General features: G+C 51.1%; 52 protein-coding genes and 1 tRNA gene (2 of these 53 cut by a window edge). 23 read left to right on the top strand and 30 right to left on the bottom strand.

Annotated features, from left to right (window positions below):
- Positions 1-339, bottom strand: the 5' portion of a protein-coding gene (locus O6D90_RS00550) for a hypothetical protein (RefSeq protein ID WP_016157767.1). Its footprint begins 333 nt before the window's first position; only the first 339 of its 672 coding nucleotides appear in the window; the start codon lies at positions 337-339; its stop codon lies beyond the left edge, outside the window.
- Between the two features lie 551 nt (positions 340-890).
- Between O6D90_RS00550 and O6D90_RS00545 the strand changes: the two genes are divergently transcribed.
- Complete coding sequence (locus O6D90_RS00545) at positions 891-1,508, top strand: trimeric intracellular cation channel family protein (RefSeq protein ID WP_003024049.1); 618 nt, start codon at positions 891-893, stop codon at positions 1,506-1,508.
- On the opposite strand, the gene ligB is transcribed toward O6D90_RS00545, so the two are convergent.
- Positions 1,505-3,184 (bottom strand): NAD-dependent DNA ligase LigB, encoded by a 1,680-nt coding sequence (gene ligB, locus O6D90_RS00540; protein ID WP_016157768.1) that lies wholly within the window; start codon positions 3,182-3,184, stop codon positions 1,505-1,507. The genes O6D90_RS00545 and ligB overlap by 4 nt on opposite strands.
- 261 nt (positions 3,185-3,445) lie before the next feature.
- On the opposite strand from ligB, the gene gmk reads away from it, so the two are divergent.
- Genes gmk through recG form a run of 5 tightly spaced genes read left to right on the top strand, consistent with a single transcriptional unit; the run spans position 3,446 to position 9,319 of the window.
- Positions 3,446-4,069 carry a guanylate kinase gene (gmk, locus tag O6D90_RS00535; protein WP_016155006.1) on the top strand — a complete coding sequence of 208 codons (624 nt, stop codon included), beginning with the start codon at positions 3,446-3,448 and terminating at the stop codon, positions 4,067-4,069.
- A 54-nt stretch (positions 4,070-4,123) separates the two neighbouring features.
- Positions 4,124-4,399: a DNA-directed RNA polymerase subunit omega gene (gene rpoZ / locus O6D90_RS00530; protein WP_000135058.1), complete on the top strand. Its 276-nt coding sequence runs from the start codon at positions 4,124-4,126 to the stop codon at positions 4,397-4,399.
- An 18-nt stretch (positions 4,400-4,417) separates the two neighbouring features.
- Positions 4,418-6,532, top strand: a complete 2,115-nt coding sequence (gene spoT, locus O6D90_RS00525) for a bifunctional GTP diphosphokinase/guanosine-3',5'-bis pyrophosphate 3'-pyrophosphohydrolase (RefSeq protein ID WP_003024038.1) — start codon at positions 4,418-4,420, stop codon at positions 6,530-6,532.
- A gap of 10 nt (positions 6,533-6,542) precedes the next feature.
- Entirely contained in the window at positions 6,543-7,232 is a 690-nt protein-coding gene (gene trmH, locus O6D90_RS00520) for a tRNA (guanosine(18)-2'-O)-methyltransferase TrmH (protein WP_016155007.1), read from the top strand.
- Between the two features lie 5 nt (positions 7,233-7,237).
- Complete coding sequence (recG, locus tag O6D90_RS00515) at positions 7,238-9,319, top strand: ATP-dependent DNA helicase RecG (protein ID WP_016157769.1); 2,082 nt, start codon at positions 7,238-7,240, stop codon at positions 9,317-9,319.
- A gap of 42 nt (positions 9,320-9,361) precedes the next feature.
- Here the strand turns inward: recG and gltS are convergent, their stop codons facing one another.
- Entirely contained in the window at positions 9,362-10,567 is a 1,206-nt protein-coding gene (gene gltS / locus O6D90_RS00510; protein WP_016155009.1) for a sodium/glutamate symporter, read from the bottom strand.
- A 225-nt stretch (positions 10,568-10,792) separates the two neighbouring features.
- On the opposite strand from gltS, the gene xanP reads away from it, so the two are divergent.
- Together xanP and O6D90_RS00500 are read left to right on the top strand one after the other, a co-directional pair.
- Positions 10,793-12,184: a xanthine/proton symporter XanP gene (xanP, locus tag O6D90_RS00505; protein WP_016157770.1), complete on the top strand. Its 1,392-nt coding sequence runs from the start codon at positions 10,793-10,795 to the stop codon at positions 12,182-12,184.
- A gap of 121 nt (positions 12,185-12,305) precedes the next feature.
- Positions 12,306-14,015: an AsmA family protein gene (locus O6D90_RS00500; RefSeq protein WP_016157771.1), complete on the top strand. Its 1,710-nt coding sequence runs from the start codon at positions 12,306-12,308 to the stop codon at positions 14,013-14,015.
- A gap of 41 nt (positions 14,016-14,056) precedes the next feature.
- Here O6D90_RS00500 and O6D90_RS00495 read toward each other — a convergent pair whose 3' ends face one another.
- The 9 genes from O6D90_RS00495 to O6D90_RS00455 form a co-directional block, all read right to left on the bottom strand.
- A complete protein-coding gene (locus tag O6D90_RS00495) occupies positions 14,057-14,740 on the bottom strand; it encodes a D-lyxose/D-mannose family sugar isomerase (protein WP_016155011.1) in 684 nt (227 codons plus the stop codon).
- 49 nt (positions 14,741-14,789) lie between these two features.
- A complete protein-coding gene (locus O6D90_RS00490) occupies positions 14,790-15,650 on the bottom strand; it encodes a ketose-bisphosphate aldolase (protein ID WP_016157772.1) in 861 nt (286 codons plus the stop codon).
- 80 nt (positions 15,651-15,730) lie between these two features.
- Positions 15,731-16,582: a class II fructose-bisphosphate aldolase gene (locus tag O6D90_RS00485; protein ID WP_016157773.1), complete on the bottom strand. Its 852-nt coding sequence runs from the start codon at positions 16,580-16,582 to the stop codon at positions 15,731-15,733.
- Between the two features lie 11 nt (positions 16,583-16,593).
- Positions 16,594-17,685, bottom strand: coding sequence for a PTS fructose transporter subunit IIC (locus O6D90_RS00480; protein ID WP_016157774.1), 1,092 nt, complete (start codon positions 17,683-17,685; stop codon positions 16,594-16,596).
- 26 nt (positions 17,686-17,711) lie between these two features.
- Positions 17,712-18,032, bottom strand: coding sequence for a PTS fructose transporter subunit IIB (locus O6D90_RS00475; protein WP_016155014.1), 321 nt, complete (start codon positions 18,030-18,032; stop codon positions 17,712-17,714).
- 19 nt (positions 18,033-18,051) lie between these two features.
- Positions 18,052-18,522: a PTS sugar transporter subunit IIA gene (locus O6D90_RS00470; protein WP_016157775.1), complete on the bottom strand. Its 471-nt coding sequence runs from the start codon at positions 18,520-18,522 to the stop codon at positions 18,052-18,054.
- Between the two features lie 26 nt (positions 18,523-18,548).
- Positions 18,549-20,102 carry a BglG family transcription antiterminator gene (locus O6D90_RS00465; RefSeq protein ID WP_016157776.1) on the bottom strand — a complete coding sequence of 518 codons (1,554 nt, stop codon included), beginning with the start codon at positions 20,100-20,102 and terminating at the stop codon, positions 18,549-18,551.
- 446 nt (positions 20,103-20,548) lie between these two features.
- Positions 20,549-22,867: an alpha-xylosidase gene (yicI, locus tag O6D90_RS00460; RefSeq protein ID WP_016157777.1), complete on the bottom strand. Its 2,319-nt coding sequence runs from the start codon at positions 22,865-22,867 to the stop codon at positions 20,549-20,551.
- Positions 22,868-22,877: 10 nt separating this feature from the next.
- Positions 22,878-24,260, bottom strand: coding sequence for a glycoside-pentoside-hexuronide family transporter (locus O6D90_RS00455; protein WP_016157778.1), 1,383 nt, complete (start codon positions 24,258-24,260; stop codon positions 22,878-22,880).
- A 290-nt stretch (positions 24,261-24,550) separates the two neighbouring features.
- Here O6D90_RS00455 and O6D90_RS00450 point away from each other — a divergent pair.
- Positions 24,551-24,645 (top strand) — tRNA-Sec (locus O6D90_RS00450).
- A gap of 149 nt (positions 24,646-24,794) precedes the next feature.
- Complete coding sequence (locus tag O6D90_RS00445) at positions 24,795-26,480, top strand: AIPR family protein (protein WP_016157779.1); 1,686 nt, start codon at positions 24,795-24,797, stop codon at positions 26,478-26,480.
- A gap of 15 nt (positions 26,481-26,495) precedes the next feature.
- Here the strand turns inward: O6D90_RS00445 and O6D90_RS00440 are convergent, their stop codons facing one another.
- Positions 26,496-26,684 (bottom strand): toxin-antitoxin system HicB family antitoxin, encoded by a 189-nt coding sequence (locus O6D90_RS00440; protein ID WP_016157780.1) that lies wholly within the window; start codon positions 26,682-26,684, stop codon positions 26,496-26,498.
- A 136-nt stretch (positions 26,685-26,820) separates the two neighbouring features.
- Here O6D90_RS00440 and O6D90_RS00435 point away from each other — a divergent pair, with 136 nt between their 5' ends.
- The gene (locus O6D90_RS00435; RefSeq protein WP_016157781.1) at positions 26,821-27,111 is read left to right on the top strand and encodes a SymE family type I addiction module toxin; all 291 of its coding nucleotides are present in this window, start codon (positions 26,821-26,823) and stop codon (positions 27,109-27,111) included.
- Between the two features lie 136 nt (positions 27,112-27,247).
- Here O6D90_RS00435 and misL read toward each other — a convergent pair whose 3' ends face one another.
- Both misL and O6D90_RS00425 read right to left on the bottom strand, forming a co-directional pair.
- Complete coding sequence (gene misL / locus O6D90_RS00430) at positions 27,248-30,082, bottom strand: intestinal colonization autotransporter adhesin MisL (RefSeq protein WP_016157782.1); 2,835 nt, start codon at positions 30,080-30,082, stop codon at positions 27,248-27,250.
- A gap of 75 nt (positions 30,083-30,157) precedes the next feature.
- The gene (locus tag O6D90_RS00425) at positions 30,158-30,775 is read right to left on the bottom strand and encodes a helix-turn-helix transcriptional regulator (protein ID WP_016157783.1); all 618 of its coding nucleotides are present in this window, start codon (positions 30,773-30,775) and stop codon (positions 30,158-30,160) included.
- Between the two features lie 577 nt (positions 30,776-31,352).
- Here O6D90_RS00425 and O6D90_RS00420 point away from each other — a divergent pair.
- The 3 genes from O6D90_RS00420 to O6D90_RS00410 all read left to right on the top strand — a co-directional run bounded on the left by O6D90_RS00420 (position 31,353) and on the right by O6D90_RS00410 (position 34,427).
- Positions 31,353-32,126 carry a winged helix-turn-helix domain-containing protein gene (locus O6D90_RS00420; protein ID WP_016157784.1) on the top strand — a complete coding sequence of 258 codons (774 nt, stop codon included), beginning with the start codon at positions 31,353-31,355 and terminating at the stop codon, positions 32,124-32,126.
- Positions 32,123-32,587, top strand: a complete 465-nt coding sequence (locus O6D90_RS00415; RefSeq protein ID WP_016155024.1) for a hypothetical protein — start codon at positions 32,123-32,125, stop codon at positions 32,585-32,587. Before O6D90_RS00420 ends, O6D90_RS00415 begins: the two co-directional genes overlap by 4 nt.
- Positions 32,588-32,930: 343 nt before the next feature.
- Positions 32,931-34,427, top strand: coding sequence for a C69 family dipeptidase (locus O6D90_RS00410; protein WP_016155025.1), 1,497 nt, complete (start codon positions 32,931-32,933; stop codon positions 34,425-34,427).
- 62 nt (positions 34,428-34,489) lie between these two features.
- Here the strand turns inward: O6D90_RS00410 and O6D90_RS00405 are convergent, their stop codons facing one another.
- A complete protein-coding gene (locus O6D90_RS00405; protein WP_016157786.1) occupies positions 34,490-35,152 on the bottom strand; it encodes a LuxR C-terminal-related transcriptional regulator in 663 nt (220 codons plus the stop codon).
- Positions 35,153-35,633: 481 nt separating this feature from the next.
- Here O6D90_RS00405 and O6D90_RS00400 point away from each other — a divergent pair, with 481 nt between their 5' ends.
- Genes O6D90_RS00400 through O6D90_RS00385 form a run of 4 tightly spaced genes read left to right on the top strand, consistent with a single transcriptional unit; the run spans position 35,634 to position 40,400 of the window.
- Positions 35,634-36,215: a fimbrial protein gene (locus tag O6D90_RS00400; RefSeq protein WP_016157787.1), complete on the top strand. Its 582-nt coding sequence runs from the start codon at positions 35,634-35,636 to the stop codon at positions 36,213-36,215.
- Between the two features lie 54 nt (positions 36,216-36,269).
- On the top strand, positions 36,270-36,974 hold the full coding sequence (locus O6D90_RS00395) for a fimbrial biogenesis chaperone (protein ID WP_016157788.1): 705 nt from the start codon (positions 36,270-36,272) through the stop codon (positions 36,972-36,974).
- A 25-nt stretch (positions 36,975-36,999) separates the two neighbouring features.
- Positions 37,000-39,462 carry a fimbria/pilus outer membrane usher protein gene (locus O6D90_RS00390; RefSeq protein WP_016157789.1) on the top strand — a complete coding sequence of 821 codons (2,463 nt, stop codon included), beginning with the start codon at positions 37,000-37,002 and terminating at the stop codon, positions 39,460-39,462.
- Positions 39,453-40,400 (top strand): fimbrial protein, encoded by a 948-nt coding sequence (locus tag O6D90_RS00385; protein WP_016157790.1) that lies wholly within the window; start codon positions 39,453-39,455, stop codon positions 40,398-40,400. Before O6D90_RS00390 ends, O6D90_RS00385 begins: the two co-directional genes overlap by 10 nt.
- 60 nt (positions 40,401-40,460) lie before the next feature.
- Here the strand turns inward: O6D90_RS00385 and O6D90_RS00380 are convergent, their stop codons facing one another.
- A complete protein-coding gene (locus O6D90_RS00380) occupies positions 40,461-41,297 on the bottom strand; it encodes a helix-turn-helix domain-containing protein (RefSeq protein WP_016157791.1) in 837 nt (278 codons plus the stop codon).
- A 355-nt stretch (positions 41,298-41,652) separates the two neighbouring features.
- Positions 41,653-42,558, bottom strand: coding sequence for a LysR family transcriptional regulator (locus tag O6D90_RS00375; RefSeq protein ID WP_016157792.1), 906 nt, complete (start codon positions 42,556-42,558; stop codon positions 41,653-41,655).
- A gap of 110 nt (positions 42,559-42,668) precedes the next feature.
- Between O6D90_RS00375 and O6D90_RS00370 the strand changes: the two genes are divergently transcribed.
- The 3 genes from O6D90_RS00370 (at position 42,669) to O6D90_RS00360 (ending at position 45,004) form a co-directional block, all read left to right on the top strand.
- A complete protein-coding gene (locus O6D90_RS00370) occupies positions 42,669-43,676 on the top strand; it encodes a zinc-binding alcohol dehydrogenase family protein (RefSeq protein ID WP_016155033.1) in 1,008 nt (335 codons plus the stop codon).
- A gap of 1 nt (position 43,677) precedes the next feature.
- Positions 43,678-43,983: a putative quinol monooxygenase gene (locus tag O6D90_RS00365; protein WP_016157793.1), complete on the top strand. Its 306-nt coding sequence runs from the start codon at positions 43,678-43,680 to the stop codon at positions 43,981-43,983.
- Between the two features lie 118 nt (positions 43,984-44,101).
- Positions 44,102-45,004 (top strand): carboxylate/amino acid/amine transporter, encoded by a 903-nt coding sequence (locus O6D90_RS00360; protein ID WP_016157794.1) that lies wholly within the window; start codon positions 44,102-44,104, stop codon positions 45,002-45,004.
- Positions 45,005-45,032: 28 nt separating this feature from the next.
- Here O6D90_RS00360 and nlpA read toward each other — a convergent pair whose 3' ends face one another.
- The gene (gene nlpA / locus O6D90_RS00355; RefSeq protein WP_016157795.1) at positions 45,033-45,851 is read right to left on the bottom strand and encodes a lipoprotein NlpA; all 819 of its coding nucleotides are present in this window, start codon (positions 45,849-45,851) and stop codon (positions 45,033-45,035) included.
- Positions 45,852-46,022: 171 nt separating this feature from the next.
- Positions 46,023-46,439 carry a GNAT family N-acetyltransferase gene (locus tag O6D90_RS00350; protein ID WP_016157796.1) on the bottom strand — a complete coding sequence of 139 codons (417 nt, stop codon included), beginning with the start codon at positions 46,437-46,439 and terminating at the stop codon, positions 46,023-46,025.
- 130 nt (positions 46,440-46,569) lie between these two features.
- Between O6D90_RS00350 and O6D90_RS00345 the strand changes: the two genes are divergently transcribed.
- Together O6D90_RS00345 and O6D90_RS00340 are read left to right on the top strand one after the other, a co-directional pair.
- Positions 46,570-46,863, top strand: coding sequence for a YicS family protein (locus O6D90_RS00345; protein ID WP_016155038.1), 294 nt, complete (start codon positions 46,570-46,572; stop codon positions 46,861-46,863).
- 92 nt (positions 46,864-46,955) lie between these two features.
- On the top strand, positions 46,956-48,338 hold the full coding sequence (locus O6D90_RS00340) for a glycoside hydrolase family 1 protein (protein ID WP_016157797.1): 1,383 nt from the start codon (positions 46,956-46,958) through the stop codon (positions 48,336-48,338).
- A 55-nt stretch (positions 48,339-48,393) separates the two neighbouring features.
- On the opposite strand, the gene nepI is transcribed toward O6D90_RS00340, so the two are convergent.
- The 10 genes from nepI to fucP form a co-directional block, all read right to left on the bottom strand.
- Positions 48,394-49,578: a purine ribonucleoside efflux pump NepI gene (gene nepI, locus O6D90_RS00335; protein WP_016157798.1), complete on the bottom strand. Its 1,185-nt coding sequence runs from the start codon at positions 49,576-49,578 to the stop codon at positions 48,394-48,396.
- A gap of 118 nt (positions 49,579-49,696) precedes the next feature.
- Positions 49,697-49,996 (bottom strand): helix-turn-helix domain-containing protein, encoded by a 300-nt coding sequence (locus tag O6D90_RS00330; protein WP_016157799.1) that lies wholly within the window; start codon positions 49,994-49,996, stop codon positions 49,697-49,699.
- A gap of 8 nt (positions 49,997-50,004) precedes the next feature.
- Entirely contained in the window at positions 50,005-50,346 is a 342-nt protein-coding gene (locus tag O6D90_RS00325; protein WP_016157800.1) for a type II toxin-antitoxin system RelE/ParE family toxin, read from the bottom strand.
- 100 nt (positions 50,347-50,446) lie between these two features.
- Complete coding sequence (locus tag O6D90_RS00320; RefSeq protein WP_016157801.1) at positions 50,447-50,899, bottom strand: DUF1198 family protein; 453 nt, start codon at positions 50,897-50,899, stop codon at positions 50,447-50,449.
- A gap of 148 nt (positions 50,900-51,047) precedes the next feature.
- Positions 51,048-52,439: a hexose-6-phosphate:phosphate antiporter gene (uhpT, locus tag O6D90_RS00315; RefSeq protein WP_003023929.1), complete on the bottom strand. Its 1,392-nt coding sequence runs from the start codon at positions 52,437-52,439 to the stop codon at positions 51,048-51,050.
- 142 nt (positions 52,440-52,581) lie between these two features.
- Entirely contained in the window at positions 52,582-53,910 is a 1,329-nt protein-coding gene (locus O6D90_RS00310) for an MFS transporter (RefSeq protein ID WP_016155042.1), read from the bottom strand.
- Positions 53,911-53,919: 9 nt separating this feature from the next.
- Positions 53,920-55,422, bottom strand: coding sequence for a signal transduction histidine-protein kinase/phosphatase UhpB (gene uhpB, locus O6D90_RS00305; RefSeq protein WP_016157802.1), 1,503 nt, complete (start codon positions 55,420-55,422; stop codon positions 53,920-53,922).
- Positions 55,419-56,012 carry a transcriptional regulator UhpA gene (gene uhpA / locus O6D90_RS00300; RefSeq protein ID WP_016157803.1) on the bottom strand — a complete coding sequence of 198 codons (594 nt, stop codon included), beginning with the start codon at positions 56,010-56,012 and terminating at the stop codon, positions 55,419-55,421. Before uhpA ends, uhpB begins: the two co-directional genes overlap by 4 nt.
- A gap of 196 nt (positions 56,013-56,208) precedes the next feature.
- Positions 56,209-57,222: an aldose 1-epimerase family protein gene (locus tag O6D90_RS00295; protein ID WP_016157804.1), complete on the bottom strand. Its 1,014-nt coding sequence runs from the start codon at positions 57,220-57,222 to the stop codon at positions 56,209-56,211.
- Positions 57,223-57,233: 11 nt separating this feature from the next.
- Positions 57,234-57,671, bottom strand: partial view of an L-fucose:H+ symporter permease gene (fucP, locus tag O6D90_RS00290; RefSeq protein ID WP_003023919.1) — the end only. The gene runs 879 nt beyond the window's last position; 438 of the gene's 1,317 nt are visible here — the last part of the coding sequence; the start codon falls outside the window, past its right edge — the gene reads right to left on this strand; the stop codon is at positions 57,234-57,236.

Here is a 57,671-nt window from a genome sequence, read left to right as displayed (position 1 = left end):
AAAGGGGAAATTTGACTGTAAACCTTCAAAACGATGAGCAAGCGCCATCATCATGGAAAGCGCTATACTATATCGTTCAAATAAGCTGCGCCCTTTTCTAATTCTCCATCTGATGAACTTCCCAATTGTGAGCCCTCCTCTTCCCATACTTTGAGTGTATTTTACATCGTAATAATCCTTTCCTGAATGCTCGTCTTGGTGCATATCCGAGAGTAACTTTCTGACATCATCTCCTCGAGCATGTCCCATATCTATCCACCCCAAAACTTCGGTGTATATTATCCCGCTTCTTAAATTTCCAGCCTCTCTGCCATCCTGAATTTCTTCTCTTACGCTCATACCTAGCACTCCAACGCACTAAATGCTGAAGATTTTGCTGTAAATGCACCCATACATATAGAAGCGATAGCTGAGGAAGTCATTTTTCAGAATAGAAGCCGCTGAATATCAGACTTTACTCAGAATAACGTCCCCAATGACATCTGGATGTGTAGTCGTTGTAAGAAATACCATTTTTGCAGCGCACCAAAGTACATACCACACCTAATAATCTCTCGCTGCAACATTCAAGGTATGACTGAAATACGAACCGGAGTGTCAATTTGTCCAGTGGTCGAGGGTGATAGTTTGGGTGAAATATGATACGTAGCCCACCCATAAACGACGGGGCTACGTGTTTTTCCCAACACTTCGGTTGTGACCCATCCAGTTCGAATTATATTTTCTCATCATTTATTGTCACTATTCATAAAGTAAAGCGCATGCCATAACGCATTTACAGCAAAATCACATTAGCTGTAGTTATTAAAATCGCTTCACCTTAGAAAATCTCAATCGTGACAATGCGCACAAATCGTTAACCTTAGCCCCAGCAAATCAGGGGGGAATACATGCTGTTACACGTTTTATATTTAATTGGTATTACTGCCGAAGCCATGACCGGTGCGCTTGCGGCTGGGCGTCGCCGTATGGATACATTTGGCGTCATTATCATTGCCACCGCGACGGCCATTGGCGGCGGCTCGGTACGCGACATTCTTCTCGGCCACTATCCGCTCGGCTGGGTAAAGCACCCTGAATACGTCATTATCGTGGCGACCGCTGCGGTACTCACCACCATTATTGCCCCCGTCATGCCCTATCTGCGTAAAATATTCCTCGTCCTGGATGCGCTGGGCCTGGTGGTCTTTTCTATTATTGGTGCCCAGGTGGCACTGGATATGGGTCATGGACCGATTATTGCCGTGGTCGCGGCGGTCACTACCGGAGTCTTTGGTGGTGTATTACGTGACATGTTCTGCAAACGCATCCCGTTAGTATTCCAGAAAGAATTGTATGCCGGCGTTTCATTTGCCGCTGCCGTGCTGTATATCGTGCTGCAACATTATGTCTCCAGCCACGATGTGGTGGTGATCTCTACCCTGCTCTTTGGCTTTACCGCCCGACTGCTGGCGCTGCGCCTGAAGTTGGGGCTGCCGGTATTTTACTATCGCCATGAAGGCCATTAAGGCATAAAGCCCGTGATCCGCTGAGCAGCTAACCAGTTGCTCAGCGCTGTGATCTCTTTATCCTCCAGCCACTGAATAACCTGTCGTGCCCGTCGCTCCCCCATGAAAGGAAGTTGCCGCCAGCTTTGTTCACTGCGTTCCCGTAACTGCTGCCACGATCCATCCCGACTGGCATTCAACGTTGCCTGTGTTAACGGTATTCCCATGGCAATCACCCAGCGCGTAAATGGAAGATGGCGTGACAGATTGAACTGATGCCACAGCTTCCCCCCTTTGTTCACGCCAAATGTGGACTGTAGCTGCTCCTGCGTTAATCCAAGCCAGGAAAAGATATGTTCAAAGCGATACGTCTGATGTAGCTCCCGCCATCCCGCCTCGCCCATACCCTCCAGCCCTAACACATCTTTGGCCCCCAGCCAGACGAGCCTGGCAACAAACTGTTCCTGACACTCCGCTGTGGCATAAAAACAAGTTAGTGAATTGAAGCGCCCCTCAGGTGGTGCTGGCTTATTACGCTGGGTGCTGCGCCAGACCACCTCATCTATACGGGGAATCCCCTGTCCGGCCAGACTTATCAGAATCTGATCGCCAGGCGCAATATCCCATTCATTCCAGCGCCGTACTGAGCCAATATTGACGCGCTGCACCCGCTTATCATCCAGCATGACGGGGACCAGCAATGCAACCACCGCAATTTTCCCGCTTTTGCCAACGGAAAACTGAATACCCGTCACCTCAGATACCCTGGCCACGGGAGGATATTTCCACGCTGCCAGCCAGTCTCCCTGTCCGGGTAGCCAGTATTGCGCCCGCGGTTCTTTTCCCGTTCGCACCACCACACCATCCGTCACAAAAGGTAACGCTGAAGTCCACCACCTGGCGCGCGCCTGCTCGACGTCATCCACACTCTTCACGGCCTGAGTATATCGTTGCGTGAAACTGAACCCGGCAGCAGTGAGTTGCTCAAGTCTTTCCGACATGGCAACTGGACCATCAGGCCAGGCCCAGATAAAAATAGCCAGCGAGCGTAACATTTCCGGGTTGCTCTGGCGCATCATCATTCCAGCAACCTTTGAGCGGGCGTTCATTCCCCCTCTCTGCTGCTGAATATGCCCTTGTTGCTGCAAAAATATCTCCCCCTGCAACGTACTGTTAGAAAGCAGCCCGCTGGTAGTACGTGGAACGGAAGGGATCTGAAGAACCTTTTGCGTCCAGTCTTCGCCTTTCAGACCGTTACCACGGCTAATCGCCCGTATCAGATTTCCATTGCGATAAACCAGCGTGACCGCCACGCCATCCACCTTCGGCTGCACCCAGAGATCGCTGCGAGCATGCATCCATTGCTGTAGCGCTTGCTTATCGGCAAGTTTTCGAACTCCCGTATGGGGAACGGGGTGCGAGACTGTTCCACTTATTGGGGGCGCAGATAGATCTGATGGGGCTTCATCGCCAAAACAGCGCTGCCATTGGATGAGTTGCGCATTGAGCTGGTCATAAACGGCGTCGTCTACGACACTTTCCCCTTGTTTCCAGTAACTGTCATTCCACTGTGTTATCTGCTGCTGTAGCCGTGAAATTTCCTCTTGTGCCCTGGCAGGCGACCAGACGGGGCATACCGCCCATGAGGGTAGATACCACATTAGCAAAACCAGCCCTATGCATTTCCATAATCCCATGCTATCTCCGCTGAACAGTACGTTTCCCGGCAGATATAACGCGAATTGAAATGGAAACAGAGAGGCAAAAAATCATCCTGCGCGCAACGTTCCTGACATTTGCACGAATTGCTGCAAATCGCGGATAAAACAGGAAACTGGTACGCAAAACGCAATAAACATGCGCAAAAAGTGTGACAAGGGCTACGTCACATAGCGGCTACGTGTATAATAAGCCCGTATGTAGGCTCTCTTTCGACAATCACATACATTAAGATACTCATGGCTCAAGGCACGCTTTATATTGTTTCTGCCCCCAGTGGCGCGGGTAAATCCAGCCTGATTCAGGCTTTATTAAAGACCCAACCGTTGTATGACACCCAGGTTTCTGTTTCGCACACCACGCGCGCACCGCGCCCGGGGGAAGTGCACGGTGAACACTATTTTTTTGTGAACCATGACGAATTCAGAACCATGATTGGCAGAGACGCGTTCCTGGAACACGCTGAGGTTTTCGGTAATTACTACGGCACCTCGCGTGAGGCCATTGAGCAAGTGTTAGCATCCGGCGTAGACGTCTTTTTAGATATCGACTGGCAAGGTGCGCAGCAAATTCGTCAAAAAATGCCGCATGCGCGCAGTATTTTTATTTTGCCACCATCTAAGATTGAGCTGGATCGCCGTCTTCGTGGCCGCGGTCAGGATAGCGAAGACGTGATCGCAAAACGTATGGCGCAAGCTGTTGCAGAAATGAGCCATTACGCCGAATATGATTATCTTATTGTGAATGATGATTTCGATACCGCCTTGGGCGATTTGAAAACTATCATTCGCGCCGAACGTCTGCGCATGAGCCGCCAAAAGCAGCGTCATGACGCTTTAATCAGCAAACTGTTGGCAGACTGAACCCACATTCAGTATCATGCCCAGTCATTTCTTCACCTGTGGAGCATTTTAAGTATGGCACGCGTAACTGTTCAGGACGCTGTAGAGAAAATTGGTAACCGTTTTGACCTGGTACTGGTCGCCGCGCGTCGCGCTCGTCAGATGCAGGTAGGCGGAAAGGATCCGCTCGTACCGGAAGAAAACGATAAAACTACCGTTATCGCGCTGCGCGAAATCGAAGAAGGTCTGATCAACAACCAGATCCTCGACGTGCGTGAGCGCCAGGAACAGCAAGAGCAGGAAGCCGCTGAATTACAAGCCGTTACCGCTATTGCTGAAGGTCGTCGTTAATCACAAAGCGGGTCGCCCTTGTATCTGTTTGAAAGCCTGAATCAACTGATTCAAAACTACCTGCCGGAAGACCAGATTAAGCGTCTTCGGCAGGCGTATCTCGTTGCACGTGACGCTCACGAGGGCCAGACACGTTCAAGCGGTGAACCCTATATCACGCACCCGGTAGCGGTAGCCTGCATTCTGGCCGAGATGAAACTCGACTATGAAACGCTGATGGCTGCGCTGCTGCATGACGTGATTGAAGATACCCCTGCCACCTACCAGGACATGGAACAGCTTTTTGGTAAAAGCGTTGCTGAACTGGTAGAAGGGGTGTCGAAACTTGATAAGCTTAAGTTTCGCGACAAGAAAGAGGCGCAAGCTGAAAACTTTCGCAAGATGATTATGGCGATGGTGCAGGATATCCGCGTCATTCTCATCAAACTCGCTGACCGTACCCACAACATGCGCACGCTGGGCTCATTACGCCCGGACAAGCGTCGCCGCATCGCCCGTGAAACCCTCGAAATCTATAGTCCGCTGGCACACCGTTTAGGTATTCATCACATTAAAACCGAGCTGGAAGAGCTGGGTTTTGAAGCGCTGTACCCGAACCGCTATCGTGTGATTAAAGAAGTGGTTAAAGCCGCTCGTGGCAACCGCAAAGAAATGATCCAAAAAATCCTCTCGGAAATCGAAGGGCGTTTACAGGAGGCAGGCATTCCGTGTCGCGTAAGTGGTCGCGAGAAGCACCTGTACTCTATTTACTGCAAAATGGTGCTCAAAGAGCAGCGTTTTCACTCCATCATGGATATCTACGCTTTTCGCGTTATCGTTCATGATTCCGATACCTGTTATCGCGTACTCGGCCAGATGCACAGCCTGTACAAACCTCGTCCTGGTCGCGTGAAAGACTATATCGCCATTCCGAAAGCGAACGGATATCAGTCTTTGCACACCTCAATGATCGGCCCTCACGGCGTCCCGGTTGAAGTACAGATTCGTACCGAAGACATGGACCAGATGGCAGAGATGGGTGTAGCAGCGCACTGGGCTTACAAAGAGCACGGCGGCGAAAGCAGCACCACCGCACAAATCCGCGCTCAACGCTGGATGCAGAGCCTGCTGGAACTGCAGCAGAGCGCCGGTAGCTCGTTTGAATTTATTGAAAGCGTCAAATCTGATCTCTTCCCGGATGAGATTTATGTTTTCACACCGGAAGGGCGCATTGTCGAACTGCCTGCCGGTGCAACGCCTGTCGACTTCGCCTACGCCGTGCATACCGATATCGGTCACGCCTGCGTCGGCGCACGCGTCGACAGACAACCTTACCCGCTTTCGCAGCCGCTCTTTAGTGGCCAGACCGTTGAGATTATTACCGCTCCGGGCGCCCGTCCGAATGCAGCGTGGCTAAACTTCGTCGTCAGTTCGAAAGCGCGCGCCAAAATTCGCCAACTGCTGAAAAACCTCAAGCGCGATGATTCCGTCAGTCTGGGTCGTCGACTGCTCAACCATGCCTTAGGCGGTAGCCGTAAACTGGCTGAGATCCCGCCAGAGAGCATCCAGCGTGAGCTTGAACGCATGAAGCTCGCCACCCTTGACGATCTGCTCGCGGAAATCGGTCTGGGTAACGCCATGAGCGTGGTGGTAGCGAAAAACCTCCAGCAGGGCGAAGCAACGGCAAACGTGCCAGCACAATCTGGCCACGGTCATCTGCCGATCAAAGGCGCAGATGGCGTGCTGATCACCTTCGCGAAATGCTGTCGTCCGATTCCTGGCGATCCAATCATTGCCCACGTCAGCCCGGGTAAAGGTCTGGTGATTCACCATGAATCCTGCCGTAACATTCGTGGCTATCAAAAAGAGCCAGAAAAGTTTATGGCGGTGGAATGGGATAAAGAGACAGAGCAGGAGTTCATCACCGAGATTAAGGTGGATATGTTTAACCACCAGGGTGCTCTGGCGAACCTGACGGCGGCAATCAACACGACCACCTCCAACATTCAAAGTCTGAATACGGAAGAGAAAGATGGCCGCGTCTATAGCGCCTTTATTCGCCTGACCGCTCGCGATCGCGTGCACTTAGCGAATATCATGCGCAAAATCCGCGTCATGCCGGACGTGATAAAAGTCACCCGTAACCGTAACTAGAACACGTTTTATGAATACTCAACGTTATGCACGTATTTGCGAGATGCTCGCACGTCGTCAGCCCGATCTGACCGTCTGCATGGAGCAGGTCCACAAACCTCATAACGTTTCTGCAATCATTCGTACTGCAGACGCGGTCGGCGTGCATGAAGTCCACGCCGTCTGGCCTGGTAGCCGTATGCGCACCATGGCCTCTTCTGCCGCAGGCAGCAACAGTTGGGTACAGGTGAAGACTCACCGCACTATTGGCGATGCGGTCACACATTTAAAAAGCCAGGGCATGCAGGTTCTGGCAACACATCTGTCAGATAAAGCCGTAGATTTTCGCGAGATTGATTACACGCGCCCCACCTGCATCCTGATGGGCCAGGAGAAAACCGGCATCACTCAGGAAGCGTTGGATCTGGCGGATCAGGACATCATCATTCCCATGACTGGCATGGTGCAATCGCTGAACGTTTCGGTCGCCTCCGCGCTGATTCTGTACGAAGCACAGCGCCAGCGGCAAAACGCCGGCATGTACCGACGAGAAAACAGCATGCTGGCGCAAGATGAGCAGCAGCGTTTGCTGTTTGAAGGCGGTTATCCGGTGCTGGCGAATGTCGCTAAGCGCAAAGGTCTTCCCTACCCCCACGTAAACACGCAGGGCGAAATTGAAGCCGATGCAACGTGGTGGGCCACTATGCAATCTGCGAGATAAACGCGATGAAAGGCCGTTTACTGGATGCCATCCCACTCAATTCTCTGACCGGCGTTGGCGCAGCGCAAAGCAGTAAACTGGCGAAAATTGGCCTGCACACCGTGCAGGACCTTCTGCTCCACCTCCCTCTGCGTTACGAAGACCGCACGCACCTGTACCCGATTGGCGAACTGCTGCCGGGCGTTTACGCCACCGTAGAAGGCGAAGTGCTGAACTGCAATATCACCTTCGGCGGACGCCGGATGATGACCTGTCAGATCAGTGATGGCTCCGGCATTCTCACCATGCGCTTTTTCAACTTTAGCGCCGCAATGAAAAACAGTCTCGCCACCGGTCGCCGGGTGCTGGCCTATGGCGAAGCCAAACGCGGAAAATACGGCGCAGAGATGATCCACCCGGAGTATCGCGTGCAGGGCGATCTCAGCACGCCGGAATTGCAGGAAACGCTCACGCCGGTGTATCCAACCACCGAAGGCGTGAAGCAGGCCACGCTGCGCAAACTGACCGATCAAGCTCTGGACCTGCTCGATACCTGCGCCATTGCCGAACTGCTGCCGCCAGAGTTGTTGCAAGGTATGATGAGCCTGCCAGAAGCTCTGCGCACATTGCACCGTCCACCGCCGTCACTGCAGTTGAGCGATCTGGAAACCGGTCAGCATCCAGCACAGCGACGTCTGATTCTGGAAGAATTGCTGGCGCATAACCTCAGCATGCTGGCACTACGCGCCGGGGCGCAACGTTTCCACGCCCAGCCGCTGCTCGCAAACAACGCGCTGAAAGATAAGCTTCTGGCGGCTCTACCGTTTAAACCCACCGGCGCCCAGGCCCGCGTTACCGCTGAGATCGAACGCGATATGGCACTGGATGTCCCCATGATGCGTCTGGTGCAGGGCGATGTCGGCTCAGGTAAAACGCTGGTTGCGGCGCTGGCCGCCCTACGTGCCATCGCACATGGTAAGCAAGTTGCGCTGATGGCCCCCACCGAACTATTGGCTGAACAGCACGCGAATAACTTCCGCAACTGGTTCGCGCCACTGGGCATTCAAGTAGGCTGGCTGGCAGGTAAACAGAAAGGCAAAGCGCGCCAGGCACAGCAGGAAGCTATCGCCAGCGGTGAGGTGCAGATGATTGTCGGCACGCACGCAATTTTCCAGGAACAGGTGCAGTTCAACGGACTGGCGCTGGTTATCATCGACGAACAGCACCGTTTTGGCGTACATCAGCGCCTGGCGCTGTGGGAGAAAGGTCAGCAGCAGGGTTTCCATCCACACCAGCTAATCATGACCGCCACCCCAATCCCGCGTACGCTGGCGATGACCGCCTATGCCGATCTCGACACGTCGGTCATTGACGAACTCCCTCCGGGGCGTACGCCGGTCACCACGGTGGCAATTCCGGATACCCGCCGCAGCGATATTATTGACCGCGTGCGCAACGCTTGTACCCATGAAGGGCGCCAGGCGTACTGGGTCTGCACGCTGATTGAAGAGTCTGATTTGTTAGAAGCTCAGGCCGCTGAAGCCACGTGGGAAGAGCTTAAACTGGTGCTGCCAGAGCTGAATATTGGCCTGGTACACGGCCGTATGAAGCCCGCAGAGAAGCAGTCGGTAATGGCGGCGTTTAAGCAGGGCGAACTGCAGCTGCTGGTTGCCACCACGGTGATTGAAGTGGGCGTAGACGTACCTAACGCCAGCCTGATGATTATTGAAAACCCGGAGCGCTTGGGCCTGGCGCAGTTGCACCAGCTACGTGGTCGCGTAGGTCGTGGCGCGGTGGCCTCCCACTGCGTCCTGCTCTACAAATCGCCGCTGTCAAAAACCGCGCAAAAACGTCTGCAGGTTCTGCGCGACAGCAACGACGGATTCGTGATCGCGCAAAAAGATTTAGAGATCCGCGGGCCCGGCGAGCTGTTGGGTACGCGCCAGACCGGAACGGCAGAATTCAAAGTCGCAGATTTGCTGCGCGATCAGGCGATTATCCCGGAAGTTCAGCGAATTGCCCGTCATATTCACGAACGTTACCCGCAACAGGCTGTGGCGCTGATTGAACGCTGGATGCCGGAAACCGAGCGCTACTCCAACGCATAGTAGATTCATAGCGGCGGCGGATGTGACTCCGCCGCACAGACATTATTGCGCAAAAATCGGCAGCAGCAGATACAGCTTAATCACCAGCGCATTGACGATATCGATAAAGAACGCCCCCACCATCGGCACCACCAGAAACGCCATATGGGATGGTCCAAAACGTTCTGTAATTGCCTGCATGTTGGCAATCGCCGTGGGTGTCGCACCGAGGCCAAAACCGCAGTGTCCGGCTGCCAGCACGGCGGCATCGTAGTTCTTACCCATCATGCGCCAGGTGACGAATATCGCGTACAGCGCCATGAAAATGGTCTGCACAACCAGGATTGCCAGCATCGGCAGGGCCAGAGAAGCCAGCTCCCACAGCTTCAGACTCATTAGCGCCATCGCCAGGAACAGCGAAAGGCTAACGTTACCCAACACCGAAACCGCGCGCTCGAACACCCGATAAAAACCCATTAACGCCAGGCCGTTACTGAGGATCACCCCAACAAACAGCACGCAGACGAAAGTCGGCAGTTCCAGCACCGTTCCGACCAGCATTTGTGCAACGATTTTACCCACCGTCAGACAGATGGCGATCAGCGCAATGGTTTCAATCAGCACCAGCGAAGTGATTATGCGTCCGACATCCGGCTTTTCAAATGCGGTAGGCACAGCCTGATCGTCCGGCATGCCGTCTGGCGTGGTAGAGTGTTTGACCAGATAGCGGGCCACCGGGCCGCCAATCAATCCACCCAGCACCAGGCCAAACGTTGCGCAAGCCATTGCCACTTCCGTCGCATTAGCGAAACCATAGCGCTCAATAAACAGTTTGCTCCATGCTGCCCCGGTTCCATGCCCGCCAGAGAGGGTTATCGAACCGGCGATCAGACCCATCAGCGGATCCAGACCCAGCAGAGTCGCCATACCAATACCGATGGCGTTTTGCATCAGCAGCAGGCCAACAACCACAATCAGAAAGATACCCACCACACGGCCACCCGCGCGCAGGCTGGCGATATTGGCGTTCAGGCCGATAGTGGCGAAGAATGCCAGCATCAGCGGATCGCGCAGGGTCATATCGAAGTTCACTTCCCAACCCATGCTTTTTTTCAGCACCAGCAGCGCAATCGCCACCAGCAATCCGCCAGCTACAGGTTCGGGAATGGTGTATTTTTTCAGGAAGGAAACAGACTGGACGAGCTTACGTCCCAGCAGCAACACAAGGGTTGCCGCAACCAGCGTTGATAACGTATCGAGATAAAACATTTACAACTCCATTAGTGCGTTTAGCACAATCACGCACGATGCATTCCAGACCGATTTTTAGCTCTTATTGAGTTTTCGGTGTGGATTTTAAGCAGAAAATCATGAAAAGTTATATAAAAATGTTTGTTTATCCGTTTTAAATATTAAGAACACCTGGTAGCAAACGTTTGCATTTCCGCCATGGTCAGATAAAATCACCGCTTTTCCACCATGGGATTGCCTCTGATGTCCGTTAACGTCGTAGAGTCAACAAATGCGCAACCGGTTGCGCAGACTCACAACAGTGAACTGATTTACCGTCTTGAAGATCGCCCCCCACTAGCCCAGACCCTGTTTGCCGCCTGTCAGCACCTGCTGGCCATGTTCGTCGCGGTAATCACCCCAGCGCTGTTAATTTGCCAGGCGCTCGGTTTACCGGCTCAGGATACTCAACACATTATCAGTATGTCGCTGTTCGCTTCCGGCGTGGCTTCTATCATTCAGATCAAAGCTTGGGGGCCGGTCGGCTCAGGGCTATTATCCATTCAGGGCACCAGCTTTAACTTTGTTGCGCCACTGATTATGGGCGGTACAGCGCTAAAAACCGGTGGTGCAGATGTCCCAACCATGATGGCGGCGCTGTTCGGTACACTGATGCTGGCAAGCTGCACTGAGATGGTTATCTCACGCGTACTGCATCTGGCGCGTCGTATCATTACCCCGCTGGTCTCAGGCGTGGTGGTGATGATTATCGGCCTGTCACTGATTCAGGTAGGTCTGACGTCGATTGGCGGCGGCTATGCGGCAATGAGCGACAACACCTTTGGCGCACCAAAGAATTTACTGCTGGCAGGCGTCGTGCTGGCGCTGATTATCCTGCTTAACCGCCAGCGCAACCCGTACCTGCGCGTTGCGTCACTGGTTATTGCGATGGCGGCAGGTTACCTGTTGGCGTGGTTTATGGATATGCTGCCGCAAAATACCGCGCCGGTAAGTCAGGACCTGCTGATGGTGCCAACGCCGTTGTATTATGGCCTGGGTATCGACTGGAGCTTACTGCTGCCGCTAATGCTGGTGTTTATGATTACCTCGCTGGAAACCATCGGTGATATTACGGCCACCTCCGATGTCTCCGAGCAGCCCGTTTCTGGTCCGCTGTACATGAAACGCCTGAAAGGCGGCGTACTGGCGAACGGTCTGAACTCGTTTGTTTCAGCCGTATTCAACACCTTCCCGAACTCCTGTTTTGGACAAAACAACGGGGTTATTCAGTTAACAGGTGTTGCCAGCCGCTACGTTGGTTTTGTGGTTGCGCTGATGCTGATCGCGTTGGGCCTGTTCCCGGCGGTCAGCGGTTTTGTACAGCATATTCCTGAGCCGGTACTCGGCGGCGCAACGCTGGTGATGTTCGGTACTATCGCGGCATCCGGCGTGCGTATCGTATCCCGCGAACCGCTGAACCGCCGCGCAATTCTGATTATCGCGCTGTCGCTGGCCGTCGGCCTCGGCGTTTCCCAGCAGCCGCTGATCCTGCAGTTCGCTCCGGACTGGGTGAAAAACCTGCTCTCTTCCGGCATTGCCGCAGGCGGTATTACCGCTATCGTTCTGAATCTGGTGTTCCCACCAGAGAAGCAATAAGCAAAATGCGGCGTTGATTCTGAATCAACGCCGCTGTAACGCTCTTTCACCATTCCCGCCTTGAGCATTGCGCCTAAATCGTGCATAACTTGACTATGTGCACTTCGCGGGATGGAAGACCATGAAATTTATTGGAAAGCTGCTTCTTTACGTGCTGATCGCCCTTGCAGTGGCGATCCTCGGCTTATATTTTCTACTGCAAACCCGCTGGGGCGCAGAGCACGTCAGCGCCTGGGTTTCGCAGAACAGCAGCTACCATCTGGCATTTGATGCCATCGATCACCGGTTTTCTTCTCCTTCCCATATTCTGCTGGAAAACGTCACCTTTGGCCGGGATGGTCAGCCCGCAACGCTGGTCGCCAAAACGGTCGATATTGGACTGAGCAGCCGCCAAATCACCGACCCGCTGCACGTAGACACCATCCTTTTGCAAAACGGCACGCTGAATCTTTCCCAGCAAACTGCGCCGCTGCCGTTCCAGGCCGATCGCCTGCAATTGCAAGATATGGCGCTTAACAGTCCCGGTAGCGAGTGGACCCTGAGCGCGCAGCGCGTTAACGGCGGAGTCATTCCCTGGAGTCCTGAAGCGGGTAAAATTCTCGGGAGTAAAGCGCAAATTCAGCTCAGCGCCAGTTCGTTGACGCTGAACGACGTCCCCACGACCAACGTATTGATTGAAGGCAGTATTGACCATGACCATGTGACGCTGAGCAATATTGGCGCAGACGTGGCGCGTGGCGCATTAACCGGCGTGGCACAACGCAATGCCGACGGTAGTTGGGTAGTGGAGAATCTGCGCCTGAACGATATTCGGCTGCAAAGCGATAAATCGCTGGCCGAGTTTTTTGCTCCGTTAAGCACTATTCCTTCCCTGCAAATTGGTCGTCTGGAAGTAACAGATGCCCGTCTGCAAGGCCCTGACTGGGCGGTGACGGATCTCGATCTGAGCTTGCGCAACATGACCTTCAGCAAGGACGACTGGCAAACTCAGGAAGGAAAACTGTCGATGAACGCCAGCGAGTTTATCTACGGCTCTCTGCACTTTTTCGATCCGATTATGAACGCCGAGTTCTCGCCGCAGGGCATAGCGCTGCGTCAGTTCACCACCCGCTGGGAAGGGGGAATGGTCAGAACATCCGGAAACTGGCAGCGCAACAACAAAGCGCTGGTCCTCGATGATGCCGCCATTGCCGGTCTGGAGTACACGCTGCCGGAAAACTGGAAACAGCTGTGGATGAAACCTCTACCAGGCTGGCTAGCCAGCCTGACGCTGAAGAAATTCAGCGCCAGCCGTAATCTGGTGATTGATATCGACCCGAGCTTCCCATGGCAGCTCACCGCGCTGGACGGCTACGGTGCTAACCTCGGGCTGGTGCAGAACAATCAGTGGGGGATCTGGAGCGGGAGCGCTAACCTCAACGCCGCTGCCGGCACCTTTAACCGCACCGACGTGCGTCGTCCTTCGCTGGCGCTGACGGCGAACAGCAGCACCATCAATATCAGCGAACTAAGCGCCTATACGGAAAAAGGGTTGCTGGAGGCCACTGCCAGTATTTCACAGTTGCCTCAGCGTCAAACTCAGGTCAGCCTGAACGGGCGCGGCGTGCCAATGACGATTCTGCAGCAGTGGGGATGGCCCGCACTGCCGCTTTCCGGTGACGGTAACATCCAGCTTACCGCCAGCGGCAATATTCAAGCCGATGCGCCACTCAAGCCAACGGTCAGCGGCAAGTTGCATGCGGTGAACGTGGAGAAACAGCAGGTAACGCAAACCATGCAGGCGGGCGTGGTATCCGGTAGTGAAGTTACCGCCCCACCCGCTGCGCAGTAAAATCTGACGGCCCGGCGGCGATTTGCCGACCGGGTCGCCGTTTATCGCTGTAAGCGCGCATATTCACTGCACAACAGCCACTTCACCGGCTCGTCCTCTTCTATCGCCGGGAAGCGACCGCCTGGCTCAAGGAAGTGATTGTCATGCAGGTCGTCATTGACCATCGAGATCTCCCAGCCCAGCACGAACGCTTTCTCCGCCCAAAAGCGATGATACAACCGCGGCGGCAGGCATACCCCCTGCCCCGGTTTCAATACCAGCGTCTCGCCAGCGTCAACGGAACGCCGCTGACCATCGACGCTAACCTCAACAATGCGCCGGGCATCATACCCGTCATCAGGCGTAGCCCACGCCAACTGCATACATAAATCACCGCCGCCGCGGTTAACGATATCTTCCATTTTATGGCGATGAAAATGCCATGGCGTCTGCTGATCCTGCTGAATCTGCAGCATCTTTTCGGCGTACGGTTTGGGGTAGCTGGCTGACCCTAACTGACCATTGCGCAACGTCAGTAACGTCAGCCCCGTTTGCGCAAAATCTCCGCGCCCAAAGTCGGTTATATCCCAGCCCAGTTGGAGATCGAGCACTTCACGCCACAGAGTGTGATCCTGTTGCCGCCAGGCATCAGCCGTAAAATACGCAAAGTCAGGCAGGCAAACCCGAAAAGTCTCGGCGATGGCATGCGCTTTATCGACGGCATAATTAATGTGTGAACGCTTCATTCCACTTTTCCTTGTTGCGAAAAAGGCGGGTCACCCCGCCTGTATGCGGTTAGTAAAGTGACGCTTTGCCGGTTGAGCCGAACAGTTTCATTTTGTGACGGATCACATCTCGCGCGGCGCTAATGGCTTCCGGGTAAATAACGTTCGGGTCCCACCAGGTTTCTTTCGCCAGGATTTCGCGGACTTTCTGGAAGTAAGCGTATTTCATATCGCTGGAAATGTTGATTTTGCCAACGCCCAGCGTAACGGACTCAGCAATTTCCGCATCCGGGTTCGCGGAACCTCCGTGCAGCACCAGCGGAATGTCTACTCGCCCAGCAATCTCGCGCAGGATGTGCATTTGCAGCTCTGGCTGCATCCCTTTCGGGTAGATGCCGTGTGCGGTTCCAATCGCCACCGCCAGCGTGTCCGCGCCGGTACGGGCGATAAAATCCTGTGCCTGATCAGGATCGGTATAAGTGACCTTCGATACACCGCCTTCCACTGACGTCCCGGTTTGACCAATCGTACCCAGTTCCCCTTCCACCGAAACGCCTACCGCATGCGCCAGCTTGACCACTTCGCGGGTCAGCGCCACGTTCTCTTCATACGGCAACAGCGAGCCATCAATCATCACCGAGGTAAACCCACACTGAATCGCCCGCAGGACATGCTCGACCGAAGCGCCGTGGTCCAGATGCAGAGTAAAGGGAACCGAGCTGCGCAGAGTGATATCACGGACGTAGCTAAAAAACGCATCGCCTACAAAATCATGTTCGCTGGGGTGAATGGAGATAATCGCCGGGGTATTGGTTGCTTCCGCTTCTTCCACTACTGCACGTACAAAGCAGCTGTCCGCCACGTTGAATGCGCCGATGGCAAAACCGTGCTGACGGGTAGGTTGCAGTAATTCTTTCATCGAAACTAACATGTTAATTCTCCAGTTTCAGGGTGTAGAAAGCCCTGCCAGTGCGTCGTCGCAGAGGCATAGAAGGCGTTACAGAAAATGAATCAGGCTTTGTCGATAGCGCCGCTGGCCTGCAGGTAAGGAATAATGGCTTCCTCGCAGGCCTGCTCCATCAGGGCCAGGGCATCAACGAGTTCACCGGATGTGTCGCGACACAGGGTATGCAGTAGTGCAGCCTTTCCGGCTTCGAAAACCGCCGCGCCAACGTTTATCTTGGCGACGCCAAACGTCGGGCAGCGCTGTAGCTGGTCAAACGGCGTCCCGCTGCCGCCATGCAGCGCCAGCGGCACCGTTGATAAACGGGCAATTTCCTCCAGTCGCTGGAAATCAATGGCGGGTATGACACCGGGCGCGTACATGCCATGTGCCGTGCCGACCGAGACCGCCAGTAAATCGATACCGGTCTGTTGGATAAAGGGCTCCACATCGGCGGCCTGGGTCATCAAATCAGCGTTAGCTGCGTGATCATAGCGCGGGGCGTCGGCCAGATGCCCCAGCTCACCTTCCACGCACAGAGAAACGCTGGCCGCGAGCTCGACCACCGCCCGTGTCTGGCGAATGTTCTCCTCCAGCGCAAAGGCGGAGGCATCGATCATTAACCCGCTGAATCCGGCGCGAAAAGCCTGGCGAATGCGCACTGGGTCCTTTCCATGATCCAGCGCCAGCGCGACCGGTATCGACGCTTCCTCTGCCAGCGTTTTGACGACCGCCACCGCTATCGGTGCAGGAAAATGGTCCAGATGCCCCTGATACAGATTCAGAATGATGGGCGCACGGTGTTTCTCAGCCACCCGCACCGCCGCACGGGCGCTTTCCAGGTTCATACAGTTGATGGCCAGCAGCGCGTACTGCTCGCGCCAGGCTTTCGTCACCATGCTTTTCATATCGGCAAACATACGGCCTCCGGTTATTCCAGGGTGAAGGTGATCTCTTCGTCTTTCAGCTTTTGATCGCTAAGTTCATCAAACTCTTCGTCACGTTCGGTCACCGGCTTCTTCCACAACGACAGCATGACGCCGCAAATCACCGTGCCAATCCCCAGCGCCAGGCAAAACAGTAGCGGATGCGTAAAGAGCGGGACCACGAACATGCCGCCGTGCGGTACCGGGCTTTCGACGCCCCACACCATAATCAGACCGCCCGCTATCGCCGAGGCCACCACGCAGGACCCCACCACGCGCAGCAGGTCGCGCGCCGCAATGGGAATGACCCCTTCGGTAATCATGCAGATCCCCATCGGGAATGCCGCTTTCAGCGCCTCGCGCTCCGCACGGGTGTACTTGTGACGCGTCAGCAAAAAGGAGAGCGTAATGCCGAACGGAGGGATTATCGAACCGACAAACTTCACCGCTTCCGGACCGTACACGCCGCTGACCAACATGCCGTCAGCAAATAGCGACATGGTTTTATTCACCGGTCCGCCAAAGTCGAATGTCGCCATTGCGCCAAGAATGGCCCCCATTAAAAAGCGTGACCCGCCCTGCATGGACTCCAGCAGATGAATCAACGCGTCCTGCAGCCAGGCTATCGGTTTGCCAATGAGCGTCATCATCAACAGGCCGCCAATGACGGTACTCAGTACCGGCAGCACCATGATGGGCATCAGCCCCTGCATCGACTGCGGCAAACGGATATAGCGCTTGAGCAGCAGGACGGTATAACCGACCAGAAAACCGCCCAGCATCCCGCCGATAAAACCAGTATGAATTTCACCGCAGACAAAGCCGACAATCAGACCCGGCGCGAATCCGGGGCGGTCAGCAATGGAGTACGCAATCGCCGCGCTAATCAGCGGTACGATTAACCCCATCCCCCAACCGCCAATCTGGTTGAGCATCCAGGGTATGGTTCCTGTTTTTTCACCCACGTTAGTGCCGCCAAGTATTTGCCCGAGAGCAATACAGATCCCGGCGGCAACAATTAACGGGATCATCCACGAAATCCCCGTTAATAAATGTCTTTTTATTTCCTGAGATAGCGGAATTTTATTTTCACTCATGTGAAATCCCTCCAGAATGGGGATCGCTACTGGTTATTATTAACTAATGATTTTTCGACCTTTTCAAGAAACTGAATCGGCGACTTTATGACAATTTCAGTTTTCACTCGCACAATACGTTTATTTAAAAATCGTTCCTCCCCTTTTATTTTTACATCCACAGCGAGAATCACGACATCAGCAGCAGAAATGTCCTCTGTCAGCAGTTCGTTTTCCGTGCCGATAGTCCCCTGGGTTTCGACTCTTATATTATGACCAAGCGCTTTAGCACCTTTAATTAACTTCTCACGGGCAATATAGGTGTGCGCAATACCCGCCGTACAGGCGGCAACACAAACAATATTCATAACATGCTCCACGTTTTATTTAGCAGACATTGGATTCAGCATATTGGCTAAAAAGCTCAATAATTTTCTGTGGACTGCTTTCGACTAACAGTTGTTCAATAATGTCGTCATCCGCCAACGCGCCGGCAACCTGCGAAAGCAGACGAATATGGGTAGTGTTTTGATCTTCAAGGCGTACGGCAAACAGAATGATGCAGCGCACGTTGCTGCCGTCCAGGGTTTCCCAGGGAATATCCTGGCGGGTACGCCCAATCGCCAGCGTGGTATTGACCACCGCCGAGGATTTCCCGTGCGGAATCGCAATATGATTTTCGAAGCCGGTCGAGCCTTCTGCTTCACGCTGCCAGACATCCTGAATAAACGTTTCCCGACAGCTAATTGCCCCATCTTTTTGCAGAATATCCGTCAGTTCCTCAATAACCTCCGTTTTGTTTGTGGCCTTCATATCCAAAATAACGCGATTTGTATTGAGTATTTTCGTGATGTCCATAAATCATACCTCATGGAGTTCAGACATTAATTTTCAACGACCAGCGACGTCGCCCGATGTAATTTTTCCGTAATGACCGTTTCTGTTACCCGCTTAATATCCGCATCATTGAAGAAGGCGGTGACATACACGACCGGCATGGCAACGGCAGGTAAATTGATCGTCGATACCACCAGTTCAATATCGTCCGTCAGGACGGAGGGCAAGCTGCCTGCCGACACCACGCCGACGATGGTCCAGTCCGGAAAGGCGCGCAGAATGCGGCTTTTGAGTAAGTGAGAGGTGCCGATACCGGTTGAGCAGACCAGCAGCACACGTTTACGCGCTATCTGACGCTCCATCGCGGCCTGAAAATGCACGGTTAAATATCCCACCTCATCATCCGACACAGCCCGCTCGCCCCAGCCGCTAAACACCCGATTTACCGCGCACTGAGTCAGACGCCAGACGTCCTGCAACTCGCCTTTAATGTCCTCCAGCAGCGGATTACGAATGCGGATCTGGTAGTTCAGGCGGTTAATCAGCGGCTTAATATGGATCAGCAATCCGTCATACAGCGCAGTGTCCTGGCTAAGATCGCAGTCAACCATTTCGGCGAAGGTGGCAATCAGCCGATGGGTAATCAAGCGAGCTTCGTCGCTGGAGTGCATATGGCCAATCACGCTCACATCGTTATGCTCTTCAATCACCATACCGGAGGAGATAATATATTGATAAATAAACCAGACTTCGTCTTCCGGCAGCGGGTGGGCAATGCGTTTTTCGATATGCTGAATCATGCGACTGGCAATGGAAAAGATGTTCTCATCACATGACTTGATGCTTTCTTCTTTTCTCGGTAGCGCATTGCCCCGCGTAATGCGGTACATCATGATCAGAATATGGGTAAAGATATTGACGTAATAAGGCTCGCCCAGCGACCAGCACAGATCGTTCTCCATTTCCTGCAACAGCGTCTGGACAAATAAAACGTCTTCTTCGCCGAAGTAATGCACTAACGCTTTATAACTGCCCGGATCAAGTCGTGAATAAATCACGCTTCCAGGTTCATTATGGTTAATCACACCGTTAATCAGCGACGCCATCGCCTGGCGCACCCCGCTCTCGCTGCCTTCAATGTGTGTGCCGCTCTGGCTGCGAATCAGCGACAGGCCCAGCGGGGTAATCCACGATTCAATCACTTTCAGATCGTTAACAATCGATGCACTACTAATAAAATAACGCTCGGATAATTTATTGATCGATGTTTCATGCGGCGTTTCACTTAATAATTGCGAGGCTATCTTAACCCGCCGTGAATTATTCATCATGCCGTCAGCATCATCACCCTCCGACCCTAATAACTGATCCAGATATAAAAGGTCAGCAATGTTATCGGCACTTAATATCACGCCCGCACCGGCACGTTTATCGATAGATATTTTCCATTCCGATAACCATTGTTCCAGTAACCGCAGATCGCGCTGGACCGTTTTCTCTGAAACAGATAAATATTCGGCAATTTTTAGCAGCGTAACATATTCCTTCCGGGACAGAAGAAACTTTAATAATCTGTTTTGTCGCGAGGTAATCATTTGCATTATTTACCCTTATTACATACCAGATTAAATATCTATACCCGTCATACTTCAAGCTGCATGTGCGTTGGCTTTCCTCGCTCACCCCTGTCACGTACTTATGTACGCTCAGGGGATTCGCTGCGTCGCCGCCTTCCTGCAACTCGAATTATTTAGGTTATAAAGAAGCGTTTATGCTCCACGTGTAATCCGTGATGATAAATATAAGAGGACTACGATGCGCCAACAATACTAAATCGTGTCCTGTATTCCGGACAGAAATAAGACAAAAAGAGGAAATAGTGAGATATTTACGGCGCAGATCACATTTTTCGCGGGAATTAGAGTGATAGCGCTCGCAAATATGGTGAGGTAAAAATTTAAGTCGGGATGTTTTTGATTTTCAGATCTGGAACGCTGCTCGCGGCGTGGGCCGGATAAGACGCATCCGGCACCACGTCGACACATGCTTACAAGGTAATCGTCAGCTCACTGCCCTGTGGAGTAATAACTACACCCAGCTCGCTGCCCATATGCGACCCGCATTTAATGCCGCCAATTTTCTGAATATTTCGCAGGCACAACGTCCAGTTACGTGCCTCACCATTCCCTTTCACAGTGATAGTATTACCTACACGCGTCGCCTTCAGCGTGAAGATAACCGAGCCGTCAGCAGCCGGAACTTCACAGAGTGCTTCCCGCCCCTCCTGCAGATGGAACAGCTGGAACGCTGTCCCTTCGTGCCAGGCGTAGTCCGGCTTCTGGTTATTGCTACCCAACGCCAGCAGGGTATTGTCACGCACATAAACCGGCAGACTCAGGAAGTCATGCTGCTGCTTATGCCAGCGGCTGCCGGCCACCTCATCATTACGCCACAGATGCGTCCAGCGTCCTTCCGGCAGGTAGAACTGCACATCGCCCGCCTCGCTAAACACCGGCGCGACCATCACGCTATCGCCCAGCATGTACTGGCGGTCGAGATAATCACACGCCGGATCGTCCGGGAACTCCAGCATCATCGCGCGCATCATCGGGGTGCCCTGCGCATTAGCGCGCGCTGCTTCACGATACAGGTACGGCATCATGCGGCATTTCTGTTCGGTGAAGTAGCGCACCACATCGCAGGATTCGTCATCGTACGCCCATGGCACACGGTAGGATTTACTGCCATGCAGGCGGCTGTGGCTGGAGAGCAGCCCAAACGCACACCAGCGCTTGTAGACGTGCGCCGGAGCGGTATTCTCAAAGCCGCCGATATCGTGGCTCCAAAAGCCAAAGCCGGACAGGCCAATAGACAAGCCACCGCGCAGGCTTTCCGCCATCGATTCATAGTTGGCGTAGCAGTCGCCGCCCCAGTGCACCGGAAACTGCTGTGCGCCCACGGAGGCCGAACGGGCGAACAGCACCGCCTCTTCTTCACCGACGGTTTCTTTCAGCACGTTCCACACCAGTTCGTTGTAGATGTACGCATAATGGTTGTGCATCTTCTGCGGATCGGCACCGTCAAACCACTGCACATCCGTGGGGATGCGTTCGCCAAAGTCAGTTTTGAAGCAGTCAACGCCGATATCCACCAGACCTTTCAGCTTGTTGGCATACCACTCGCAGGCTTGTGGATTAGTGAAGTCATAAATCGCCAGGCCCGGCTGCCATTTATCCCATTGCCACAGGGAACCGTCCGGGCGCTTGAGCAGATACCCTTTCGCTTTCAGTTCATTGAACAGCGGGGATTTCTGACCGATGTAGGGGTTTATCCATACGCACACCTTCAGCCCTTTCTCTTTCAGGCGGCGGATCATACCTTCCGGGTCCGGGAAGGTCACCGGGTCCCACTCAAAGTCGCACCACTGGAAGGCCTTCATCCAGAAACAGTCGAAGTGAAAGACGTGCAGTGGCAGATTGCGCTCGGCCATGCCTTCGATAAAGCGGCTCACCGTCGCTTCGTCGTAATTGGTGGTGAACGATGTGGTCAGCCACAGACCGAACGACCAGGCTGGCGGCAACGCCGGACGGCCGGTAAAGCGGGTATAGCGATCCAGCACCGCCTTCGGCGTTGGGCCGTCGATGACGAAATATTCCAGATACTCGCTTTCAACGCTGAACTGCACTTTCGACACTTTCTCAGAGCCGATTTCAAACGACACGCACTGCGGATGGTTCACCAGCACGCCGTAGCCGCGGTTGGTGAGATAAAACGGGATGTTCTTGTAAGACTGCTCGGTACTGGTACCGCCATCGCGGTTCCAGGTTTCCACCGTCTGACCGTTACGTACCAACGCGGTAAAACGCTCGCCCAGCCCGTACACCGTTTCCCCCACGCCCAAATCCAGACGCTCAAACATATAATTACGCCCGCTGTGGGTATCCTGCACGTAACCGCTATTCTTTAGCTGACTGCCGGTAATACGTTCACCATTACGCAGGAAATCCAGCGACCAGAACTCGCCTTTGGTCACCCGAACGCTCAGATTGCCGCTCTTCAGTTCGGCAAATTCAGCGGTGTTTCGCATCTCAACATTGACGTCCTGCAACACATTCAACGGGTAATGCGGGCCGGTATCCAGCGCGCCCTGGAAGTGCTCCATACGTACGCCCACCACCCCTTCCTGCGGCGAGAAAAAGCGTAGGGTGAAGAGTGGGGTATCCAGTTGCCAGGTACGTTCACGCACGTCGCGCGGCGCAACGTAGACAATCATCTCGTTACCCTGCTGTTCAACGTCGAACACCTGAATTGGGTGTATTAAATTCAGTCCAGGTTGGGTCAGCCAGTTTCCATCGCTAATTTTCATCGTCAGTTCCTTAGTTCTGTAATTCTTTCGTCGTGAAATCCTGCTGGTTGCGGCGCGCGCCCTGAGCCAACTGACTCATAATTTCCGTCAGATACGGCGTTTTCAGGGTATAGAAGCGTTTGGCAATCACGGCACTCAGCAGGTAACAAATCGCCGGGACAATGGTGAACAGGGCGATGATGATGTTAATGGTGGCGCTGTTCTGGGTTTTCGCGGCGGCGTCGTAGCCCCCGCCCGCCAGCATCCAGCCGATCAGCGCCCCGCCGAGCGCCAGACCCAGCTTGAGCACGAACAACGTGCCCGCAAAGCTGATCCCCGTCAGGCGTTTACCGTTGCACCATTCGCCGTAATCAACGGTGTCGGACATCATTACCCACTGGATTGGCGTAACGAGCTGGTGCAATACACCAATGACAAAAATAAAGATAAACATGGTGATGCTGGCGTGCATCGGCACAAAGAACATCGCCAGGCTCGCTACCGCCAGCGCAGCGTTGGTCCACCAGAAGACGCTGACTTTGCATTTCCAGTCGGTCAGCGGTTTTGCCAGCGCAGAGCCGATCAGGTTGCCGACGCAATAGGCGGTGAGAAAGGCGACAAACACCTCCGGCTTACCCAAAATCCAGGTGACGTAATACATCATCGCCCCGCCACGAACGCAGACGGCCAAAATATTGAGGATGGTCAGCAGGCCGACGATGCGCCATTGGTCGTTTTGCCAGATGTCGCGCAGGTCTTCACGCATAGAGGTGGTGCTCGGCGGCGCTTCCACGCGTTCTTTGGTAGTGAAGAAGCAGAACGCCAGCATCAGGAACGCCACCACGGAGAGCACCGCAATCCCACCTTGAAAACCAAACGCTTTATCCTCGCCACCAATCAGATTCACCAGCGGCATCATCAGCACGGTGGAGAGCATGCCGCCCGCCGTCGCCAGCACAAAGCGCCATGATTGCAGGGAGATACGCTGCGTAGGGTCATTAGTGATCACGCCGCCCAGCGCGCAGTAGGGAATATTGACCACGGTATAAAGCAGGGTCAGCAGCGTGTAGGTGATTGCGGCATAAATCATTTTGCCGTTCAGGCTGAGATCCGGCGTGCTATAGGCCAGCACGCAAACCAGACCAAACGGAAGTGCGCCGAACAGCACCCACGGACGGAATTTCCCCCAGCGCGAACGGGTACGGTCGGCCAGCAGCCCCATGCAAGGGTCTGAGATGGCATCCAGCGCGCGGGCCAGTAAGAACATGGTGCCGACAAATCCGGCTGGGATACCAAAAATATCGGTATAGAAGAACATCATATATAACATGACGTTATCGAAGATAATGTGGCTAGCCGCATCGCCCATTCCGTAGCCAATCTTCTCTTTAACAGACAGAATTTCACTTTTCATTACGCATCCTTGTTAGCACTTTCACACGCCCTGATACCGGTTACAGTTCTTGTAAACCATCCCTGTGAGCGCGGGTATTCCGATATCTCGTTATCAAATTACGATTCTTGTTTTCTGTGATCAGCGTAGCGTCTAAAAATGTGTCTAAGTGTAAGTAATGGATTTTGCGGGGATTTATTTGAAACTGGTCATGGTATAGAGAAACGGAAGTTAAAAAAGTGAGTGAGGGGGTGTGGAAACGTTTGGAAGTAGCTATAATGCGCCCCGCCTCCATGTAGCAATCGAGGCGCGGAAGATCGTCATCTCCGGTGAGGTGGCTGGACTTCAAATCCAGTTGGGGACGCCAGCGTTCCCGGGCAGGTTCGACTCCTGTGATCTTCCGCCAAAATGCCTCAATGCCGTAAGTACCCTCGTGTTACCTCTTTAATAAAACTGTTAAATACTTCTTTCATTTGCCAAGTACACTCTACTTTAGATATAACATAAATATATTATTTAGGAGTTGCATATAATCACTTCCAAAAGGTTCCAGTAATGTCGAGAAATGATCAAATTTTAACAGAGCAAATTATCCAGCAAGAATTCTCCAAAACAAATGAATTTAATACTGAAAATATATTTTTTGAGTTCTTCAGCGCAGGTCTTATACTTAAAGATTATGACTTAAGTTATGATCAGATTGAAGATGGTCTTTGTGGTAACTCTCTAGATGGAGGGGCTGATTCTATTTATCTTTTTATCAATGGAGATCTTATTTCGGAGGATTCAAACATTGATGATAAATATAAAAAGAATGTTGATATTGAGTTAATTATTATTCAAAGTAAAAATGAAAAATCTTTTGGTGAAGATGCAATATTAAAATTAGCGAAGCTAAGTAAAAATCTTTTAAATCTAGATTTTGAACCTGATGATTATAAATTAAGATATAATGAGAAAATATTATCAAAATTTGATCATTTTAGAAAAACATATGTAAGCCTTGTAACAAAAAGACCAAAGTTGAGAATTAAATATTATTATGTAACTAAAGGTATAGAAGTACACCCTAACGTCGAACAACAAGCTAAAGAACTCAGAGAAGAAGTTGCTAAAATATTAACAGATGCGGCTATCGAATTTAACATGATCGGTGCATCTAAAATTATGGATATTTATAGGCAACGAGACAATGAAGTTTTTAATCTAAAGTTATTAGAAACTCCATTATCCTCACAAGGAAAAGTTTTCATTTCCCTGGTGAAATTAAAAGATTATTTTGATTTTATAACAGATGATAACGACCAAATTATAAAACATATTTTTGAAGCTAATGTGCGTGACTATCAAGGGAAAACATCTGTAAACCAAGAAATAAAATATACTTTAGAGGATGGTCACCCCAAAGAAGATTTTTGGTGGTTAAATAATGGAGTAACAATTCTAGCTGATGACGTTTCTGCTCCAGGAGGAAAAGAACTAATTATCCATAATCCAGAAATTGTTAACGGACTACAAACATCAAATGAAATCTATAACTATTTCTCCATTGCAAAGGAAAGAGATAATTCCAGAAGCCTTTTGGTTAGAGTCATTGTTCCTGAAACAGAGGAAAGTCGCGACAAAATAATTAGAGCAACCAATAGCCAGACACCTATACCTAAAGCATCACTACGAGCTACAGACTCAATTCACCGAGATATTGAGGATTATCTTAAGCCTAGAGGTTTGTACTATGACAGGCGAAAAAATCATTATAAAAACGAAGGAAAGAAACCCTCTGAAATAGTTGGATTATCCTTTCTGGCTCAATGCCTGATGGCTATCACAATGCAGAAACCTGACTTTGCACGTGCCAGACCATCTACTCTATTAGAAGATGATAGTTCATATGAGAAACTTTATAATCATTCTAATAATGTAAAATCCTATTACATAACAGCGTTAATTGGTAAAAAAATAGAATTATTCCTGAAAAAAGAAAATAGCTTAACTATTAATGATAAAAACAACATTAAATTCTATCTGGCATATGTCGTGGCAGTAAAAATAACGTTAAATAAATTCCCCGGATTCAGATCACTTGAAAACATTGAACCATCGCAGATTGATGATAATTGTATTTTCGAAGCACTAATCTTTGTCGAGAAAATTTACGATTCTATGGGTAGAGGTGATAAGTTAGCGAAAGGTCAAAACATGATTAAAAGAATTAAATCTGAACTTGATACTATAATCTAATAAATAAAATGCCCTCTATTTTGAGGGTTTTTTTTTGAGTTCAATTTCTCTACGTCCTAAGGTTTTAAGCCAATTCCCCAAACTCATCCCCTCTGCTTTTGCGGCAGCCTCAAATTGCGCCTTTAACTCCGGAGTGATACGAATCTGGAAAGTCGGTGCTTTTCCAGATTTGGACTGATTTGGGTCGCGTTTAGCCGTTGACATGTACGTACCTACAAGCGCAAGATATCACCAATCAGGTACGTACCTTTATATCTGACGACCTGACTCATAAACGCTCTCGCCCGGTATTCGCAGTACCCGACGAGAGCTAACCTCACCAACTATCAAGGAGTTGATTATGGCTGATTCGCATTCTACCCCAGACACCGACCAAACCGGAACCGAGCGTTCGGTAATTGTGGGATATCGCCCGAATGTTTTCGACAAATCCACACCAAAAATTATTCTTTCTGGCAAGTGGCTACGCGAAGCGGGGTTTGATACCGGCCAACAGATTACCGTAAAAGTGATGAATGGCTGTATCGTCCTGATGGTCTATGGCGAGCAGGAGCAACGCCTGCAGGATGAGCTGAAAGAGGCAAATCAGAAGCTGAACAGAATTGAGAGCACACTGGCGACTCTCCAGTGAAGTACGACTGAGCCTGTAAGCGTTAATTACAGATTTACCAGATGCCGGATAGCGCTAACGCTTATCCGGCCTCCCCCCACAAAAAATAAAGCCGCTGACCCATTAATCAGCGGCTTTTCCATTACCTGCAACTACGTCAGAAGTTATATTTCACGCCCAGCATACCGCGAGTATCGCTGTAGCCTTTATCGCCGACCTGTTGGGCCACGTTGCTCCACACGTTGAGGCGCGGAGTGATTTGACCTTCAACACCGACTTTCAGCTCGCCAATGTTCTTGGTGCCACGCATGTCGTTGCTCACATCATCCATCTTCACGCGAGTCGTCTGCGTGTTGTGGATCCAGTTGGCTTCAACAAACGGCTGGAACTCACGAGATTTACCGTCGTCGATGGCGTTGTGACCGTTAATAAAGGCTTTTACCCCCAGACGGGTCATCAGGTTGCCATCGGTGTTGTCCTTCACGCGGGTGCCGTTCGCTTCGCGGTGGCTGTCGGCCTGCACGTCCATCCACACCACCTGAGCTTTCGGTTGCAGCCAATAGCTGTTGCGCTCGTTTTCACCCAGTTTGAAGCTGTAACCGGCTTCAACAGAAGCGGTGATCCCGCTGGATTTATATTTCTCCGTCGCCTGCTCCTGACCCATCACCTTGTTATCAAACCAGTTGTACAGCACCCAGGTGTCTACATAAGTGCCGGTCTTGTCAGCGTCATTGGCATACCAGGTGCCGTACAGTCCCACGCTGTAACCAGTGACCTGACCACGTGAATGGTAGCCGGTCAGACTGGACTGCGTGCGGTTCTGGCTGTTGGCATAACCAGCCATCGCGCCGAGGTGCCAGCGGTCGAGGCCATCGCTACTCCACTGCGCCAGGTCACCGCCTAACTGCAAGACATAGCTGTTGCTTTGGGTTTTCAACTGCCCGCTACTGTCTTTGAAGCGGGTATGTGCCCCGACGTTACGCATCCACAGACTGGTGACTTTTTTCTCGCCCGTCAGCATATCGACGTACTGCGTTTCGCCCAGACGATCGTGGAGTCGGGTCATGAACAGCGTGTTAGCAGCGTAGTTGTTCGCCAGATAACTGCCTGCTTCCGGGCGGTACTGCTGCTCAGTGACAGGGGGCGCAACAGGTTCTTCCGGCTCAGGGATAATCGGGTCGACAGGATCGACCGGGTCCGGGTCAACAGGACCTGGGTCAATAGGGTCAACCGGGTCCGGGTCAACGGGATCTGGGTCAATAGGGTCAACCGGGTCCGGATCGACGGGGTCCGGCTCTTCCGGATCCGGCGGAGCAGGAATAAAGCTGGTCAGATACCAGTTGCTGCCCTTTTGCACCACGTTATAGTCGTACGCACCGGCAACAATACGGCCCGCTTTCTCAAAAGTACCGTCAGAATTACCGGCCACTTCGATGATCTCAATACCTTCAATGGTTTGCGCCCCGGTTCCGCCAATATTGTTCACTGCCACAAATGCGTTACCCGCGGTGTTGCCGAGCACTTTCAGCTTGTCGGTTTCGGAGGTATCGTCATTCAGGACGGTATTGAAAACGAGTTTTCCGCCGTTGCCGGTAAAATCTTCATTGATAGTAAGCGTCTGCCACGGTTCGCCGTCAGCATGCCCAAAGTTCACCACTGACCCGCCGTTCAGAGTCAGGTCAGTGAGCGTTGAGCTGTTGGTCATGTTCCAGGTCGCATCGCTCATTTGCAGCGAGATAACCCCCGTCCCGGCAGTGGCGCTGGTGACGTATGACGCCCCACTCCACAACGAGTTGTCAGTCATATTGAGTTTGATGGTACTGTTTTGCTGCGGCTGGGTGTTGTTTGCGGCAGTAGCACCGGCGGCGTGAAGATCGCCGTCGATAAGGAAACGCCCGCCAGCAGAACCGTCGACGATGCCGCCCGTTTCTGTACTGATGGCATAGCTTTCATTGCTGTGATTGCCCGCCATAGCAATAGTAGCGCCGCCACCGAGATTTACCGTGCCGCGTGAAATCGCATACAGGCCGCGTGGGGCCTTGCTGAATGAGTAAACTTTATCGATGCTGTTAACACGAATCGTCGCATTATCACCCAGATTCACCGTCGCATTATAGGAATAGACCGCATGGGCGCTGGCTCCGCTCACCGAAATAGTGGCGTTATTGCCCAGTTCCGTTTTGGAAGATGAGGCGGCGTAGACCCCTATTGAGGAAGTGCCCGATGTCTCGATGGTGGCGTCATTGCCAAGGCGGATTGAGGACCCGCTCTGTCCGGAGCGGATTCCCTCTGAGCTGTTACCGGTAGTCACAATGTGGGCACGATCGCCGACAATAATCGTATTTTTGGCAAGCGTTGCGTCTCTAAACGCGTTGGCGGTGATGCCACGTCCCTGGTTACCGGTGGTTTGAATATACAGATCGTCGCCGACGTAGATGTTTGCTGAGCCTATCCCACCCTGACCGATGACGTTGTATCCGGCGTTAATACCATCACCATCCTGGCCGTCCACATAAATACTGGTGCGATCCCCGGTGATAATAAAGACTGGATTATCCGGCGTATTAGCCCCGTGCGTGCGGATACCGTCAACATCTTTACCATTATTAGCGGCATTCTTTGACTGTGTGCGAATCGTAAGGTCGTCACCGAAAATAACGCCCGGGCTACCCGTCGCGCTGTTCTGAATAACGGTAATGGTGTGTTCGAAGGCTTCTCCTCCTGGCCCATTCAGCGTTAATCCATGACCATAAACGGGAATGGTACCGGCACTCCACTGATAAACATAATTCGGCGTTTCGCTGTTTTTTTTGAAACTGTCATTCGTCTGTGCAGGAAATAAAGCCTGCAACTCCGGCGAAAGACTGCTCACCATTCCACTGGCAGGAAGACTATCAATATCAATCCAAGCCGCGTGGGTTGAAAATACCATTGACGTTAACGCGGTTGATACCGCTATCGCAATGCGTGAGTAATGCTTAGGTTTTCTCATAATAGCCTCCTGCTTTCGGGCGTAGGGCGTCCACCACATCGCAAAGATGTGAAAATAGTAAAAATCAAAAATACGTTATAAAATATTCGACAGTATTTGATGAATGCTATGGCCTAATTTATCTTCAAGCCTGAGCTTGTAGACATATATTTTCTTAATATCTATATTATCTATTTTGGTAATTTGCTGAATACTTTTTCCTGACACAAATCGCTTCAGTAATATCATTTCTGTATAGTTGAGTGTGCGTCCGCGTTTACTGTTCGCAAGGTGGCCGGTAAATAATCGGCGAATTTTCTGATGCTGAACTTCATCATCATCATCGGAATATATAATCCCTTGTATTTTATTGCTTTTCGACAGCCAGTAGTTGGCTAACGGCGCGAGATTCCTATCCGCTATCAACACAATATACATACCGCTGTAGGCCAGCCGGTCAACCCATTGCGGATCGGCGAACAGGCGCAAGTTTGGGAAGGAAAAGTCCACAAAAATAAACCCACGCGACAAATGATTTTGATTATTAAGGAGAAGTTTTTCAATAATTCCTTTTTGCAGAAAACTATTTCCCTCTGGCCAGATCGCAAAAGTGGCTCGGTGACAGTAGTTGGCGCGTACCACAGTATCCGGAAATAATTGACAGGATAATTCACAGCTTATGCAACGAACACTCTGTGATGGTGATCTCTTCATCAAAAATGACTCCTGTTATTTTTCCATAAATATTTCATTGGTAAATAAATGTGTCAATCCGACACGTATGACATTCCTTGTCAGTTAATAACAGTGACACTTAAAAAATGTAATAAACTCCTGATACGCTATTATGAATAGGCTGTAAGCAATGCGATTGCGCTAAGCTTTTTTCTGCTTTATCTCAGAATAACAGTCTGGGTATTAGGAATTTTATGCATAAATCCAAATCCCAGAATAAACATTAAAACAGCACTATTTGCTAAAAATTAACCAATGAAAGGGGTACTTATAAATTACACAATTCTGATAACTCAATCCCCCTTGAAGTGCTGTTGATAAATATAATGAGAATTCAGATAAAACTGTAATGAATTCTCATTATTTAACATTAGTTAATACTCACCTAAGAATTTACACACGTAACACATTGTATTTAAAGCGTTTTTAATCCTTAAGTGAAATTCTTATCTTCGATCACGTACAAAGAGTGAGGCATATTCACGATTTGGATGTAAAATTTAAGGTATGTGTAGGCACATGCGGTGATACGTTATAGTTACTGAGGGCTGGGCAATTGTACCTTATCAATCAGTTGGTCGAATTTAATCCTGACAGCAAAAGTCTGGTCAATCGTCAGACCGGGCGCGCAATACAACTTCAGCTCCCAGCTTCGCTTTGCTTTCTCTATTTAATTACTCACGCAAGTGACATTGTTTCGCAGAACACATTGATAAAAGTGGGTTGGGGTGAGAGAAATAATGTGACCACAACCAACACATTTTACCAGGCTATTCTGACGCTACGTAACGCGCTGGCGGATGTGGGTCTGCCACGTGATACGGTGAAAACTATTTCACGACGCGGACTCAGATTAAATGGAAATACGCAGGTAGAGGCGATAACGCATCCTCAGAGTGAAGTTTTCCAGTCACCGCTAATAGAGGAATACGCGCCCCCAAAGATAATTACTCCCGCGACACAACAAACGACGCGGGTCCCCTGGTGGAATATTATATTTAGCGCTGGCATCGTTATTGCCACATTGATTATCTGGCTGGTGTGGTATCAGACACGTCCTGTTATGCCGTTTAGTAAATTCATTTCTGTTTCTATGCAGGTCCCATCTCGGCAAAACTGTAAAATTTATTACTCACTGAATGATCACGATCAGGAAAATTATTTCAATCTGATGCAACTGCACCCTTCTCTCTGTGAAAACAACAAGCATGTTTTCCTTTCCGGCTACCGTAAAGCGGAGAGGATCGTAGCATTTGTTTGTGATAAAGATGCACGGGTAGATGCGTACGCGTTTTGTACTACCCATTATTACTGGATGCGCGGGCAATGAAAAAAATACACCACCTTATTTTAATCGTAATCGGCGTGGCGACATTGCTCGGCTCAGGCGGATGGCTATGGCATTCACGCTATGCCGAAAAGCAGCTAAATTGCGTTGGAAATGTCGAATGGAATATTGGCAGCAACCGCTTTGCTGGTACGGTTTCATTTCGGATGTACAAAGATGCAGGGCTAGCGACCATTACCGGAAAACTGTACGGACGTAATACCTCAGACATTAGCAGGAACATCTATTTCAGTTATACCCGGCAGCACGAAGCCCGAGTGCTACAGGCAATGCAGGTGGTCAAAACCTTCGCTGATAGCGCCGATGAAGCTGATATTAACAACACATTACCCGGATTTTACCGTCAAAGCGGACGAAACCTGAGCCTGGTCATGGAGGAGTATAAGGGCGCATGGATTTTTGCCAGCTCAAATGTCCCCTCGCTGTATTGCCGCAAAAGGTAACGTCATATCCGGATACAAAAAGCACGCCCCCTTCAATAGAATTCATATTTTCCATCATCGACTTACGCGACATGGGTCACTGAATCCACTCATATCCCATTGCTATTCTTCATCCCGAATCAGGAAACATCCTGAATACCACGATATCCATTGCGCAATAATTAAGCGAAATGGGCGTTTTATTTTGCCCAGAAGACTTCAACCTACGGATGGATATTTGGAGAAGACGTGGACAGGGGCGTTTATCTCTCTCGCGAGCAATGTCTGAGCGTTCAGGCGTTATCGCATTTCAGGAAACGGTGTGTTTCCGGTGTATTTTTGGCGTACATATGAGGGATACGTAATGTTTACTTTTAAAAAGTGCCTGATTGCACTTTCTATAAATTTGGCCGTTGTTTCATCAGGTTTTGCTTGTACGACCCTATTGGTCGGTAATGAAGCATCAGCGGACGGCTCCATGCTGGTAGCCCGTAGCGCTGACAGCGATGCCCTGAAAGCGCAGCATTTTGTCATTCATCCGGCAAAGCAGAATCAGACCGGGGTATACAGCACCAAAGCACATAATGGCGCGAATGACTTTACCTGGCCGCTACCCAAAAACTCTCTGCGTTATACCACCGTTCCAAACTGGAAAACCCAACTGCACGGCGCGACCGGATTTAACGAATTGGGCGTTGGCGTGAGCGGTACAGAATCTATTTTTGCCTCAGCAAAAGCGCTGGCTGCCGACCCCTACGTTGAAGATAAAGGGATCACCGAAGATGATATCCCGGATATTCTGTTGTCCCAGAGCAAAACCGCGCGTGAAGCCGTGGCGCTACTGGGTCATATCGTTGAGACCGTCGGCGCTGGGGAAGGTTTTGGCGTGGCCGTCGTCGACGATAACGAAATCTGGTACCTGGAAACCGGCAGCGGTCACCAGTGGATGGCGCAGCGCCTGCCGAATAACCAGTATTTTGCCACCGGTAATCAGGGCCGCTTACAGGATTACGACCCTAAAAACCCGGACATGATGGCGTCAAAAAACCTGATTCAATTTGCGACCGAAAAAGGTCTGTACGAACCGGCAAAAGATGGCAAATTCAACTTCTCCAAAGCCTATACCCGTGATGATGAGCGTGACCGCACGTATAACGATCCTCGCGTATGGACCATCCAGAAAGAGTTCAATCCTTCCGTAAATCAGGATATGGCCAAAGGGCGCGAATTCCCGGTGTTCATGACACCAGAGAAGAAGATGACGCTGGACGATGTGAAGGCCGTGCTGCGTAACCATTACGAAGGCACCAGCCATGATCCGTACACCAACGGTCTGAACGGCAAAGAGCCATGGCGTCCGGTTAGTGTCTTCCGCACCTATGAAGCACACGTGATGCAGGTCCGTCCGTGGTTGCCAAAAGAGATTGGTGAAACGACCTACATTGGTCTGGGTATGGCCGACCTCACCGCGTTTGTTCCGTACTACAGCGGCCTGAAAGCGTATCCGGCAAACTATACGATGGGTACCGATAAAGCGGACGATCAGTCCATTTACTGGAAATACCGTAAGTTACAGACGCTGACGATGACCGATTATCCGAAGCTCGCGCCAATCGTCAAAAAAGCCTACAAAGCATGGGAAGATAAAGTGGCGAAGGAGCAAAAAGAGGTCGAAGCAAAATATCTGAAGATGGCGAAAACCGATAAACCTGCCGCAGATAAGATGCTGAATGACTTCAACTTGCGCATCATGGCCGATGCCGAGAAGCTGACGGAAGATCTGACTAATCAGCTCTTTACCATCCGCACTAAAGACATTCAGTCTGATATCTTCTTTGCAAACGCTGCGAAAAAAGACTGAGTAACGACACGATGACATGCTGGCGCAAAGTAAGCTTCAAAACTTTGCGCCAGTAGTACGGTTTACATTTCCTTCCGCGGCAGTTGATCGAGAGCCAGACTTCTTAGATGCAAGTTGGCCCAGCAGGCTGCCTGAGTTCGGTTATTCACAGATATCTTTTTAAAGATATTATAAATATGCGTTCTCACTGTATTTTCACTAATAAAAAATGCGTTAGCAATTTCTACATTAGACGCACCTTTCGACAACTCAGTTAAAATTTCATATTCTCTTTCGGTTAAAATGCCGTAGTTATTATCTGATGGCGTGAGGTTTACATACTCTGGCAGCGGTGACAGTGAGCGTGGTGGACGGGAGGTTTTTAGCCCCTCTTTAAGGAGTTCTAACAAATATTCTGTAGAGCAATTATTTGGTACGATCGACTCAAAATTTGGCCATAGCATGCTCTCATAGAGTGGGAGCGACCGCAGGCAGTTAATAATATAAACGCGCAAACTATATGCGCTGTCATTGAGTAATTTTGACCAGACATTTTTTAATTTACGGCTTGATGCCTGTATATCATAGAGGATGATACTTCCCTCAACGATAAATGACATGTCTGGTCTGCTAATGTTAACAAAATCAACCAAGATATCGTTTTGCTTATTGAGATAATCCAGCAAGAGTTGCGTCTGTATTGATTGGTTGCTAATGAGTATTATCTTACTGTCCATGTTAAGCATATGTAGCCTTCATTCAAATGATGATTGACAATATTCCTTATCGTTATTGCATGCCAAGCCAATAACAAGTCACTACTTAAGATTAAAGATAATCTGATTGAATTATAAGAATTTAGCTAATTGTGCAATTCGATCATTCGCTTTTTCCGAGCGCAGGATTCGATTTTTCTTTATAGCACTTAAAGAATTATCACAATACAAACATAACATATTGTATTACAAGTATTTTTATTTGACCTTTGAGTAAAGGACTATCTTACTCACAATCTGCTTATAGATAATAATAATTCATTAATACTCATAGTTAATGATCATTATTAATATTATAGGATGAGTGAAATACGTCCAATCTACGATGTACAACAATAATTTATCTAACATAATTGATAGCGGGCGACAGCCTTACAGGGCGCAAGAAAAAAGGAGCCCAGACAATGTTACTGATAATAGGGACGATCTATCTCTAAATGAGGAGCGCATTATGAGTAAACTATCCATTATAAGTTTAATTAGCTGTGCCATCGCAATTCCTTCCGCTATGGCAGATGTTGGACATGGCCCCAACAGGGATCAAAAAGGCGTTGTTAATTTTTCCGGTCATGTCTATTCCAATTCGTGCATAATTGAAGCCGGTGATAAAGATAAACAGGTAAAATTAAACCCAGTTCTCAATACATCAGTTAGCAAATTACATGCAACGCAACTCCAGCAATTCAGTATTAAAGTGAAGGGATGCTATATTAATGAAAAAATAGTTCCCAAATTAGCCTGGAATGTTAATTCCCCTCTAACTCACGATGGATATCTCAAAAACACGACAAGGGGTGGAGCCCAAAACGTAGCGCTAGTCCTTAAGGATAATCGCGAAAAAAATATTAACCTGAGGAATAAGAATGACCGATTTGAACCTGAGAAAGATGATCTCCGACATGGCAATGATAGCCCGACTTTAACTTATAAATTCAGCGTGGGTTACATTATACCACGTGAAAATAGTGGTTCATCATATGTTCAACCGGGACCGGTAAGCGCTCAGGCAAACTATAGCATTACTTATCTCTAAATACACAATGCTATAGCTGCCTTGCGCTATAGCATTTATTTTAATAGAGGCTTCATGAAAATTTTCATTTATTTATTAGCTCTATTTGCTCTCTCTACCGCACATGCAAATAATATCATTGTCAATGGCACCCGATTTATTTACTCTGAAGATTCCGCAGAGATCACGATACAAATGACGAATACGGGAAACTATCCATCGTTGGCCCAGGTATGGTTGGATGAGGGAAATCCAGAAAAGTTACCGGAAGAAATTTCCACTCCATTTATTATTTCTCCACCCATTGCCCGCGTTGACGCAGGCAATGGGCAATCACTCAGAATAAAAAAAGCAGTTGATAAAAATATTGTCGCCACCGACCGTGAGTCTATGTGGTGGCTTAACATACTGGATATTCCTTCCGTGGATAAGAATAGCGTCACGGACAATTCAGCTGTGCTCAATTTAGCCATTCGCTCACGCTTTAAGTTTTTCTGGCGACCCAGTGGGTTAGGTGACCGTCAAAACGCGGAAAATAAGATAAAAATTATTGCTAACCAACGTGACATAACGCTGGTAAACCCCACCCCCTTCTTCATCACGGTTGCGGATATTGTGACGTCATCAGGCCATGGACTCATAAACGAAGTGGTCATGGTCGCCCCGAAAAGCAGAACGACTATCAATGCAAAACAACAAGTCAGCCAGGGTGAATCGGTTGTTTTACAAGCAATCAGCGATTACGGCGGAATTGTGGAACACAAAACAACCATTAATTAATAAAAAGGGATAAAAGGAATTAGTAATGGGTTTATGTAAAAGGATCCTCACCATACCCTGTTTCATTATTTTTCATGGTTCATTATTTTCCGTTGGAGCTCACGCAGAAGACAGCACTCGCTACGAGTTCGATAACGCCATCTTAATGGGCAATGCTTCACTTAACGATTTGCAGTCCTTTAATGCCGCAGGCTTATTGCCTGGGACATATATCGTAGATATTTATATTAATGATAACTGGCGTGGACGTCGTGAACTCTTATTCAAAAAAGATAATCACGGCGATTTAGTTAGCTGTTATTCAGAAGCATTTCTCAAAGGCGTGGGCATTAACCCAGAAAAAATGAATCAAACGCTGGCAGCTCACCCTTCACGCTGCGGCAGCATTGCCGATTGGGACACCAGCGGGAAAGCAACGGAGAGACTCAACACCAGCCAGCTTGAGCTGCGCATCACCATCCCGCAGGCTTATGTTGATAATATCGAAAACAATTATGTCCAACCTGAACTCTGGCAACCAGGGGCACCGGCGATTAATTTCAGCTATAACGCCGATTACTACAGCACCCAGCAACGTGGTAACGATCGTTCAAGTACGGACAGCGCCTGGGTGGGAATGGATATCCGAAGCTCTGCTGGAGGGTGGCTAATTGAACATTTTGGTAGCCAAAATTGGGACAGCAAAATAGGTAGCCATTACGCCAATAATCGCACGACGCTAAAACGGCCCATCACTCGTTGGAAATCCATGTTAAGCGCTGGCAAGTTCTATACTGACAGCCAGATGTTCGACAGTATGGCTATTCTCGGAGTGGGATTGGCTTCTGAGGATTTAATGCGCCCGGATAGCACGCTGAACTGGGCGCCGATTATTCGCGGCGTAGCTGAGACCAACGCCCGTATTACCATCACCCAGGATGGTCAAACCATTCATCAGTCCTCGGTTCCGGCTGGGCCATTCTCGATTGATTCCGTGTTGCCCGCGAATACTGGCGGCGAGTTGCTGGTCACGATTCAGGAATCAGACGGGCGTATCCGCCGCTTTACCGTTCCATACTCTTCGGTACCACAGCTACTAAAACCCGGCATTTCGCGCTATGGCATCACTCTCGGGACTGTCGATGAAGATAATTATGATGAAGATCCGTTTTTAGCCCAGGCCTACTGGCAGTATGGCCTGAACAACTATTTAACGTTGTATACCGGGGCCTCTGGATTCGAGCGCTATCAGTCAGCCCTCATCGGTAGCGGTCTGAACACCCAACTCGGCGCATTCGCCCTTGATATCACCCAATCGCGCCTGAAGCTTGAGGACAATCGTCAACAAGGACAACAGTATCGTCTGACATGGAATAGCACCCTACCCTGGTCGGCAACCGCGCTCTGGCTGGAAGCAAAATACAGTTCACATCACTTTTACGGTCAACGCGATGCCCTGGATGCCCTGGATGCACAGGCATTCGTCAGCCAATATTTCTCGTCACGCGAGAAGCAGTCGTTTAGCGCCAGTATTAATCAGCCGTTATCCGATACCTGGGGTTCATTCTATTTATCCGGCTCTCTTAAGAAGTTCTGGGATCAGCAGGATAATTATCGCCAGTATGCCGTGGGATACACCAATGCCTGGGGCAACCTGACCTGGAGTATATCCGCCCAGCGTTTCTGGAATGAGGATCAACAGGGTTCGGTCACCAAAGATGACCAAATCATGCTCTCATTCAGCTATTTCCTGCCCCGGGATAACGCCGGTTTTACGCAGATCTCCTCTGATAGCTACAGCAATAACGGCAAAGCCAGCAATACACGCCTCGGCTTCACGACCTCGACTGATGAGGAAAACAATATCGTTTGGGGAGCCAATACCGGCTATCTCCGCGGCGGTAGTGTGGAATGGGGAGCAAACGGCATGGTGCGTACGCCTTATACCTCGCTGAACGGGACGTGGAGTCAGAGTAACTCATGGCACCAGGTAAGCGGTGGAATGAGTGGCATGCTGGTTGGGCACGCGAGGGGAATAACCTTTTCACCAGAGCGCTCAGATACCGTCGCGCTGGTCTATGCGCCTGATGCGCATGGCGCTCATCTTGAAGGCGTACCTGGAACCCGCTTCGATAAAAATGGCTACGCCATTCTGCCCTGGCTTCGTCCGTGGCGCGTGAATGACGTTACTATCGATCCAAAAGGTTCAACTGAAGGTCTGAACTTTACTAAAACCCAGGCCAAGATTGCGCCTTACGAAGGTAATGTCATTCCAGTCACCTTTGAAACGACGCTCAGAAAACAGAACATTATTTATCCCCGCCTGCAGGGTCAGCAGAGAATGCCATTCGGTGCCATCATCCGCGACAATGCCAATAATCATGTCGGCTACGTCGGACAAGGCGGTGCGCTTTATATTGATGAAACCACCTCACCAGAAGTGTTCGTTTCACTGGAAACAGGGAAATGCACGATCGTGTTAAAAAACCAGGAGGCCACATGTCGGTAATACGTACCGCTTTAATTCTGGGCTGTGCCTTGGGCATTCATCAGGCAGCCAGTGCTGCATGTACCCTGACCACACAAAAGTTTATTTTATCGCCGGAAATCGTTAACGATAAGCAATCAATCCAGTCAGGGGGAGTTATTCAGACGCGCACGCTTTCGCGACAGAATATTCAGGCGTCAGGCTGTACTGACAACCACCCTTTTTCCGCACAGATTATTGGCGATCGGTCCGCAATGAAACAACCCGGTATTATACGCAGCAATGTGAGTGGGATTGGCATTAAAGTCACCCTGGAAACCTCAACCGGACAAACGATCCAGTGGCCATCAACTTTCAGAGCGACGGCAGATGAATTCAGAAACAGCAAAATAAAGATTGAGCTGATCAAACTGGATGATCAGCTTGCGGCAGGAGCCGCTGCGGGTTCCATCAACCTGCAAATCAGAAGTGAGGCTCAATCGTTGCCCGTGGTGGATATCATTGTGCCGGCAAAATATATCACGATGCTCAACCGGTCATGCGCAATCAAAGGTAACCGCTCGATCAACGTCAAACTGCCCGATATAGCACTTGAGCAATTCAGAGGCTATGGAAGCACTGCGGGAAGAAAACCATTTACTATCGACCTTCTCTGTAAAAGTGATTTTACCACGCCTTCCCGGGTTATTCTAAGCTGGAGCGACACAGAGAATGGTCACCAAAGTATTATCGGTGTACTAAAGAATATCCACCTCAAAGGCGCTGCTGGCATCGGCATTCAGGTGTTAGATCAACAACAACAGCCTGTTAAATTCAATACACCTTCATATGTCTATTTAGCGCCTCAAGATAAAGGTAATCATTCCATCCCGTTTTATGCTCAGTATTATCAAACAGCTAACAATGTCAGTCCCGGCATTGTACGTTCAGTTTTGTATTTCAATGCTGAGTACCAATAATCAATCCTAATCTAGGCGTACTGCGAGGTCTTTGCTCCACGCAAGTGGAGCTTTTTTACATTACGTATCTATCGGAATGTAATGATCACAGGTAATTATTTTGTTTTTAAGATCCTCTTGGTTATAATGGAATATTTCAATATCATAACCTGCCTTTCTTTTTAATTTACTCTCCGGCAACATCTTAAAATAAATATATCTTGAATAGAGTGGATAGTCCTCTTTCTTGAATCTGAATGAAAAACAGGCATACGTTCCCGAAGGACACTCATAACGATTATAGGCATTGGGCGAATGATGACTTTTGTTACCAATGATGCTTTTAACTTTCAACCGCATCATTGAGTTTGGATTAGACGAGAAATCAGTTAATGCCCACACATTTTGTTTTGAACTGGTAAGTTGCTCAAATATTAGATTTAATCGATGAAGATGTGAGTCACTGGCAGGCGGGATTGGTGTGTCATAGTTGTACTGAAATCCATGCACGGTATCAGCAGGTAAGGTACGTAGTTGCAATTCGCCGACAACAATATCACTGCGCAGTACAAACGACATTAACGGCGAAAGGTCCCAACTGGGATTTTTACGGTATTCTGTGGGGGTATAACCGGTTAGTTTTTTGAATTCACGACAGAAAGATTGCTGAGAATCGAATCCCACCCGCACTGAAATATCGATAATATCCATATGAGTAAGGCGTAACAAGCTTGCTGCTTTGGTTATCCGTCGCCTACGAATATAAAGCCCCACAGGCATATTTATTCGCTGTTTTAAAATATTCTGTATATGTCTGCGGCTGTATCCGGAAAACTGTGAAATGTCATCAATACCAATGCCTGAAACAAAATTATCTTCTATATAATACAATACATCATTTATAGTCTTTGACTTCAATGGCCCTCTCCTACCCCAATAAATAACGTAATAACAAAAAGCATCAATGCGTTTAACAATCAGGCAAAGAAATAGGTATGTATCGGGGCTATTATGTTTTATATCGTAGCAGAAGGTATCTCGTCAAATACCTTTTAATAAATATACAAGTCATTAAATCATCGACCAAAAAATTCTTAAAATAAATATTATAAACACTGCATTAATTTAAGAAATAATATTTATCGAAGAAACTATACTCAATGAAACAATTATCACTAACTGATCGGCGTTCCGATCAGATTAATGCCAGCAACAGAGATTAGCTATTATTTATGCGTATGGCTATCGAATAATATTCCTGCGATTGAACACCTCACGGGGAAACGCCCAACGTGTCACACCGCGCCTTCACGGCGTCATGCAGCAGACGGACAGCCGTTGAAAGCTGCTTACGATGTGGGCAAATCATATTTAGCGGGGCTTTTTCGCCCAGGTAATCAGGCATCAGTAGCTGCAATCGTCCATCACGCACATCCTCGCTGACATCCAGCCACGACTTGTATGCGATGCCTTCTCCGGCAATCGCCAGCCGTCGGATTACTTCAGCATCGTCGCTCATAATGGTGCCGTTAACCTGCACACTGCTAACCTCGCCGTTATGCGTAAACGTCCAGCGATCGTGCAGGCGTCCGCGTAAGACGAAGGTCATGGCGTTGAGCTGTGTTAAATCATCCGGGGTTTGCGGCGCGCCGTTTTGCACAACCCATTCCGGTGATGCCACCAGCACGCGTCGGTTACCAAGTGCGACAGGCAGCGCAATGTAAGATGCGTCTTCGGTGTTGCCATAGCGAAACGCCACATCGACGGGGTCTTTAAAGACATCCGTCACCTGGTCGGAGAAAAAAATCCGCAGGCGCAGCGCGGGATAGCGGCGTCGAAACGACTGAAAGACCGGCAGCAGTAGGTTCCGACCGAGATCGGAAGGTACAGCGATTTGCAGCGTGCCTGAAACTTCATCTTCCGGGGTCTGAATTTTTTGCAGCCCGGCATGCATCACGTCCAGCATCTGGCGGGCATAGGGTAGCCAGACCTCACCTTCCGGCGTCAGGCGCAGACTGCGCGTGGAGCGGGCAAACAAGCGGATAGCCAACGTAGACTCCAGGCGCTTAATAGCAGAACTGACCTGAGCAGGCTGAACGCCGACTTCGCGTGCGGCATCGCTAAAACTATTTAGCGCCGCGGCGCGGACAAACAACGTGAGATCTTCAAGCCGGAACATTTTCACTCCCCGAGTATAAGTCCTGTCGCCGAAGGGCTATTTTTCCCGTTCTGCTACCGGTTTACCATCGAATTATTCAACAGATAGAAGGTTTATTAACCGGAGAGATTATGAAAGCCATCGCTATTACCCGCGCCGCAACCGACGGCAGTAACATTGAATTTTTACAAGAGATTGACCTGCCCATGCCCGTCGCCTCCGGGCACGATCTGCTGGTTGAAGTGAAGGCCATTTCCGTCAATCCCGTTGATACCAAGGTCCGCGAAGGTTTTAACGCTGATGTGCCCCGCGTGCTGGGTTGGGACGCCGTTGGCGTGGTGAAGTCCGTGGGTGAAGCAGTCACCCTGTTCGCTCCTGGCGATGAAGTCTGGTACGCCGGTGCGCTGGGTCGCGCTGGCAGTAACAGTGAATTTCAGCTGGTTGATGAACGTATTACCGCGCTGAAGCCGCAATCGCTGGACAACGCTTCTGCTGCGGCACTGCCGCTGACCGCCATCACCGCCTGGGAAATGCTGTTCGACCGTCTGGGCGTTGAGGAAAATGGCAATGAAAATGATGTGTTATTGATTGTTGGCGCTGCTGGCGGCGTCGGTTCTATCCTGACGCAACTGGCCAGTAAGCTGACCAAAATGACAGTCATCGGTACCGCTTCACGTCCACAGAGCCAGAAATGGGTACGTGAAGCAGGCGCTCATCACGTGATTGACCATAGCAAGCCGCTGATGGAAGAGCTGGCTCGGATAGGCATTAAAGAGGTGACGCACGTTGCCAGCCTGAACAATACCGAGCAGCACTACCCGCAAATTATTGCCGCCCTGGCGCCGCAGGGCAAACTGGCGCTGATTGACGATCCGCAAACCCTCGATGCACGTCCACTGAAGGCCAAAAGCATTTCGCTGCACTGGGAATTTATGTTTACCCGTTCGATGTTTACCACCCACGACATCATTGCGCAGCATCAACTATTAACCCGCGTGGCACAGTTGATCGATGACAACACCATTCGCACCACGCTGGGCGAGCATTTTGGCGCAATCAACGCGGCGAATCTGCAAAAAGCGCACGCGCAAATTGAAACCGGTCGTTCAGTCGGCAAGATTGTGCTGGAGGGGTTTTAACATGTCTGATTCAGAAGTGATTTCAATTATTGCGGTACTGAAAGCCAGACCGGGGAAAATCGACGCACTGAAACAGGCGCTGCAGGCTCTGCTGCTGCCCACGCGCCAGGAGCCGGGCAATATTGAGTATGCCCTGTTCCAGTTGCGCGACACACCGGATGTCTTCTACGTTCGTGAATCCTGGCGCGGTCAGGCCGGTCTGGACGAGCATATCGCCCTGCCCCATTTCCAGACGTTTATTCTGCAAATGAACGAGCTGCTGGCCGAACCGCTACGACTGGATTATCTGACGCCGATTACGCCGTAAGATGACTGCCGAAGCCCCCTGCGGTGTGGGGGGCTGTGCCCGTCATGTCTCACTCGCTTCGCTATCTCTGCTATGATGCCTGCACACAAATAAAACAAAACAACATGCAGAGGGAAAGATGAGTTCCACCAGAAGAGGGATGATGAACGTCCTGATTGCCGCCGTATTATGGGGAAGTTCAGGCGTTTGCGCGCAGTACATCATGGAACAAAGCCAGATGTCGTCGCAGTTTCTGACCATGACGCGCCTGATTTTCGCGGGGCTCATTCTGCTGATGCTCTCTTTCGTGCACGGCGACAACGTGTTCTCCATTATCAAAAACCGCAAGGACGCCATCAGCCTGCTGATTTTTTCCGTGGTCGGGGCACTCACCGTACAGCTAACCTTCCTGCTGACCATCGAAAAATCCAACGCCGCCACCGCGACGGTGCTGCAATTTTTGTCACCGACCATTATCGTGGCGTGGTTCTCCGTGGTGCGCAAAGCGCGGCCGGGGATTTTAGTGCTGACGGCGATCTTCACCTCGCTCATCGGCACCTTCTTACTGGTCACCCACGGTAATCCGACGTCGTTATCTATCTCAGCTGCCGCGCTGTTTTGGGGAATAGCCTCGGCGTTTGCCGCCGCGTTCTATACCACCTACCCCTCAACGCTCATCGCGCGCTACGGCACGTTGCCGGTCGTCGGCTGGAGTATGTTAATCGGTGGAATGATCCTACTGCCGTTCTATGCCGGGCAGGGAACTCATTTCGTGGTGAATGGCAGTTTAATTCTGGCGTTTTTCTATCTGGTGGTCATCGGTACTTCGCTCACGTTTAGCCTGTACCTGAAAGGCGCGCAGATGATTGGCGGACCGAAAGCGAGCATTTTAAGCTGCGCGGAACCGTTGAGCAGTGCGTTGCTGTCCCTGCTGCTGTTAGGCATCACCTTTACCCTGCCAGACTGGCTGGGTACGCTTTTGATCCTCTCATCGGTCGTGCTTATCTCAATGGACTCACGTCGCCGCGCCAGAGCGGTTTAACCCCAACCGGCGCGGCAACGGGTGATGATTACCAGCCCGGAACTGCGCCGCCGTTAAAGATAGTTTCTGCCGCCTTCGCCACTTCCGGTGACTGATAAGATTGCAGGAATTCTTTCACATTCTCGGCATCTTTATTGTCTTCTCGCGCCACCAGAATGTTCACGTACGGTGAATTTTTGTCTTCGATAAATACGCTGTCATGTACCGGAGAAAGCCCGGTTTGCTGGATGTAGGTGGTACTGATAATCGCCACATCCACTTTTTGATCGTCCAGCACGCGCGGTAGCTGCGCCCCTTCCAGTTCCATAATTTTCAGATGTCGCGGATTATCCGTAATATCCAGCGCCGTTGGCAGCAGGCCGGTATCCGCTTTCAGAGTGATTAACTTCTCTTTTTGTAGCAGCAACAGCGCCCGCCCAAGGTTGGTCGGATCGTTAGGTATCGCAATCGTCGCACCGTCTTTTAGTTCAGCAACGGTTTTGATTTTCTTCGAATAACCCGCCATCGGGAACACAAAGGTATTGCCCACCGCTACCAGCTTATAGCCGTGCGCTTTATTATCCTGTTCAAGGAACGGACGATGCTGGAAGACATTGGCATCCAGCTCACCATGATTAGTGGCATCGTTGGGCAGCAGAGAACCGCTAAACCCCACCAATTCCACCTCCAGGCCATATTTTTCTTTAGCGACTTTCTTCGCGACTTCCGCCACATCCTGCTCTGCACCGTTAATCACGCCCACTTTAATATGCTTTGCATCATTGTTCTGCTGATCGCATCCTGCCAGCAATAATCCCGCCAGTAATAACGCCGCCCCAGCCCCGAAATAAGGTATTTTCAGTTTCACGTTTTATCCTTTTGCAATAACCGCCTGATGAGTAATGAAATGACTATAGCGGGAAGGCCGCTGCGGTTTAAAAAACGAAAAAGCATCAGCAAGAAGAAAAAAGCATAATGCGAAAAGGAAAATGAGTCGGAATGTGCCGTTAGGTCATCCCTTTTGCAGTCCTTCCGGTCATCAAAACGTTTTCGACAAATAATGGCGCGCGGAACCGGTTTCTGGAAAGTTATCGAGGGTCATTTGCAACTGATAGCCGTTTTTCTGATAAAACGGCAGCGCCTGGAAACTCATCGTGTCCACCAGCGCATGCAGGCATCCTCTCTCACGCGCCGTCTGTTCAGCGGCCTGCATCAACTTTGTGCCGTAACCGCCTTTACGCAGCGAGTCATGCATCCACAGGAAATCAATGCACAGCCATTCGCCTTTGATTTTACCGATCAGCCCGCCCAGTATTTTATTGTGCTCATCGCGCCAGTACACCGCCAGGTCGCCAAAATTGGTGGTCCTCAGGAACTGGCGATTGTAGGCGCGCAATCCAACAAGCAGAGCATTTTGATCGTCTTCAGTAATGGTATCTGTAATCTGTATTTGCATCATATCCTCCTGAAAAACTAAAACTTCTGGCTGATTTTCTTTTTAGAAATTAACACAGGCTGATGAGTGAGGCGCATGCCGTCTACACTTACTCTTGAGATGATGCGCATCGACAACAAGGATTATTATCATGAAACAAGCCGTTTTTCCGCTTATTGCCATTCTTTTCATGCTGCCGGGTTTGGCGCAGGCCGATTCGGCTTATGGCTCTCTACAGTCCGTTCATGAAAAAAACACCGTATTGAAGGATTTACGCAAGATTTGTACCCCGCAGGGGTCGCCATCGGATGAGGTGTGGGAAAAAACGATTATGGCTGATACCCGTAATCAGCAACACATCCGCGAAGCCATTCTGGCAATACAAAGAAACAATCAGAACAACTACTGGGAAGCGCTGGGCAAAGTTGAATGCCCGGATTTGTAACTATCGCATTGAAAAACGAGTGCTGTAACCGGTTTCTGTTTTGCAAAATCGCCTATTGTGTAGGGAAATGAAACACATCAAGGAGCAAGATAATGCGATACCGTTTTCCCGAAAACTTTTGGTGGGGCAGTGCCTGCTCGGCGCTGCAAACCGAAGGGGATAGTCTGAACGGCGGCAAAAGCCAGACGACATGGGACGTGTGGTTCGACCGCCAGCCTGGGCGTTTCCATCAGGGGGTTGGCCCGGCGAACACCTCGACCTTTTATCAGCACTGGAAACAGGACATCGCACTGCTCAAACAGCTGAAGCACAACAGCTTCCGCACTTCAATCAGTTGGTCACGACTGATCCCGGACGGTACTGGCGACGTCAACCCGCAGGCAGTTGATTTCTATAACAACGTCATCGATGAGCTGCTGGCGCAAGGCATTACGCCATTTATCACCCTGTTCCACTTCGATATGCCGATGGTGATGCAGGAGAAAGGTGGCTGGGAAAACCGTGATGTGGTTGAGGCGTTTGGTCGCTACGCACAAACCTGTTTTACCTTGTTCGGCAATCGGGTGAAGCACTGGTTCACCTTTAACGAACCGATTGTCCCGGTAGAAGGCGGCTATCTGTATGACTTCCATTACCCTAATGTGGTGGATTTCAAACGCGCGGCCACCGTGGCGTATCACACCGTACTGGCGCATTCCACGGCGGTACGCGCATATCACGCCGGTAGTTATGACGGTGAAATCGGTGTGATCCTGAATTTAACGCCCTCTTATCCGCGCTCACAACACCCAGCGGATGTAAAAGCTGCGCACCATGCGGATCTGCTGTTTAACCGCAGCTTCCTTGACCCGGTGCTAAAAGGTGAATATCCGGCGGATCTGATAGAGCTGCTAAAAGAGTACGATCAACTCCCAGCATGTCAGCCAGGCGACAGTCAGCTCATCGCCGATGGCAAAATCGACCTGCTCGGTATTAATTATTATCAGCCGCGCCGCGTGAAATGTCGTGATACTGCCGTCAATCCTGACGCGCCGTTTATGCCGGAGTGGCTGTTTGATTATTACGAAATGCCGGGGCGTAAAATGAACCCTTACCGTGGCTGGGAAATTTACGAGCCAGGTATATACGATATTATTACTAATCTGCGTGATAACTACGGCAACCCGCGCTGTTTTATTTCTGAAAACGGCATGGGAGTCGAAAATGAGCAACGTTTTATTCAGCAGGACCAAATCAACGACAGCTACCGTATTGAATTTGTTTCTGCGCATCTTAAATGGCTACATAAAGGCATTAGCGAAGGGTGTAATTGTCTTGGCTACCATATGTGGACCTTTATTGATAACTGGTCCTGGCTCAACGGATATAAAAACCGCTACGGTTTTGTCCAGTTAGATTTAGATACGCAAAAACGTACGGTGAAGAAAAGCGGCGAATGGTTTGCCCATACCGCCGAAAACAATGGTTTTGATTGATTCAGTCGTCAGATAACGATGTTGCCTGAAAGCTGCGCGCCATCAGGCAACAATCTCACTGTATTCTGACCTTCATCGTGACCAGAAGCGCCGTCAGCAGCATCAGGCTGCCGGAAAGCATCAGGGGCGAAAGCAGTCCGAGGTTATCGAGCGCATAGCCTCCCACCGCTGCCCCGCAGGTATTGGCAAGTTGGATCACGGCGACCTGGACGGATCCGGCTTTTTCTGCCTGATCGGCAAGCGATCGGGTGATCCACGTCGACCAGCCGACCGGAACCAACGCAAACGCCAGGCCCCAGATAATCGCAATACCTGCCGCCACAACTTTGTCGCTACCCCACAGGATCAGGACCAGCGCGCTAATCGCCAGCACCAGCGGCGCACCGGCTAAGGCCAGTTTGACCGAGCGCTTCAGAACCACCGAGGAGAGCGACGTCCCGACAAAGCTGGCGATACCAAAACTCAGCAGCACCAACGTCAAGCCATCAACTTCAAAGCCTGCCAGATTCATATAGATCGGGCGAATATAGGTAAAGAAGGCGAACTGTCCGGCAAAGGACATAAAGATGGCAATCATCCCGGCCATCACCCCCGGGCGCTGCAGCAGGCTGAACATATTTTGTTTCTGATGCGAAGGTTCACCTGGCAACGACGGCAGCGCTCTCACCACCCAAATCGTGCACAGCACGCCCATTACCGCCGCCGCATTAAACACGTTGCGCCAGCCGATAATACCGCCCAAAAAACTCCCCAGCGGCGCGGCAATCACCAGCGCGACAGAGACCGCGCCAAAAATCACCGACAGCGCTTTCGGTACCGTACGGGCGGGAACCAGACGCATGGTCAGCGACGCTGACATCGCCCAGAATCCGCCAAGCGCCAGACCGAGACAGGCGCGGCCAATGAGCAGCAGTGAAAAAGAGTTGGCAAAGGAAACCAACAGGCAGGAGAGCGTCAGCAGCACCGAAAACACGATCACCACGTAGCGACGATCGGTCGCCTGGATAATTTGCGTCACAAACAGGCTGGCGAACATGGCAACAAATGCCGTCACAGTCACCGATTGTCCGGCAACACCTTCAGAAATCCCCAGATCCTGCGCCATCGGCGTTAACAGGCTAACGGGCAGAAACTCAACGGTTATCAGGCAGGCAACGCAGAACGCCACAGCGAATACCGCCGACCAGTTCGGTCGGGCATTTGCCTCAGCGCGGGATTTTTGTTCAACAGCTTCACTCATTTTGTTACCTGCGTGGGGTTATTGCAGAAAAGTTACGCAGTGTAACACTAAATTTGTGACGCATTTAACGTTTTGGCAACTACTTTCATCTTACACAAAATCCAGGCCACACGGATTTTTAAAGATGAAACGCGACTCTTTTACCTGTCGGTAACTTAACATCAATGCTCAGTTCGCCACCTAACGCTGTGACATAACGCTTAAGCGTCGACAGACGAGGATCGTTATCCGCCTGTTCCATTTTTGCGATTGTTGGCTGCTTAACGCCCATTGCCGAGGCAAGTTCCGCCTGAGAGAGATTCAGTTCTTCCCGTAACATATTTAACGCAATCACCTGACGTAGCACTTCTACTTTTTCAGCAATGCGCTCCTGGCTTTCCGGGCTTTGTTTCGCCATCAATTCTTTAAGCGTCGCCATAATTTTCCTTACTTATTAAGGTGATTTCGGTACTCAGCGTCAGCAAGCCTGATCATCTCTTTATAGAATTTCTTCTCGTTTAACCCTGTTTTATCGCCTGCGCATAACACGATGCCATGGCGAGAAGGATCAAACACGAAGAACGCCCGAATCGGGTTGCCCTGATGCTGCACTCGCAACTCTTTCATATTTGAAAAAGCAGAAGCATTTACCGTATCAGCAAACGGCCTGCCTAACTGAGGACCATACTCGGATAAAATCATCATCGCTGCGAGCATATCTTCCTTGAGCGCCTCGGTCTGTACGTCAAACCATTTATCGAAAACATCCGTTGTTTCCACTTCCCACATCAACGATCCCTCATAGCTAATAAGCTATAGGTAAATTATAGCCCATTAGCTATTAAATCAATTTATATTTGCACAATTAATTCGCCAACAGGCATGACTGTCAGTGCAGCCAGTGCACGCCATCTTCGGGCTGGAAAAAGGCGTTATAGCGCATCTGAAACGCATTAAACTCCTGCATATCCGGCTCTATCTCGCGCAGAAAACCAAGCGCCAGACGCACCTGTGCGTCAGTAATCGGCGTGGCCAATCGGGCTTTTTGCAGCCAACGGTGCCATTGCAGCAGATTCGACTCACTGCCGTCGACAATAACGATTTGCCAGATCAACAACACCTGGGCAGCATTTTGCAGATGCGATTCATCTGGGCGGTGGAGGTACTGTAAAAAAGCCTCACCCTGTACTTTTCCCATCTGATCGATCATCGACTCTACCGGCACAACATCAATATTCAGTCGCTCGCTCAGACGGCGAATTGCCCGTCGAGATCCGGACGTCAACACCCGAAAACCCACTACAAAAACAACGACCAATGTGGCCAGCATTATCCAAATCATGCGCACATCCATTACCAGACAGGATGCCCATCATAACGGCAAATTCCTCTCTGTCGACGACTGAACGTATCAACGCGATTCAGGATGGATCCGCGGCATAAAAAAGCCCGCCATTGAGGCGGGCAAAAGTTACCAATGCACACTTAACTTAAGCGACTTTCAATTGTTGAATTTTTTTCTCGCGGCGAATTTTACGTTCTTCAAACACGGCCACGATGGCCATCAGGCAGATACAACCGATGGCGGCGGTATCCAGCGCGGCGAACGTGCCCGCCCAGCCGGTCAGACCAAAGATCGGCGTGCCGTCGGCAATCATCCCCAGACCCAGCTTGGCGAAGCTGTCACCAATCAGATATGCGAAGGTGCCTTTAATCCCGTCGGCTGCGCCGATTGCTTTTTTCGGTACGAATCCGACGGCTGCAACACCGATTAACAGCTGAGGACCAAACACCAGGAAGCCCAGCGCAAACAGCGAAGCCAGATAGACATACTGGTTGCTGGCGTGCTGATAAACGCCCAAGGTCGCGATAATCAACGCCAGCGCCACGCAGGCTACCAGCGCACGACGACCGTTAGCCAGGTCAGAGAGCCAACCCCACAGTAACGTGCCGACCAACGCGCCCACTTCAAACAGGGTAAAGCCCTGAATCGCCACCTCTTTGGAGAGCTTCAGCTCCTGGAAAGCGTAGACAGTGGACCACTGGTCGATACCGATGCGCACCACGTACAGGAAAATGTTGGAGAAGCACAGCAGCCAGATCACTTTGTTTTTCAGCACGTATTCAACAAAGATCTGCCATTTGGTCATCTCATTTTCTTCAGTCTCTTTGTCCTCTTCGCTTATCTCCTCGCCGAACAGCTCTTCAGCTTTACCGAGGCCATAAGACTCCGGGGAGTCGCTGCCATAGCGCAGGCCGATAAAGCCGACAATCAGGGCGATAATTGACGGGAAGATAAACATACCAATGACGTGACCGTCGAACAGATAGTTGGCGCCAAACAGCGCCACGCCAGCCGCACCCGCACCACCGAGGTTATGGGAGATATTCCACATGCCGAGGTAAGAACCCCGCTTGCGACGCGGCGTCCATTTGGTGATGGTGGAATAGCTACACGAGCCGCCAGTACTCTGGAAAAAACCGCTCAGCGCGTAGAAGGCGATCATCAGGAACAGGCTGGTTGAACCCGCCCCCATGCTGGCGCTGAAGCCGAGCATACAGATGGCGGAGAGGATCAGCATAAACGGCAGGAACTGCTTGGTATTTTTGCCGTCGGCGTAGTAGGAAACCAGCGTTTTACCCACGCCGTAGGTGATGGAGAAGCCCAGGCCAATCATCCCCAGCTGCGTCATGCTCAGCCCGTAGGTGGAGATCATGTCGTTCTGCGCGATGTTGAAGTTTTTGCGGATCAGATACATGGTCAGGTAGCCAATAAAGACTACCAGATAGGACTGCATGAACGGTTTGAACCACATTTTGCGCCGCACATCGAGCGGCAGATCCAGGGTCGGCTTGCGTACCTGGTTTAGAAAGGCCAGCATTTGACACTCCCGAGCTAATTTTTATACCTGCGAATGGCAGGCATTGTAAAAATCAGCCGGGGGACGCGCCTGAGACAGCGTCCAGGTGAAACCGGGAAAATTTCTTAGTTTTACCCTACTCGGGGCAAAAAGGTGAGGTGCATCACGCTTCGTTGAGTTCGCGTGGAGCCTGGGCGTTCAAAAACGGCAGCAGCAGCAGCGCGGAAATCCCCGCCGCAATGGCGATCACCACAAAGAATCCGGTCCAGTGCCAGACCTCCATCACCTTCGCCAGCGGCCAGCCGGAAAGCGATGCCCCCAGATAGGCAAACAGCCCGACAAAACCGGTTGCCGCGCCCGCTGCCTCTTTGTGCGAGCACTCCGCCGCCGCCATGCCGATCAGCATTTGCGGGCCGAAGACGAAGAATCCGGTGGTGAAGAAGCACGCCGCCTGCATCACGTAACTGGCGAACGGCATCAGCCACAACGAGCCCACGGAGAGCAAAATTCCGGCAGCGAAAATCAGGTTCATTGGACCGCGGTTGCCGTTAAACAGTTTGTCCGAGCCCCAGCCTGCGACCAGCGCGCCGATAAATCCGCCCAATTCGAACATGGTCACGGCGGTATTGGCGGTCACCAGATCCACGCCGAGCGTCTCCGACATATACAGATTGCCCCAGTCGTTGATGGCGGCGCGGACGACGTACACCAGCACGTAACACAGCGACAGCAGCCAGATATAGGGATTCAGCAATACATAGCGGGTGAGGATCTCTTTACGGCTCAGCCCTGCTCCTTCCTGCTGCTGGGCGATTTCCAGCTCATCATGGCGCCAGTCGCCAATCGGCGGCAGACCAATCGCCTGCGGCCTGTCGCGCAGCCGCCAGCAGAGAAAAATCCCCACCACAATCGCCAACAGCCCGGCGATCATCATCCCGGCACGCCAGCCGTAGTGCAGCGCCGTCGCCGCCATCACGATAGGGATCAGCGCCCCGCCAACATTGTGCGCAGTATTCCACAGCGCCCACCAGCCGCCGCGTTCGGTACGCGAATACCACGCAGTCAATAAACGCGCGCAGACCGGCGACCCCCAGCCCTGGAAAAAGGCGTTCAGCGCCCAGAGCACCGCAAAAGCCCAGAGCGAGGTGGAAAAACCAAACAGAATGTTCACCACGCCGGTGGCGATAAGCCCAAACCCCATAAAATAACGGGCGTTGGAACGGTCACTGACGATACCGGAAACAAACTTCGACAGGCCGTAGGTGATGTAAAACAGCGTCGCCAACAGACCAATGTCGCTGCGGGTCAGCACGCCGCTGGTGAGGATATCCGGTACGGCGGCGTTGAAGCTCTTGCGTGTGAAATAGAACAGCGCGTAGCCGAGCCAGATAGTGGTCAGAATATGCCGCCGCCAGTAGCGGTAGAGGGCATCCACTTCACGCTTATCGGTGATGAGCGGCGCGCTGACTGGGGCTTTTAAAAACGAAAACATGACCGCTCCTTACACATAACGCTGGGGTAACGACACGCTGACCCGCGTGCCGTGCGTACAGGAAATCGAGAGCGATCCCCCGAGGGCGGTAATACGTTCACGCATCCCGGTGAGGCCAAATCCCTGCTGATTCGACCCCGGCGGCAGGCCGCTGCCGTCGTCCTCAATCACCAGCATCAGCCGTTCATCCTGCTGCCAGCCCTGAAGCGTCACCGCGCTGGCGTTGGCGTGCTTAACGATGTTGTTCAGCCCTTCCTGACAGACGCGAAACAGCGTCACCCGCTGACTTTCGCTGAGTGCAGATTCGTCAATTCGCCAGTCAAGGTGGCTGACGATGCCGCGGCTTTCCAGCTCCATTTCACGCATCAATGAGCGGATGGCTTGTTCCAGCGTGAGATCATCCAACTGGCGCGGACGCAGACGACCCAACAGACGACGCACAGAATCGTATACGCCAAGAGAAAGTTGTTCGATATGCGCCCCGCTGCGCTTCACCCCTGCGTTTTCCGGCGCCAGCCGCTGGACAATGCCCGCCTGGGTGCGAATGGCGGTGATGGTCTGACCGATATCATCGTGCAGTTCGCGCGCCACATCCCGGCGGACGCTCTCTTCGGTCTCCAGCAGGCGTTCAGCCAGACGGTGGTTGCGCGCTAATTCGTTTTGCAGCGACTGGTTAAGCTCGCGCAGACGCTGGATCCCCGCGCCGAGCAGCAGCCCGGTCAGGCTTTGCACCAGCAGGGAGAGCAACAGGTCGACGGGATGATCGTGCCAGGTCTGGCTGGCAATCAGCGCAATGGCGTTCATTAACGTGGCAATCAGTGCCCCCTGCCAGCCGTAGTGCCAGGCGAGCGCAATGATCGGCAGTGCGAGGCAAAACGGCGTGAAGCGTGACAGTTCATCGGGCAGGCCAAGCTGCAACCACAGGCTGACGCTAAACAGCAGCAGATACCAGACCAGATGCCGCCCGCGCCAGTTCACCGGCTGAGACACCACCGCCGGGCCCAGCGGCAACCAGGTGGTGCTGGTAAGATAGTGCCAGAAAACCAGACAGATCGGAGCCAGCGTTAATCCACCAGTGAGCGTCAGCAGTAGGGCATTCCACGCCTCTTCGCCTTGCCCAAGCCAAGGCAGCGATTGCAGCAACGCCGCCGCCGTCAGCGCCGCGCCCTGTAACAGCAGCGTGCGCCAGTCGCGCTGATGGCGGTAGCGCGAAATCAGCATCACCGGGAGTAACGTGAGGAAGCTCCCGATCATCAAAAGTGGCAAGTGAGCCAGCGCCACTTCCTGCGCCAGCCAGAAAAGAAGCAGCCATTCCGCACCCAGCAGCACCGGCCAGTAGCCGCGTGGACATTGCAGCATCAGCCCCAGACGCAGGCCAAACGGAAACAGCAGTACCGCCAGCTCCGGGCGCTCAACCAGGTGCAGGCTGATACTCCACAAGCAGAACCACGCGGCAGAGAAGATAAAGAAGCAGGCAACAACGGTGATTAACCGGGAACAGAGCGTGTTCATTGCCAGCCGTCAAACATCCGGCGGGCCAGTTCGACATCGTTGCTAACGCCCAGTTTTTCCATCAGGTTAGCACGATGCACGTGCACCGTTTTCGGCGACAGGCCCAGTTCGGCGGCAATCTCTTTTACCGCCATGCCTTGCGCCAGTTTCTCCGCCACCTGACGTTCGCGTTTGGTCAGCGGATCCTGACGACCAGCCGCCAGTTTGACGGCGATATCCGGCGTCAAATAGCAGCCGCCGGTCGCCACGGTATGCACCGCCGCGATCAGCTCATCAGGGCTACAGCGTTTAGAAAGGAAACCACGCGCGCCCGCGTTGAGCGCCTGCTCCACCAGCGCGGGGCTGTCGTGGACGGAGAGCATGATAATCGCCATCCCTTTTGGTAACTGGCTTAACAGTTCAAGACCGGAGATATCAGGCATCGAGATATCACAGATACATACCTGCACGCCACGTCCCGGTAATCCCACCAGCGCCTCACTGCCTGAGCCGAACTCAGCCACAACCTGCAAATCAGGTTCCAGCCCCAGCAACTGGGCAAAGCCGGAGCGGACGATAGTGTGGTCGTCGATAAGGGCAACGGTGATCATGGGTTCTGTCCTGGGGGATAAAAAACGTGCTTACCTTAACGATATACACTTTATCCTTCAAGCAGCCTCTGCGTTGGCTTGGTCTGCTCACCCCAGTCACTGACTTGAGTAAGCTCCTGGGGATTCTCAGACTTGCCGCCTTATGCAGCTTGAAGGATTTTGTGTACCGACGCGCTGCTGTTTAAACCTTGAGCGATCAGGCGATGCCAGTTGTGACGGTAAATGTGCGGGTGTGCTGCGGTTCTAGCTGAATCAACGTGCCTTTTCGCTGTGCCGCCAGGAAGCCTTCAGGGCGACAGGTCGCAGGTAGGGCGAAGGCTGCCACCTGTTGATCGCCGTTATAGAGGATCCAACGGGTGACATAATTCAGCTCCGCGCTGGAGAAACGCGTCACGAACGTGGTGCCATCAGGTGCGATCATGCGAAATTCAGGCTTATCCGTGTATCGGTCCAGTTGGTCAGCGAAGAAAACGATTTCCGGATCGTAAAAATCGGGCTCGTTGAGGCGCCCCAGCGAGGCCTCGCCCTGGATGATCCGCTGATTAAACGCCAGCCACTGCTCGGTAGGCTTAACATGCGCGGGTACCGACTCACGCAGCTTCATGGCTTCATCCGGGATATTCTGGCTGAAGGTCGCTTCCGGTACGTAGGCATAGTTCATATGGCACATATACTGTAAAGGCATTGCCACTGAGGCGAGGTTGGTGACCGCCATCTGGATATCAAACAGCGCACTCGCTTTACGCATAATCACCGCAGGATGCGCCTGATAATGATGACCGAACCCCATCACATACTCGTAGCGTCCGCTCACGCGCAAATTCTCTCCCTCCAGCTCCAGCCAGGCCTCATCCATCGCGGCACAGGCCATTTCGCCATGCAACGGGTGAGAATCTTCCGGCGAAGGGCAGCCATTAGCCAATATACCCGAGTGGAAAGCAAAGCAGCCGTAAGTCGCTACCACTTCCGCAGCCGGTTTCGGCTGACTGAACATGTTGCGCATGGTCAGTTCATGCCCGTCAAACTGAGCATCCCAGATCATCTGCCCCATCCAGGGCAGAATAACCAGATGTCCACGACTGTTTTCTACCTTCAGCCCTTCCACACCGCTGGCGTAACGAAATGCGGTAACCGTGAAGTCGCTATTCTTCAGTAAGATTCGCGGATGCTCTGCAAAGAGTTCCCGCCACAGCGTGATACGTGTTGTCATGATCGCTCTCCTCAGGAAACAGTCGCTTCAGCCAGGTTATTGCGCACTTTGCTTTCACGCCAGAAATAGATACCGACGTACACGAAGCACAACATGGAGACCAGGAACGAGAGTTGTAGCGAGTGGAACATATCGGCCACATAGCCCTGAATTGCCGGAACCACCGCTGCACCAACAATCGCCATGACAATGACTGCTCCCGCCATTTCAGTATGTTCGTTATCCACGGTATCTAGCGTACCGGCATAGATTGTCGCCCAGCAGGGTCCAAACAGGACGCTCACCAGTACGGCAACGTACACGGCGCTGAAGCTTGGCGCCAGCGCAACATAGACCAGAAACAGTGCGCCAATGATGGAGTAGAGGATCAGCACTTTTTCCGGATTGAAGCGTGTCATCAAGATGTTGGCGATAAACTTGCCGATAAAGAAGCAGGCAAAGCTATAGAC

It is taken from the genome of Citrobacter sp. 21OH12SH02A-Citro (assembly GCF_027919895.1).
Taxonomy (GTDB): Bacteria; Pseudomonadota; Gammaproteobacteria; order Enterobacterales; family Enterobacteriaceae; genus Citrobacter; species Citrobacter braakii.
Note: the sequence above shows the minus strand (reverse complement) of the source record. Positions and strands in the feature narration are given on the sequence as shown.

Excerpts from the sequence above, each read along its gene's own strand:
- O6D90_RS00545 (WP_003024049.1), top strand. The coding sequence starts at position 891 with ATGCTGTTACACGTTTTATATTTAATTGGTATTACTGCCGAAGCCATG.
- uhpB (WP_016157802.1), bottom strand. The coding sequence starts at position 55,422 with ATGAACACGCTCTGTTCCCGGTTAATCACCGTTGTTGCCTGCTTCTTT.
- O6D90_RS00400 (WP_016157787.1), top strand. The coding sequence starts at position 35,634 with ATGAGTAAACTATCCATTATAAGTTTAATTAGCTGTGCCATCGCAATT.
- xanP (WP_016157770.1), top strand. The coding sequence starts at position 10,793 with ATGTCCGTTAACGTCGTAGAGTCAACAAATGCGCAACCGGTTGCGCAG.
- O6D90_RS00370 (WP_016155033.1), top strand. The coding sequence starts at position 42,669 with ATGAAAGCCATCGCTATTACCCGCGCCGCAACCGACGGCAGTAACATT.
- O6D90_RS00340 (WP_016157797.1), top strand. The coding sequence starts at position 46,956 with ATGCGATACCGTTTTCCCGAAAACTTTTGGTGGGGCAGTGCCTGCTCG.
- O6D90_RS00320 (WP_016157801.1), bottom strand. The coding sequence starts at position 50,899 with ATGATTTGGATAATGCTGGCCACATTGGTCGTTGTTTTTGTAGTGGGT.
- O6D90_RS00440 (WP_016157780.1), bottom strand. The coding sequence starts at position 26,684 with ATGTCAACGGCTAAACGCGACCCAAATCAGTCCAAATCTGGAAAAGCA.
- recG (WP_016157769.1), top strand. The coding sequence starts at position 7,238 with ATGAAAGGCCGTTTACTGGATGCCATCCCACTCAATTCTCTGACCGGC.
- O6D90_RS00475 (WP_016155014.1), bottom strand. The coding sequence starts at position 18,032 with ATGAATATTGTTTGTGTTGCCGCCTGTACGGCGGGTATTGCGCACACC.
- O6D90_RS00415 (WP_016155024.1), top strand. The coding sequence starts at position 32,123 with ATGAAAAAAATACACCACCTTATTTTAATCGTAATCGGCGTGGCGACA.
- O6D90_RS00480 (WP_016157774.1), bottom strand. The coding sequence starts at position 17,685 with ATGAGTGAAAATAAAATTCCGCTATCTCAGGAAATAAAAAGACATTTA.
- O6D90_RS00390 (WP_016157789.1), top strand. The coding sequence starts at position 37,000 with ATGGGTTTATGTAAAAGGATCCTCACCATACCCTGTTTCATTATTTTT.
- uhpA (WP_016157803.1), bottom strand. The coding sequence starts at position 56,012 with ATGATCACCGTTGCCCTTATCGACGACCACACTATCGTCCGCTCCGGC.
- O6D90_RS00395 (WP_016157788.1), top strand. The coding sequence starts at position 36,270 with ATGAAAATTTTCATTTATTTATTAGCTCTATTTGCTCTCTCTACCGCA.
- O6D90_RS00445 (WP_016157779.1), top strand. The coding sequence starts at position 24,795 with ATGTCGAGAAATGATCAAATTTTAACAGAGCAAATTATCCAGCAAGAA.
- yicI (WP_016157777.1), bottom strand. The coding sequence starts at position 22,867 with ATGAAAATTAGCGATGGAAACTGGCTGACCCAACCTGGACTGAATTTA.
- O6D90_RS00310 (WP_016155042.1), bottom strand. The coding sequence starts at position 53,910 with ATGTTTTCGTTTTTAAAAGCCCCAGTCAGCGCGCCGCTCATCACCGAT.
- nepI (WP_016157798.1), bottom strand. The coding sequence starts at position 49,578 with ATGAGTGAAGCTGTTGAACAAAAATCCCGCGCTGAGGCAAATGCCCGA.
- O6D90_RS00410 (WP_016155025.1), top strand. The coding sequence starts at position 32,931 with ATGTTTACTTTTAAAAAGTGCCTGATTGCACTTTCTATAAATTTGGCC.
- O6D90_RS00470 (WP_016157775.1), bottom strand. The coding sequence starts at position 18,522 with ATGGACATCACGAAAATACTCAATACAAATCGCGTTATTTTGGATATG.
- O6D90_RS00325 (WP_016157800.1), bottom strand. The coding sequence starts at position 50,346 with ATGTGGGAAGTGGAAACAACGGATGTTTTCGATAAATGGTTTGACGTA.
- O6D90_RS00405 (WP_016157786.1), bottom strand. The coding sequence starts at position 35,152 with ATGCTTAACATGGACAGTAAGATAATACTCATTAGCAACCAATCAATA.
- O6D90_RS00350 (WP_016157796.1), bottom strand. The coding sequence starts at position 46,439 with ATGCAAATACAGATTACAGATACCATTACTGAAGACGATCAAAATGCT.
- O6D90_RS00495 (WP_016155011.1), bottom strand. The coding sequence starts at position 14,740 with ATGAAGCGTTCACACATTAATTATGCCGTCGATAAAGCGCATGCCATC.
- O6D90_RS00425 (WP_016157783.1), bottom strand. The coding sequence starts at position 30,775 with ATGAAGAGATCACCATCACAGAGTGTTCGTTGCATAAGCTGTGAATTA.
- O6D90_RS00375 (WP_016157792.1), bottom strand. The coding sequence starts at position 42,558 with ATGTTCCGGCTTGAAGATCTCACGTTGTTTGTCCGCGCCGCGGCGCTA.
- O6D90_RS00360 (WP_016157794.1), top strand. The coding sequence starts at position 44,102 with ATGAGTTCCACCAGAAGAGGGATGATGAACGTCCTGATTGCCGCCGTA.
- gltS (WP_016155009.1), bottom strand. The coding sequence starts at position 10,567 with ATGTTTTATCTCGATACGTTATCAACGCTGGTTGCGGCAACCCTTGTG.
- O6D90_RS00485 (WP_016157773.1), bottom strand. The coding sequence starts at position 16,582 with ATGTTTGCCGATATGAAAAGCATGGTGACGAAAGCCTGGCGCGAGCAG.
- ligB (WP_016157768.1), bottom strand. The coding sequence starts at position 3,184 with ATGGGATTATGGAAATGCATAGGGCTGGTTTTGCTAATGTGGTATCTA.
- O6D90_RS00490 (WP_016157772.1), bottom strand. The coding sequence starts at position 15,650 with ATGTTAGTTTCGATGAAAGAATTACTGCAACCTACCCGTCAGCACGGT.
- O6D90_RS00435 (WP_016157781.1), top strand. The coding sequence starts at position 26,821 with ATGGCTGATTCGCATTCTACCCCAGACACCGACCAAACCGGAACCGAG.
- O6D90_RS00500 (WP_016157771.1), top strand. The coding sequence starts at position 12,306 with ATGAAATTTATTGGAAAGCTGCTTCTTTACGTGCTGATCGCCCTTGCA.
- rpoZ (WP_000135058.1), top strand. The coding sequence starts at position 4,124 with ATGGCACGCGTAACTGTTCAGGACGCTGTAGAGAAAATTGGTAACCGT.
- O6D90_RS00295 (WP_016157804.1), bottom strand. The coding sequence starts at position 57,222 with ATGACAACACGTATCACGCTGTGGCGGGAACTCTTTGCAGAGCATCCG.
- O6D90_RS00465 (WP_016157776.1), bottom strand. The coding sequence starts at position 20,102 with ATGCAAATGATTACCTCGCGACAAAACAGATTATTAAAGTTTCTTCTG.
- uhpT (WP_003023929.1), bottom strand. The coding sequence starts at position 52,439 with ATGCTGGCCTTTCTAAACCAGGTACGCAAGCCGACCCTGGATCTGCCG.
- O6D90_RS00455 (WP_016157778.1), bottom strand. The coding sequence starts at position 24,260 with ATGAAAAGTGAAATTCTGTCTGTTAAAGAGAAGATTGGCTACGGAATG.
- O6D90_RS00330 (WP_016157799.1), bottom strand. The coding sequence starts at position 49,996 with ATGGCGACGCTTAAAGAATTGATGGCGAAACAAAGCCCGGAAAGCCAG.
- O6D90_RS00345 (WP_016155038.1), top strand. The coding sequence starts at position 46,570 with ATGAAACAAGCCGTTTTTCCGCTTATTGCCATTCTTTTCATGCTGCCG.
- gmk (WP_016155006.1), top strand. The coding sequence starts at position 3,446 with ATGGCTCAAGGCACGCTTTATATTGTTTCTGCCCCCAGTGGCGCGGGT.
- trmH (WP_016155007.1), top strand. The coding sequence starts at position 6,543 with ATGAATACTCAACGTTATGCACGTATTTGCGAGATGCTCGCACGTCGT.
- O6D90_RS00365 (WP_016157793.1), top strand. The coding sequence starts at position 43,678 with ATGTCTGATTCAGAAGTGATTTCAATTATTGCGGTACTGAAAGCCAGA.
- misL (WP_016157782.1), bottom strand. The coding sequence starts at position 30,082 with ATGAGAAAACCTAAGCATTACTCACGCATTGCGATAGCGGTATCAACC.
- O6D90_RS00385 (WP_016157790.1), top strand. The coding sequence starts at position 39,453 with ATGTCGGTAATACGTACCGCTTTAATTCTGGGCTGTGCCTTGGGCATT.